This window comes from Methyloceanibacter sp. (genome assembly GCF_049590335.1).
Classification (GTDB): Bacteria; Pseudomonadota; Alphaproteobacteria; order Rhizobiales; family Methyloligellaceae; genus Methyloceanibacter.
In genome coordinates, this window is sequence record NZ_JBAWCQ010000017.1 from 1 (window position 1) to 52,091 (window position 52,091).

Consider the following 52,091-nt stretch of genomic DNA (forward strand, 5'->3'; position numbering starts at 1 on the left):
TTTGGAAGTCACGACCCTAAGCAACTCTGAGTTTTGCGCAGACCTCGAGAATGCTACGACCTCAAATCTTTTAGCTACTTCGACTTCGGAGTAAATAAGCTACCAATGCTCTGGGGCTGCAATAGTGTCTCGCTCCGATTCTCGATGAGTCGCGTTCAGGTGATCCTCCCCTCTGAAGTGGTCCGCCGTAATGTTTAAGAAACGGAGGATCGAAGATGGGAAGCAAGCGTCGATCAGTATTGCGCGCTCTATGAGACGCTTCTAATGGACAAGGCGTCCACGCGCTAGCGAGCGGATCGCCGCCAAGCTTCGAACATCAGTACATTCCAAAGAAAATGCTGCCAATCGCGCCGCCCTGAGAGATGCTCCGCCCATTTGGCGTGAATGGGAGCCGGATCGAGGAAGCCCGCCTGGCCCATTGCGTTCGGGTCGAGCAAATCGCTCGCCCAGTCCTTCAGCGGTCCGCGAAGCCAGGCATCGATTGGAACACCAAAGCCCATCTTGGGCCGCTCCACGAGCTTCTTTGGGACATATTTGCACAAGAGCTGACGGAGCAGCGACTTGCCCTGACCATCGCGGATTTTGAACTCCTCGGGCAACCGCCACGCGAATTCGACGACCCGGTGATCGAGCAGCGGGACCCGGGCTTCCAGCGAAACAGCCATGGACGCGCGGTCGACCTTGGTCAGAACGTCGTCCGGCAGATATGTCACCATATCGGCATATTGCATCCAGGCTAACTCGGTCTTGAAGCGGCCGCGCACCGCTTCGGCAAAGGGCGCGAACTCCGGCCGCGCAGTACCGTTGACAAGCCCCCAAGCCTCGGCCCACGGCGAGATCAGGACGCGATAGTAGTCGCCTGCATCAGCAGCTAGCACGGCCGCAAGCTTATGTAGCTTATCGCCCGCTTGGCGAGGCCGCATCCCTGCGGGCAGGATCGCGAAAAGACTGTCCCAGGAACTGGGGGATGCCAGCGAGATCATCTGCGAGACGGCATCCGGCAACGGTCCGGGCAGTCGTCGCAGCGCCTTCGCCACGCTTAGACCTTGAGTGTAGCGATTATAGCCGGCGAAGAGTTCGTCGCCCCCATCCCCCGAGAGTGCCACGGTGACATGTTTGCGGGTCATCTCCGAGACAAGAAAGGTCGGGATCTGCGAGACATCCGCAAAGGGCTCGTCGTAGATCTGCGGCAGCTTCGGCACCACGCTCTGGGCCTCCTCGGCGGAGACATAAAGTTCGGTGTGGTTGGTACCGAGATGGTGCGCAACCGCCTTTGCAGCGTCAGCTTCGTTATAGGCCTGTTCGTGGAAGCCGATCGAAAAACTCCGGATGGGCGCTTGCGCATTCGCCTGCATGAGCCCCGCCACGGTCGAGGAGTCGATGCCGCCCGACAGAAACACCCCGAGCGGAACATCTGCCACCATGCGTCGTGTCACCGCATCGGTGAGAAGCGTCTCAAGCTGCACTACCGCTTCTGCCTCGTCGGCCTTCATCGGCAGAGATTGCCCACGTACCGCCACATCGAGCGCGGACCAGTATGTGTGGGTCCGAACGACGCCGTCCGCCCGGACTTCCAGCATGGTCCCGGGTTCCAGTTTGGAAATGCCGCGGTAGATGGAGGCCGGCGCGGGCACATAGCCCGTACACAGATAGGCCGCGAGCGCATCGCGATCGATCTCGGGAGGGAAGCCCGGCAGGCCTGCGAAGGCCTTCAGTTCCGAGGCGAAGGCGACGCGGCCGTCGAGCCGCCCCCAGTAGAGGGGCTTGATCCCGAGCCGGTCGCGCACGAGCATCAAGACCTTCTCTTTCATATCGAATACCGCGAAGGCAAACATGCCGATTAGGCGTTCGATTGTCTCGGGGACGCCCCACGCGTCAAAGCCCTCGACGATCACCTCCGTGTCGGAGTGGCTGCGAAACCGATGCCCTTCGTGCTCGAGTTCGACACGCAACTCGGCGGCGTTGTAGACCTCGCCGTTGTAGGACAGCACGTAGCGCCCAGACGCCGACGCCATGGGCTGGCTGCCTGCCGCGCTGAGATCAATGATGGATAGGCGCGCATGGCCGAGCGCGATGCCGGACTCCGGCTCCGTCCAGACACCGTGCGCATCGGGCCCGCGATGGTGAAGTGCTTGAACCATATCGCGCGCGCACACATCAAGCACGTCGCCTGTCGAACGCCGGCCGGGATCGAGCAGACCTGCAATGCCGCACATCTAAAAAGGCCTTCGTGCAGATCGTGGGAGCGGAGGGGTCATGTGTCCCAGAGACGGCACCGGACTGGGCCTCTTGTCAAGACGAAGCAAGGTATCGGCCGACGGGGCTAGGAAGCGTCCTGTCCCGCCAAGTCCCGCTGCGATTTCAGAACCTCAACGATGTCGCCGAGATCTGTCGTGCGCCGGGACGACTCCGCCGCCGTCATGCCGCGAACGAGATCCCCGATATCGCGCGGCATTTGGTTTCCCTCGTCCCGCTTCCATAGGCGCCCCAGATTCGCGCGGGACGGAACCTGTCCACCCCAAAGCTCCGCGATCATCTGCCCGAGCGCATGGATGTCTGCGCTTGTCCCGCTATCCTCACCCGCGACCTGCTCAGGCGCCACATAGGGTGGCACGCCTGGGTTACCGGGAATACCCGCCCCCATGGTGACGGGCGCCAAGCCCAATTCGATGAGCACCGGCAATTCGGAGCCCTGATTGTCGCGCCCGACAACCACATGATCTGGCGTCAGATCGCGATGCACGAGCTCGCGCCGGTGGAGCACGCTGAGTGCCCCGGCCGTTCCCGCCAGAAGCGAAAGCACACGCGCGGGCTCCGCTCCCGCCGCGTAGAGGTCGCGCAGGGTCGGCCCCTCGGGGCGAAGCTGGAGCGTGTAGAGCATGCCGTCCGGCGCAAGACGCATGTCCCGGATCTTGGCGATACGATCGTCGTGCAGGGTTGCCACCGTCGCATAAGCCCGGCGCTCCCCTGCCAGCACCGCCTCGCGCTTCTTCCTGCCAAGACTGCTGAGGTCCAGCGTTCTCAAAGACACTTCTGCGCCATCGCTGATATCCAGAGCGAGCACGCTGTCGCCTGCGCTCCCGTGGCCCAACGCGCGGAGTCTCACGAACCGTAAGTCGCGCTCGTCATCGAGCCCTATGAGGCTCTTCGACCCAGCGAGATCGACAAGTCGATCCGCGCCGGCACGCCGCAGAATTTCTGTCCGCAACTCGCTGGCCACTTTGAGCTTGGCATCAAGCGCGGCCCGGAACGCACGGCCGAGTGCGCTGAGGGCACCAGGCACGTCGCCGCGCTTCAGCAGTGCGTTGGCTAGGGCACGGGAGGCAACAACGATACGGGCCGCCTGGCCCTGCTCGGCGGACTGCGCAACGAGATGCTGGAGACTTTCGACGGCCGACTCACCGGCGCGGACCTCCTGCAACTCCGTGACAGCTTCGACGAATTCGGAGTGATCGATCGCTGTGGCGGTCTCGGGAAGGAAGTTCTCCGCCACGAGGAGTGCGCCTTCTGCTTCGTCGTGGCGGCCGAGACCCGCGCTCGCGCGCGCCGCCTCAAGCTGCGTCAGGAAGCGTAGCCGCCTGTCGTCCTCGCTCAAGGTGGCATGGGATACCTTGACGTGCGACGGAACCTCGCCGTGCCGCCCTAGCGCATTCAGAGCCTGGATGAGACTGATGCGGGCACTTTGGACGGTATAGTCGGGCACGTCGAGCTTGTCGTTGCCCGTGAGAAGAAAGTCGAACAAGAGGGCGCTGTTCTCATAGCGCTGCGCTCCTAGCTCTCCCTGGGCGACATCCACAATGAGTCTCACAAGCTCGCCGGGCTTGCCGTCAATGGCCGTGAAGGTCAACGCCGCGACCAGCTCATCCCTGGCAAGCCGGTCGTCCCCAGTTGCCCCATACATCGACGACAGTGCACGCGCCACATTACCTAGCTCGCGATAGTTGGGCGGCGACAACGCTGTAGCCAGAGCCCGTGCTTCCCGCAGTTCCTTAAACGCGTCGGCCTCGCGGCCCATCTGGCTGTAAACGACACCCAACATGCGATGCGCTCGGGGACGCTGGAGGGAATCGCGGGGGAACCCCAAGAGGAGCGTCGCGAGTTCGGACAAGAGCGCATCAGGCGACGCCTGTTGACGCTCGACAGTCTCTTCCAAGGCGTCCAGTGCCGCGGTCAGGTCCTTTGACTTTTTGCTCATACGGCAACACCCCCGGCCAATGCCATGGACGGATTGTCATCGACACATCTTCGGCAAGCAAGCTTTCTCAAATATGTGTCCAACAGTATGCCCGGTTACTCAAGTCCGTTTTTCAAGTTCGTTGATCTCCGTCCGTCTATTGCGCTAGGGTCAGCGCGCAAAGACTGGGGGCCGTCCTGTTGCGGCGCAAGCTAATCCTAACAAGACAAACGAGAAACGAGTTCTCATAAATGCCCTTATCCTTCGGCGCTTTCGGCAAAGCTGTTGCGATCCTCGTCGTTGCCGCATTCATTCTGTGGCTCATCTTCACCTATATGTTCGCCAGCGAGGAAGCTGCGGTGGAGGCAGAGCAGTCTGGCGCATTCCCGGCTGCGATGCCATCGCACTCCTAGAGGGACTAGCGGCGTTCCGGCGAGGCATGTGCGAGGACGTGCAACACGTCGGTCCTGAGCCCGCTCACACGCGAAAGCACGACGGCGCACGCGCCCAGCCAGACCAATGTGGCGACCGGGAAGCGGAAGATCCCGGCCCCTGCCGCTGTGGCCTACCTTTCTAGGCCAAGATTCCTTAAAAACACGGTTCGGAAGGAGGCCTCTCACAGGCTGTTATCCTGCATAACACGTGTCGCGCGACGCAGACGGAACGGAGAATCCATGGAGTACCGGGAACTTGGACACACGGGCGTGAAGGTGAGCGCCATCACACTCGGCACCATGACTTTCGGCGAGCAAAATACGGAGGCCGAAGGCCACGAACAGATGGACTACGCCCTCGACCAGGGCATCAACATCTTCGATGCCGCTGAGATCTATCCAATCCCGCCGAAGGCTGCGACCCAAGGCGCAACCGAAGAGATCGTCGGAACCTGGCTCACCTCCCGGAAGAAACGCGATCAGGTCATGATCGCCACCAAGGTGGCCGGGCGTAGCACCGCCATCGACTGGCTGCGCGATGAGCCGATCCTCTCGCGCCAGACACCCAAGCAGATACGCGAAGCGATCGACAAGAGTCTCAAGCGCCTCCAGACCGACTATGTGGACCTCTACCAGCTTCACTGGCCGGACCGGCCCATCCGGGTATTCGAGGGTCTCGAATATCGGCGCTTCGCCGACGACGGTCATAACATCCACGACATTCTCGAAGTGCTCGGCGAACTCGTTGCCAGCGGCAAAGTGCGTTTCGTTGGCCTGTCCAACGAAACGCCCTGGGGCGTGATGAGCTTCTTGAAGCTGGCAGATGAGCACGATCTGCCGCGCGTGGTCTCCGTTCAAAACGCCTACAGCCTCGTCAACCGCGCCTATGAGGTCGGCCTGTCCGAAATCAGTTACGAGGAGCAGGTCGGCCTGTTTGGTTATTCGCCGCTCGGCCAAGGCTACCTGACCGGTAAGTACGAGGACGGCGCGTTGCCGGCCGGTGCCCGCAAGACATTGTTCAACCGGCTCGGCCGCTATGAGCAAGGTAACGGCCCCCGCGCCATCTCAGCCTATGTCGCACTCGCCCGAAGGCATGGCCTGGACCCCTCGCAGTTGGCGATTTCCTACGCCTTGTCCAGGCCCTTCATGACGTCGGTAATTATCGGGGCGACAAATATGGGTCAGCTGAAGACCGATATCGCCGCGGCGGACCTCACGCTGCCCGAGGCGGTTCTTGAGGAGATTGACCAGATCCACCTTGACTACCCTAACCCTTGCCCGTGAGACTCTGAATCGCAACAACATGTTGATTCGGTCATGCCCAGGCTATTCACTGCAATCGAGGTACCGAGGAGCATCGCCGACCGTCTTTCAATGCTCCGTTCCGGCCTCTCTGGAGCACGCTGGATTGATCCGGAAAACTACCACATCACAATGCGTTTCATCGGCGACGTGGATGGCGCCACGGCGCGGGACTTCACCGAGGCGCTCGGCGAACTGGTCACGACGCCTTTCACGCTCAAGCTAAGCGGTCTCGATAGTTTCGGCGGCAACAAGCCTCGGACGATCTTTGCGGACATCGCACCTTCGCCCGAACTCGAGTCGTTGCAGCACTCTCATGAGGGCGCCGCCCGTATGGCGGGGCTTCGGCCGGAGCGGCGCAACTTCAGACCGCATATCACGATCGCGCGCTTGCGTGGAGCCCGGCCCGATGCAGTCGCGGCCTATCTGCAGAATGCCGGCCTGATTTCGGAAACCTTTACTGTGACGCGCTTCGTCCTGTACTCGTCGCGCGATTCGGTCGGCGGCGGGCCCTATGTCATCGAGGCGGCCTACGACCTCGAAGACAACGAGGGCGACTATTACGGCGGGTACGAATTCGACCAGCCACCCCTTTTCGGGATCGAGCCTTAGCGCTCTTCGATCGCATCACGCTCGCGCATGAGGTCTTCGAGCAAGCCCTTGGCGGCGACCTCGATGAGATCGAGCGCGTGGACGAACCCCGCTTCACCGCCATAATAAGGATCGGGCACGTCCTCGGCGTCCAAATGCGGGGCGTAATCCAGAAAACGCCGGATCTTGTGCCGTGCCGCGTGCGGCGCGATGTCCTGAAGGTCGGAAATGTTCGACCCGTCCATGGCCAAAATCAGGTCGAAACCGTCAAAGTCTTCGAGCTCGATCTTGCGGGCGGACTGACCAGAAATATCTACGCCCCATTCGAGCGCGGCCTTCTGGGCCCGATGGTCGGGCGCCTCGCCCTTATGCCAATCGCCCATGCCGGCCGAGTCGATTTCGAACAGATGAAGCTGGCCAGCGTCTTCGGCCACGCGCCGGAAGACGCCTTCGGCCATGGGCGAACGGCAGATATTGCCGAGACAGGCGAACAGAAGCCTGTGCCGAACCGTTTCGAGGGTGTTGGTCTCTTCGCTAACCATTGCCGCTCCATTGCATGCACGTTCAGAGGGCGCAAGCCAGCCAGCTCTTGAGACCTGGGGCTGCGCTCCCCATATGTTTCAGGAATCATGCCTGCAAACATCAAACGGAGAGGTAGTTGATCATATGACCGCATTTGAGGACGCGGCCGGTCTCCGTGAGGCCGCAATGGGACGGGAGATATCGGTGGATACACTCTTCGAACGGGAACAGAAGGTGCGCCGCGACTTTTGGGGCAAGCTCAAGCGCGTTGCCGGCAATGTCCCGTTCGTCGATGATCTTGTAGCCGCGTATTTCTGCGCCATGGATCCAGCCACGCCCATGCGCGTGCGGGGCATGCTGCTCGCCGCTCTCGCCTATTTCATCATGCCGATCGACGTCATTCCGGACATCGTCGTCGGGCTCGGCTTTGCCGACGACATGGCGCTTCTGACAGCCGTGGTCGGTCTCGTGTCGGCGAACATTACGCCCATCCACCGCGCGGCGGCCGCGCGGGCGCTGGACAAAGACTTGCCGGACACGAGCGCGCACGGACAGGGTTAGGCGCGACCTCGCCGCTGCCCGCTATTCTTGCGGGTGGACGATCACCTTCCCGTTGGCTTTCCGCTCCTGGATCACGGTCAGCGCGTCCGCGGTCTCGGTGAGCGGAAACGTCCCGTGAACATGGGGCGTCAACCGCCCCTCTTGGCACCAATTCAGCACCTCGATCGTATTGGCGCGATGGGCCTCGGGCTCGCGCTCGACAAAGGCGGTCCAGAAGACGCCGAGGATATCGCATCCTTTCAGCATGACGACGTTGAGCGGTAGGCGTGGAATGTCGCCGGAGGCGAAGCCGATCACGAGATAACGGCCTTTCCACGCAAGTGCACGTAAGGAAGGCTCCGCCGCATCGCCACCGACACAGTCATAGAGCACGTCGAGTCCGTCCGGCGCGGTGCGCGCCTTCAGCGTCGTCTTGAGATCTGAGGTCTCGTAGTCTATGCCCTCATCGGCCCCATGCCGCATTGCGAGCGCGATCTTCTCATCGGACGAAGCGACCGCGATGACGCGCGCACCTATGAGCTTGGCGATCTCGACAGCCGCCAGGCCTGCACCGCCCGCGGCCCCAAGCACGGCGACGCTTTCACCAGGTTGCAACTTTGCCCGGTCCTTGAAGCCGTGCATGGCTGTCCCATAGGTGATGGAAACGCCTGCCGCTACGTCGTCGCTAACGCCGTCGGGAATGGGAATGATGCTCGATGCTTTAACCGCGAGACGCTCGCGGCAGCCATTGCCGCCCACATGCGCCATGACCCTTTGACCCACGGCGAGGTCGGTGACCTGCTCGCCCAGCGCCTCCACGACCCCGGCGATCTCGCCGCCAGGCGAAGCCGGTAGCTCTGGCGTGAACTGGTACTTATCACGCAGCACAAGTGTATCGAAAAAATTCAGGCCGACTGCGGTGACCTTGACCAGCACCTCGCCAGCCTTCGGGACCGGATCGGCAATCTCCACAAGCTTGAGCGCCTCGATCCCGGAGAACTCGCTGAACTGGACTGCACGCATGGCATAGCTCCCCGGTAGCGTGGGAAAGATTGAACATGAACGGCCGGGGCGCGACCAGGGCCGCGCCGGCGTCCAAGCTTTTGCCCGTTGGGCACCGCTATCACAAGACCTCTTGCGGCCGGGTTGGGGAACCGGCTTTTGCTATATTGCCCCCTGTGGCAAGGAGAAGCGGTGAAACCAAACCCTCAGAACAGCCGGGGCTATTTCGGGATTGGCGCCGAGTGCATTTCCAAATCGGTCAATCTCGGCGGCCTGCTCCGCTCGGCCAATGCCTTCGGCGCGAGCTTCGCCTTCACGGTGGGCGCCGACGATCGGGTCTTTAAAATGCGCTCGGACACATCCAAGGCCGACAGCCATCTGCCGGTGTTCCACTGGCAGAGCGTGGATGAAATGCAGCTCCCGAATGGGTGCAGCCTAGTCGGGATCGAGATTCTCGATGGCGCCACCGATCTTCCGAGCTTTCCGCATCCGTTACGATGCGCCTATGTACTGGGACCCGAAAGGGGTGTGCTGAGCACGGATCTTCTCGCCCGCTGCGATCATCTGATTCGTATTCCGACAAATTTCTCGCTGAATGTGGCGACAGCTGGCGCGATCATCATGTATGACAGGCTCCGCGCCTCGGGACGTTTCGCACCGCGCCCTGTCTGCGAGGGGAGCGAGGCAGCCGAGATTGCGCCCCACGTTCGGGGACAACCGAAACGCCGGCGTCAGGGTTGACGTTTGGGCCAGAACTAGGGAAGACTGCAGCCATTCATGCTTAGGGTCTGCTCACGACACGGGGACGGGGAGATGCGCCGAGCCGTTGTAGCGGCTTGCGCGATACTGGCATTCAGCGCAACGCCAGCCTTCGCGCAAGAAGTCAAACTTCTTCAAAAATATAACGACTGGGCAGCCTATATTTCGCAGGGCAGCCCCAAAGTCTGTTTCGCCGTCTCGCAGCCGCGCAAGTCGTTACCAAGGAACGTACGGCGCGGGCCGATCTATTTCTACGTTTCGGACTATCCCGGCGACAAAATCGCTGGCGAGATCAGCGTGAAGATGGGCTACCCTTTTCCACCGGGCGCCAAGGTCACGTTGACGATCGGCAAGGATAAGTTCGAGCTCTTCACCAAGGACGAGGGCGCCTTCGTCGAGAAGCCGGAAGACGAGGCCAAGATTCTTGCGGCTCTGAAGGCCGGAAGCGCGATGTCGATTAAGGGCCGTTCGGCCCGTGGTACGAACACCACCGACGAGTATTCCTTAAGCGGGACGTCCGGGGCACTCGAGCGCATTGCCAAGGAGTGCGCGCCGGAGGAGGCGGGTTAAACCCGCATGGCTTTCGTGCGGCGGCATCGCCCATGAGACCAGAAGACCCGCGAAGCCCTGGCATGCGAGACCAAATGGCCCGCGAGACTTAGCATGTGCAGCTCCCCTCGTCATACCAGGGGCCGACAAGGCAATGCACCATGACAACAACTGCCGTTATCGATCAGGCTGCGGCGGCTGAGCCCGCAGAAGCTCCCTCGCGGGAAAGCCTTGCAGGGCTTGGCCGAGAGGTGCTGGCAGATAGGCTCGCGCAGGCCGGCGTCCCGGAGCGACAGCTGCGCATGCGCGTCAACCAGCTCTGGAGCTGGCTTTACGTGCGCGGGGCGACCTCGTTCGACGTCATGACCGACGTAGCCAAGGATCTGCGCGCGACCCTCGGCGCAACCTATTCGCTCGACCGGCCGCAGATGGTTTCGGAACAGGTCTCCGTGGACGGGACGCGCAAATGGCTGCTCCGCCTCGCCGATGGCAAGGATGTGGAGACCGTCTATATCCCCGAAGAGGATCGCGGCACGCTATGCATCTCGAGCCAGGTGGGCTGTACACTGAACTGTACCTTCTGCCATACGGGCACCCAGCGTCTGGTCCGCAATCTCACCACGGCTGAAATTGTGGGTCAGGTCATACTGGCACGCGACCGTATCGCAGACTGGCCAGGCGCCGAGCCTGACGATCCGACCGGACTTCCAAGCGGCGAGCGCAAAATCACCAATGTGGTGCTCATGGGCATGGGCGAGCCACTCTACAATTTCGACAGTGTGCGCGATGCCTGCTCCGTCGTGGCGGATGGCGAGGGGCTCTCGATCTCGAAGCGCCGCATCACGCTGTCCACGTCGGGCATCGTGCCGGAGATTCCGCGCTGGGGCGCAGAAGCGGGCACGATGTTGGCGATTTCGCTGCACGCGGTGCGCGACGACCTACGCGATGAGCTGGTGCCCATCAACCGCAAATGGCCCATTGCCGATTTGCTCGAGGCCTGCCGCGCCTATCCGGGCCTGTCCAACGCTAAGCGCATCACCTTCGAATATGTGATGCTCAAAGGCGTCAATGATTCCATCGCCGACGCCAGGGCGCTCGTGCGCCTGCTCGCCAAGATTCCGGCGAAGATCAACCTTATTCCGTTCAACCCCTGGCCGGGAACGCCCTATGAGTGCTCGGACTGGGAACAGATCGAGAAATTTGCCGAAGTCGTGAATCGCGCCGGCTATGCGAGCCCGGTGCGGAGCCCCCGCGGCCGTGACATCATGGCCGCCTGCGGCCAGCTCAAAAGCGCGAGCCTCAAGCAGCGCGCCTCGACCCGTCTCAGTGAGGCGCGGGCTTGAGCAGCCTGCACGGGCTTCGAGACAATCTTCCACGTCCCATCGACGACGGCGCCTGCGATTATCTCACAGGGATGATGCTGCCGGCGGTCGTCCTCAGCTCAACCGGGGGACACGACGTGAACCTTGCCGCGCTCGGCCCGGGGCGCACGATCCTTTACTACTACCCGCGTACGGGCGTGCCCGGCGAGTCCTTGCCGCAAGGCTGGGATGCCATCCCTGGCGCCCGTGGGAGCACGCCGCAAGCCTGCGCCTTCCGCGATCACGCCGCCGATCTGGCCCGGCTCGGTGCGCAGGTTTTCGAGCTCAGTACGCAGGACACCCCCTATCAGCACGAGATGGCGGAACACCTGCATCTTCCCTTTGAGGTCTTGAGCGATGTGCAGTGCACGTTTGCCGATGCGTTGCGGCTTCCCACCTTCACGGTGGACGGCATGCGCCTTATCAAGCGGTTGACGCTGATCGCTCGGGAGAACCGGATCGAGCGCGGGTTCTATCCGGTGTTCCCGCCGTCTTCGAGCGCGAGCGACGTGGTTGCCTGGCTTGAAAACCACGCCTAGCCGCTAAGCCTTCGCCCAGGCAAGCGCCGCCTCAAGCCGATCATTCCCCCAGAACAGTTCGTCGCCCACGGTGAAGGACGGGGCCCCGAAAATGCCACGCGTCTTAGCTTCGGCGACCTGCGCGAACAGAGCCTCCTTGTTCGCGGGCGCGTTCGCCGCCGCAAAGGCGCGATCCGGGTCGACATCGAGGCCGGTGAGAATGGCGCTGAGCGTGTCGTCATCGAAGATGTCGCGCTGCTCGGCGTAATTCGCTTGGAAAGCGGCGGAGGTGAAGGCCGGTGTCCACCCCTCATGCTCGCCGGCAAGCGCAAGACGTGCGGCTTTCACTCCGTTCTGCGGAAAGCGCACCGGCGGCAGGCGCACCGGTAGCCCTTCGTCTTCACAGACCCGCTCGAGGTCGCGCCACATATAGCGCCCCTTGGCCGGGTAGATATTGAATGGCGAGTCGTTCCAGCCGAGCTCCTTGAAGATCGGCCCCAAGAGAAATGGCCGCCAGCGGACCGGCACGCCTTCCGCCACCGCGAGGCGCCCGATGCGCATGGCGGTGACATAGGAGTAAGTGCTGGCAAATTCATACCAAAATTCGATGGTGCGCATGTTCGTTAGCTCAGGCTATTGCGCATCTTCTATAGTCCCCGCCGAGACGGACGTCACCGGTGGCGGGATGGAAGAGTACACATGATCGGACGAGTGATTTTGCGTGGTATCACGATTGTCGTGGTCTTTTGTATCGCGGTCGGCGTCGCGCTCGCAGTCCTGTTTGCCCTTGGTGCTGTTTGGACGGGCGAGGAGCTCCGCACTATCGCGGCCGAAGACCCACGATTCCGGGCGTTCGTGCTGCAGGATCCGGTGTTTCAAGACCCGGCCTTTCGCCGCGGTGTGGCCATGACCTTCGGCGCCGTCGTCTTCATCGCGACGGTCGGTCCAGCACTGACCGCTCTGCCCGCGTTGGCCGCGGCGGCAATCGGCGAAGTGCTGCATATTAAGTCTTGGATCTATTACGTACTGGTCGGGGGCGCGGCGTTGGCGGCCATTCCGATTCTCGCAGGCGCCGCCACCGACGCCCCCGCGCTGCCCGCAAGCGAATACATGACCATCTTTGCGACGGCGGGCTTTGCCGGCGGCTTTATTTATTGGCTTCTGGTAGGCCGCGGAGCTTGACCGGCATGCGCGACTTCTCATGGGCCAAAGCCACGAGCCAAGGCTCCGGCTTGAAGTGCGTCACGGTCTCGCGCCACGACCGCACGGCCTGGCCGCGGAGCCGCCGCCGCCAGGCAAAGCCGAGTTCGCGAAGTAGCGTCGCGCGTGGGCACGTCGCCGCCTGATTCGAGGAAATGTTTTTTGTCGTCATCAACGCACTCCTTCGGGCCCCCGAAGAATCAACACGCCCCACTTTCCGAGGTTCCAAGCCCATCAGCAACAATCATAAAAACGTCACGCCGCAAGGGCCCCTAGAGCCAAACAACCGCTTATTGGCAATATGCGCGCACTGGGCCATAAAGCCTTGATTTTGGACATACGAACCGTACCGGGAGTTTAATGAACCGGGCGGGATCCCTCTATTTAGGAGAATCGCGTGGCGCGCCGTTGGCTGCTCGCAACACTGGCTTTCGGACTATTCTTGGGATTGGTCTTCGCCATCTTTCCGGAGATCGACCTCTGGGCTGCAGGTTTGTTCTTCGATCCCGAGAGCGGCAAGTTCCCGATCTCGCGGGACGAGGACTGGGAGACGGTCCGCAACCTAGCCTATTGGGTTCCCTATCTCCTGATCGCCCCATCGGTCTTCGTGCTGTTCCGCAAGCTCGTCTTCCCGCGCACCAAAATGGTGATCGCGCCGTCCGTGGCGCTCTTCCTCGTCGGCTCGTTCATCGCCGGCCCAGGCGTCTTCACCAATCTTATACTCAAGGACAATTGGGGCCGCCCACGTCCGATCCAGGTCGAGCAGTTCGGTGGCAACGCCGACTTCGAGCCTTGGTGGCGGCCTGGAGGGGCCTGCGAGCGCAATTGCTCCTTCGTATCCGGCGAAGGGAGCCTCGCCTTCTGGACCGTCGCTCCTGCCATGCTGGCACCGCCGCCGGCTCGGCCTTTCGCCATGGGCGCAGCCTTGCTCTTCGGCGCCTCCGTTGGAGGCTTGCGCGTAGCTTTCGGCCGCCACTTTTTGAGCGATGTGCTCTTCGCAGGGATCTTCACCGTGACCATGGTCATGCTGTTCTACTACCTGCTTCTGGCGCCCGGCCGCCGCAACGACGCTCGACTTGAAGCCCAGCTAGACCGCGTCGCGTTCGGCCTTCATCGGGGCATCGCCGCGCTTCTTTCGGGCATCGGCACCGGGGTCGTACGCCTGGGCACGGCGCTGCGCCATTCGGGCCAGATACTGCAGCGGCGCTCCGACTCCGATTAACCGACCCGGCAGCGACGCTTGCGCCCGCGCGCCGCGCGCCTATAGTCCCGGCCAAATCTATAAATCGCGCCGGACACCAGCGTTTCTCCAGGACACCAAATGACCGATATCAAGAAGGTCGTGCTCGCCTATTCGGGCGGTCTCGATACCTCCATCATCCTCAAATGGCTTCAAGAAACCTATGGCTGCGAGGTCGTGACGTTCACGGCTGATCTCGGCCAGGGCGAGGAGCTCGAGCCCGCGCGCAAAAAGGCCGAGATGCTTGGCATCAAGGAGATCTTCATCGAGGATCTGCGCGAGGAGTTTGTGGGCGATTACGTCTTTCCCATGTTCCGGGCGAACGCGCTCTACGAGGGCGTTTATCTGCTCGGCACGTCCATCGCACGGCCTCTGATCGCCAAACGCCAGATCGAGATTGCGAAAGAGACCGGGGCCGACGCGGTCTGTCACGGTGCGACCGGCAAGGGCAACGACCAGGTGCGGTTTGAACTCGGCTATTACGCGCTCAACCCGGACATCAAGGTCATCGCCCCTTGGCGCGAGTGGAAATTCCATTCCAGGTCCGATCTCATCGCCTTTGCGGAGCAGCATCAGATCCCCGTCGCCAAGGACAAGCGGGGCGAGGCGCCCTTTTCGGTCGATGCGAATCTGTTGCACTCCTCTTCGGAAGGAAAGGTGCTCGAGGACCCGAACGTGGAACCGCCGGGTTACGTGTTTCAACGCACCGTGGCCCCGGAGGATGCACCGGACGAGGCCACGACCATCAGGATCGGTTTCGACAGGGGCGATCCGGTTTCCATCGACGGCATGGCCTTGTCGCCGGCCGAGCTGCTGACCAAGCTCAATCAGCTCGGGCACGACAACGGTATCGGGCGCGTCGATCTCGTCGAGAACCGCTTCGTCGGCATGAAATCGCGCGGCATCTACGAGACCCCGGGCGGCACAATCCTGCTGGCCGCGCACCGCGCCATGGAATCGCTGACGCTCGACCGGGAAGCCGCGCATCTGAAAGATCAGCTGATGCCGCGCTATGCGGAGCTCGTCTATTACGGTTTCTGGTTCGCGCCCGAGCGAGAAATGCTGCAGGCCTTGATCGACAAGAGCCAGGAGAATGTGGAAGGCGAGGTGACCCTCAAACTCTATAAGGGCAACGTCATCGTGACCGGCCGTCAAAGCGACATGTCGCTCTACTCCGATGAGATCGTGACGTTTGAGGACGACGAAGGCGCGTACGATCAGAAGGACGCGGAAGGATTCATCAAGCTCAATGCGCTCCGTTTGCGGACTTTCCGCAAGCTCCGCGGCTGAGCTGTGCCGGTACGCTAAGTTTGCCGGGCGCCCCCTCGTCAAACCCTTCCGCCCCGCGCGCCATTGCGATTAGTGGCAAAATCCCTATATTGCGCCGCAGCAACAGCCCGAAGGCGCCCCGCACCCGCGCACGGCCGAAAGACCCATCTAAAAATGACGCTACGCAACATCGCCATCATCGCGCATGTCGACCATGGCAAAACAACCCTCGTCGACCGCCTCCTTCAGCAATCCGGGGCCGTGCGCACAAATCAGCGCGTGGATGAGCGCGCCATGGACTCCAACGATCTCGAACGGGAGCGCGGGATCACGATCCTTGCCAAGGCCACGTCGATCGTTTGGGAGCACACCCGCATCAATATCGTCGACACGCCCGGCCACGCCGATTTCGGCGGTGAAGTGGAACGCATTCTCAATATGGTTGACGGGGCCCTGGTCCTGGTCGATGCGGCCGAAGGCCCGCTGCCCCAGACCAAATTCGTCGTCTCGAAAGCGCTGAGGATGGGCCTCAAACCCATTGTGGTGATCAACAAGGTCGACCGCCCCGATGCGCGCGCCAACGAGGTGTTGAACGAGATCTTCGATCTGTTCGCCGCCCTAGAGGCCAATGACCAGCAGCTCGACTTTCCGATCCTCTACGGCTCGGCGAAGGAAGGCTGGATGGCCGAGAGTCCCGAGGGGCCGAAAGATCAGGGCATGACCCCGCTCTTCGAACTGGTGTGCCGCCATGTGCCCGCACCGGCCACCGAGGAGGGCGCGTTCCAGCTGCTAGGCACGATCCTTGAGGCTAATCCTTATCTCGGCCGCATCGTGACCGGCCGCATCACCGCGGGCAAGATCAAGCCCAACGACACGGTTAAGGTGCTGGATTATGAAGGAAAGCTGGTCGAGCAGGGCCGTGTGTCCAAGGTGCTCGCATTCCGCGGGCTGGAGCGCTTGGCGTTGGACGAAGCGGTCGCGGGAGACATCGTCTCGATTGCGGGCCTGCCGAACGCGACGGTCGCCCATACGATCTGTGCCCCTGAGATCGATGCGCCGCTTCCCGCCCAACCCATCGATCCGCCGACCCTCTCAATGACTTTCCGTGTCAACGATTCACCTCTGGCTGGCACCGAGGGGTCCAAGGTCACCGGTCGCATGATCCGCGACCGGCTTCTGCACGAGGCCGAGGGCAATGTGGCGCTGAAGGTTTCCGAATCCGACGAACGCGACTCGATGATCGTCGCGGGCCGCGGTGAATTGCAGCTCGGAATCTTGATCGAGACCATGCGCCGCGAGGGCTTCGAGCTCTCCGTGTCGAGGCCGCGCGTCCTGTTCACCCGCAACGACAGCGGACAGCTCTTGGAGCCCATCGAGGAAGTGGTGATCGATCTCGACGAAGAACACCAAGGCTCGGTGGTACAGAAGCTGTCCGAACGCAAAGCCGACTTGATCGAGATGAAGCCGTCCGGCGCCGGACGGGTGCGCCTCGTGTTCTATGCGCCCACGCGCGGCCTGATTGGGTATCAGAACGAACTGCTGACCGACACGCGCGGGACCGGGATCATAAATCGTCTGTTTCACGGTTACGCGCCACACAAGGGCACCATCCAAGGCCGTCGCAACGGCGTCTTGATTTCAACGGACCAAGGGGATGCTGTGGCATACGCCTTATGGAATCTCGAGGATCGGGGGCCGATGATGATCGAGCCCGGCGCACGAGTGTATCAGGGCATGATCGTTGGCGAGCACACGCGCGGCAACGATCTCGAGGTGAACGTGCTGAAGGGCAAAAAGCTCACCAACATCCGCACCACGTCTAAAGACGAGGCGGTGCGCCTCACCCCACCTATGCGTATGATTTTGGAAAAAGCCTTGTCGTACATCCAGGACGACGAGTTGGTCGAGGTGACGCCCGAGTCGATCCGCTTGCGCAAACGCCATCTCGATCCGAACGATCGTAAGAAGGCCGAACGTCAGCGCGAAGCAGAGAACGCCGCCTGAATCTCGTTCCTGCGCCACATCTGTGCACCGATGCGTCGCCACGTCTCGGCAATCCAACCTGCCACATCTTCCCAACACTTATGGGAAGGCATGCCTCGGAGATTTGACGCAGCTTAGAGTCGCGGCTCTGGCACTATCGAAACATTGCCTGGTTAGGAGGTGGAGTGCGCGCAGTGGCAGTGCACACATGACCTGAGAACTTAGGGAGAATTTCCCATGATCAAGACTGTTTCGCTCGTCGCCGCGCTGGCGCTCGCCGCGACGACCTTCGCCTATGCCGACGACGATGATAACAAGGACCTGCGTGCCGCTGCGGTCGAGAAGGTCGAAGCGGTCATGAGCACGCTCGGCTACGAGGGCTACGAAGAAGTTGAAGTCGATGACAACGGTTACATAGATATCGACAATGCCAAGTGCGAATTCTGCACCATGGACATCAAGCTCGACTCGGACGGCAAGATCGTCCTGATGTCGGCTTACTAAGCTCCCGAGTATTTCCACCGGACGAACTTTAGGGGCGGTCGGTTTTGGACCGCCATTTTTTTTCGTTAGAGGCTTGGAGTCGCAGCGAGGGATAACCCAAACGCTATCTTTGCCCGACCTAGGCAAACTAGGCTAGGCTCTCTCCATGTCCGTCGATGTCGCTCATGTGAGGCCGGCACGGTCCAAAGACGCACACGCGCTCGCAACCGCCCATGAAGAAGCGTGGCGCGGGGCCTATCAGGGCATCATTCCACATCTTGACTTAGAACGAATGATCGCGCGCCGGGGTCCTGGATGGTGGGCGCGGGTCCTGCGGCGGCGGGCGTCAATGCTGGTCATGGACTTTCATGGCGAAGTGGCGGGCTACGTGACCTTCGGACGCTGTCGGGTTGGCCGCGGACCCTATCGAGGCGAGATCTTCGAACTCTATCTCTGCCCCACCTATCAGGGCCTTGGACTTGGCACCAAGCTATTCGAAGGCGCGCGGCAGAAGCTTCGAGATTGCCGAATGCCCGGCCTGCTGGTCTGGGCACTCGCAGACAATGACGCGGCCTGCGACTTCTATCTCCGGCTGGGCGGCAAGCCGATCGCCGAGGGCGCCGAAGGCTTCAGCGGGACCAGCCTGCGCAAGATCGCATTTGCTTGGCGCTGATCGGCGCGATGCACGCTTAGCCTCCATTAACTGCAACCATTCGGGCTGCCTTAACGACCCAACTACTATGGTCACCTATTGGTGAGGGGACTTTAGGAAAAGCACATGTCTCAGTTCGACACGCTCGGCACCAATCCGCAGACAAGCGCCATCGTGTCCAGCATCGTCGGGATGGGTCAGTCCTTGGACATCACTATCACTGCGGAAGGGGTCGAAACCGAAGGGCAGGCAGCGATGTTGAGGCGCTGGGGCTGCGATCAGGTTCACGGCTATTATTACGGCCGTCCCGAAGCCGAAGTTCCGAACGACCCGCTCGAGGACATGCCGCACGACAGGGCCAAGGTCGCGTAGTCCACGCGTGGTGCCCTGAGTGTTCCATTAGCCTAGTCGATCGGCTTCCCGTCCGGACCGTAGGTCCGCGGCTGGTCGCGCTTGCATGAGAACCGGCGCGCATCTTCGTCCGCCACCTCACGCGCCAATCTGTTTGCGTGGGGATTTTTCTCCGCTTGCACATAGGCCACATGGCAGGAATCCGTTTTACCGAGCTTGGTGACGACCAGGGTCGAGCCCTTGGCACCGTCGCCGTCCCAGCGGAACCGCAGGATCGTCGCGAACGCCTTTTCCGTCCTTGAACCGCCACTCGAGCCTGTCGCCGGTCGAGTTGAAGGCCGGAAGGGTCTGCCCGGCCGCTGTCTGATCCGCCGCTCGCTTGCCGTAGGACACGAACATGCGCAGGTCGCCCTCGGCGACTCGGACATCCGTCCCCCCGAAGCCCGTGCACCGGAAAATGGCACCGTGTTCGGCCATCTCCGATGGCGTGATGTTGTCGCACTTCTCCAGAACGAGAGGCGTATAAGCGCTTTCCACGGATCCCGCGATCGCCGCCGGAGCAAGGACGAGTCCAGCAGCGCCAAGAATGGCAGAAAGAACGGCAACAAGGACCTTGCCAAATATCCGGACTGCCTGTCCCGTCATTTCCATCGGCCCCCAACTAAGGTCCAGTAGAACGCAACCATCGCCGGACTTGTGACCTGCCGCCCGCCGTCCTACAACGGCACTGCACAATTTTGCTGTCACCCGTCCTATCATGACGGCGTGACGAACGCACCTGGGGGCGCCACACACGATGGGTGATATGAGAATCGCGGTTCTCGGTGCTGCTGGACGCATGGGTCAGGCCTTGACCCGAGCCCTGCACGCAACGCCAGGCTGCGAGATCGCCGGGGGGCTCGAAACCAAGGGATCGCCGGCCGTGGGACGGGATCTCGGCGAGATCGCCGGTCTCGGCGCCATCGGTGTTCCCATCACGGACGACGCACACGCCCTGTTCTCCCACGTGGAAGGCGTTCTCGACTTTACCCTGCCCAGAGCGACGACGGACTTCGTGGCGCTCTCGGCGCAGGCGCGGATTGTCCACGTCATCGGAACGACGGGCTTCACAGATGACCAGCTCGTGAAGCTCGACGCGGCGGCGCGCCATGCTACCATCGTGAAGGCGGGTAACATGAGCATGGGCGTCAATCTCATGGCCGCGCTCACGAAGCGCGTCGCGGAAATCTTGGGCCCCGAATTTGATATCGAGATTCTGGAGATGCACCACCGACACAAGCGCGACGCGCCCTCGGGCACGTCGCTGATGCTGGGTGAGGCTGCAGCAAACGGACGCGCGGTCGCGCTGGCGGATAAGGCCGTGCGGACCCGCGACGGTGAGACCGGCCCGCGACACGAGGGCGATATCGGGTTCGCTGCGCTCCGGGGCGGTGATGTCGTCGGCGAGCACAGCGTGATCTTCGCAGGGCCCGGCGAACGGATCGAACTCACCCATATCGCATCCGACCGCAGCATTTTCGCCCGCGGCGCCGTTCGCGGGGCGTTGTGGGCCAGAGGAGAGCCGCCTGGGCTATATTCCATGGCGGATGTGCTTGGGTTGTAACAACGCGCTGATGGCTCGTTTATCGGTCGCGCTAAGAGAGGACGCTAAGGTCTTGTTATCCTTGCAGTCAAAAAGTCACCTCAATGGGCGGCAATAGTGATCGCGGCTCTTCACGCTGCCGGACTATAGTCACCACCAATCAAGAGGCCGCAAAGGCATCACAGGGCCAATCGAGCAGACAATGACAGGGCGTCATTCAGGGGACATGCTTCAAAAAACCAGCGAACGGCAGCACGATTCAGACAATGTTCTGGTTTTGGTCCGGCATGGCCAGAGCGAGTGGAACCGCCTCAATATGTTCACGGGCTGGAAGGATGTTGGCCTCAGCGAGGAAGGCGTCACCGAAGCTCATCGCGCCGGCCAGCAGCTCAAGGACGAGGGACTGGTTTTCGACAGCGCCTTCGCCTCCACCCTGAAACGGGCCCACAACACACTCGACATCATTCTCGGCGAAGCGGGACAGGGCAAACTTCCCATCATCAAAGCCGCAGCCCTCAATGAGCGCGACTACGGCGACCTAGTCGGGATCAACAAGGAAGAGGCCCGCAAGCGCTTCGGCGCAGAGAAGGTGCAGATCTGGCAGCGGTCTTACGATGTGGCGCCCCCGGGAGGCGAATCGCTGAAGGATACAGCGGCTCGCGTTTGCCCATTCTTCGATCGCTGGATCGTTCCGGAGTTGCAGTCAGGCAAGAACGTCATCGTCGTCGCCCACGGAAATTCCCTGCGCTCGCTGATTATGGAGCTGGACAAGCTCAGCCCCGAAGAGGTTCAGCACTATTCGCTGGCGACTGCGACTCCGGTCATCTATCGCGTCAAGGCGGACGGAACCCTCACCGAGAAGCGCAGTCTTGCCGCTTGAACTAGGCGAACGCGGTCTGTTCGACATCGGGCGAGCGGGCGTCGCGCAGCGCCTCCTTGAGCGCGTCGGCGAATTCCTTCCGTTCTGGGTCTGTCAGAAAAGCCCCGAAAATGAGCCGTTTGCCGTGGCTGGCGAGCGACATCTCGGATGACAATCCGACGCGTTCGTCGACACGAACACTGACCCAATAGGGATTGAATCGCCAAGACTGCTCGTTGCCGTCCGGCGCGACACGCGTGACCGTCAGGGCGTCGTCCGTGAGCGCCACCGTCTCATAGACCCGCAAGGCGCGGAAATTGATCCGAAACGCCACGTAGACGAGGAGTACGTCGAGCCCCATAAAGCCCAACACGGGCCATGCGCCCATCAGAAAGAACATCAGCCCGGTCCCGAACGAAATCGTGCTGACCGCGAGCATGAAAATCAAAAAGCCCCGCGGCCCCAGCGAACGGTGCGGGTTCAGCACCGCGCGAAAGCACGGTTCTGGACCATCTGGGCCTTGCAGCGTGGGATGCGTCTCTGTCATAGCGTTGAGGCTAGTACAGCTGGGAAGGTGGCAAAGCGCAAGTGGCCGCACGAGCAAAAACACGTGAGGCGCCGAAGAGACCGCAGAAACGGCGGGCTCTACGCGCGAAACTCACGCGCGCGCAGATCGAGGACATGTTTGCGCGATTCCAGGCCCTCGATCCCGACCCCAGGACGGAGCTGGACTACCGCGATCCCTTCACGCTGCTCGTGGCCGTCGTCCTCTCCGCACAAGCGACCGACGTGTCGGTCAACCGAGCCACATCGGCTCTGTTCGAGACCGCCGACACAGCGGAAAAAATGGCCGCTCTCGGCGAGGCCGAGGTTAGTGAACATATCAAAACGATCGGGCTGTTCCGGAACAAGGCCAAGAACGTGATCGCGCTCTCGCAGAAACTCCTCGCCGAGCACGGCGGCAAGGTGCCCGAGAACCGCAAGGATCTGGAGGCGCTGCCGGGCGTCGGGCGCAAGACCGCCAATGTCGTGCTCAACGTCGCCTTCGGCCAACCGACCATCGCGATCGACACGCATATCTTCCGGGTCTCGAACCGGACCGGTCTGGCCCCTGGAAAAACGCCCCTCGAGGTCGAGGAGACGTTGGAGCGTGTCATCCCCGACCAGTACAAGCTTCATGCGCATCATTGGCTGATCCTGCACGGACGCTATGTGTGCAAGGCGCGTAAGCCCGAGTGCTGGCGCTGCCATGTCCGCGATCTGTGCACGTTCAAACAGAAGGTGGAAGCGCCCGGCTAGAGGTGCGTGGTCTGCGCGATTTGGTCCTTCCTCGCATCGCGCTGTCCGCTCCGCAGCAAACCCGAATTGGGCCTTGCGGCGATATGCTTCCACATGCGTACCATGAAGCCCGTCGCGAAGAGCGGCGTGAGGAGGTTCAGAATGGGTACGGAGGCCAAAGCCGCAATCACCAGCCCGGACAGCAGGACGGACGTGCTGTTGGCCTTCCGGATGCGTTTGGCCTCGCGCTCACTCACATGCCGCATGGCCGCCAGTTCGAAATACTCACGGCCCAGCAGATAACCGTTGCCCAAATAGAACGCGATCAGATTGACACCCGGAACCAGCAGCAGTAGCAGCGCAATCAAGTTGACAATCAGCACCACGAAGAAAAAGCGGACCGCGAGCCAGATCGACCGCGCCGTCGGCAACTCGCGCCCTCGCGGATCGTCGGGAAAATTCTGCCGCTCGACAACACTGGCGATGTCGTCGAGATAGAGGCCCGCGATCAGCGATGTCACTGGCGGGATGAGGAAGATCGAGCCTGCCAAAAGCGCCAGGCCACCGAGCACCTGGATCCCGGTTTCGATCCAATCGGGCCAGGCGACAAAGTGCGCGAACGACCACTCCACAGCGATAATGAGCCCCGCAAGCAAGGCCAGCGTGAAGGCGACGCACTTCACCATGACCGCGCGAAATGGCGGCGAGAAGAGCTCCTCAAAGGCTTGACGTGCTGCTTTAAGCATGACGTTGTCCTGCTTCGGTCTGCCGGAGGGACTATAGCGAGCCAGTTTGGTGACGCCAGCGGCAGCACCGGATTGACCAATATCGAACGGGGAGACTTTACGAGACTATGGCTGCAACGATTTATGACGTGGTTGGCATCGGCAATGCCATCGTGGATATCATCGCGCGTTGCGACGACGCCTTTCTCTCCAAGCGTAACCTCGATAAAGGCTTTATGCGGCTGATCGACTCTAACGAAGCCGCCGAGCTTTACGAGGAGATGGGTCCGGCCACGGAACGCTCCGGTGGCTCGGTTGCAAATTCAATCGCGGGTCTCGCTTCGCTCGGCGCCAAATGCGGCTTCATCGGACGGGTTGCCGCCGACCAGTTCGGCGGGATATTCCGCCATGACATCCGCTCCTTGGGCATCGCCTATGCGACCGAACCTGCGGTCGACGGAGCACCGACAGCGCGCTGCCTCGTGCTAGTGACGCCCGACGGCGAGCGCACCATGAACACGTTCCTGGGCGCGAGTGTGGACCTGACCGCCGCCGATATCGACGCCGAGCTCATCAGCGCCGCGAAAGTCGTCTATCTGGAAGGCTATCTCTTCGACAAAGACGAGGCTAAGTCCGCCTTCCGCCAGGCGGCAAAGCTCGCCAAGGACGCTGGCGCCAAGGTAGCCCTGTCGCTGTCAGACCCGTTCTGCGTGGACCGGCACCGCGATGACTTCCGCGCGCTCGTCAAGGACGGCGCCGACATCGTGTTCGCCAACGAGAAGGAGATCACCTCCCTCTACGAAACCAACACGTTTCTGGAGGCCGCCGACGCCGCCTTGCAGGACTGTGAGATGGCCGTCCTGACCCGGTCCGAAGCGGGATCGCTGATCGTGGGCGGCGGCGAGACAACGGAAATTAGCGCCGATCCCGTCTCCGAGGTGGTGGACGCCACAGGCGCGGGCGATCTCTACGCCGCAGGCTTCCTGTTCGGCCTCACCAAGGGCCTGCCGATTGCCGATTGCGGGCGCCTCGGCAGCCTCGCCGCGGCCGAAGCGATCTCCCATATCGGGGCACGACCCGAGGCCAATCTCGTGGAGCTTGCCAAGGACCGTGGGCTTTTGTACTGACCGCGTGAGCCTCAGAGCTTCCGCAGCACCACGCTTTCCACGGCGTGTCCCTCGCCTTTTTGCAAGATGAGGTCGGCGCGCTGCCGCGTCGGCAGAATGTTCTCGCGCAGATTAACAAGATTGATTGTCCGCCAGAGCGACAATGCGGTTGTGCGCGCCTCGCTTTCGGACAGCGTCGAATAGCGGTGGAAATAGGCCGCCGGGTCGCGGAAGACGGTTTGGCGCAAACGCAGGAAGCGTTCCACATACCATCGCTCGACGAGTTCTTCGGCGGCATCGATATAGATCGAGAAATCGAAGAAGTCCGACACAAAGGGAATGGCCTCGCCGTCCTTAGGCAGGATCGCGGGCTGGAGCACGTTGAGACCTTCCACGATTACGATATCGGGGTTTTCAACGGCGAGCGTGTGGCCGTGCAGCACGTCATAGGCCACATGGGAATAGACCGGCGCCTCGACGCGCGCCTTGCCGGACTTCACCTCGGCCAGGAAGTTGAGTAGCGCCGGCAGATTGTAGCTCTCGGGAAAGCCTTTGCGGCTCATCAGGCTCCGGTGTTCCAGCGCGGTGTTCGAGTAGAGGAAACCATCGGTGGGAACGAGCGCCACATTGGGATGGCTCGGCCAGCGCGCGAGCAAGGCCTGGAGCACGCGGGCCGACGTGCTCTTGCCGGCCGCGACGCTCCCGGCGAGGCCGATGACGAATGGCACCTTCCCGTCGCCCTTGCGCAGAAACTCCTCCGTAACACCATGCAGACCTTGCGAGGCTTCCACATAGAGGTTGAGCAGGCGGCTCAGCGGCAGATAGACATCGACCACCTCGTCGGTGGAGACCCGCTCGGTAACGCCGGAGAGATTCTCAAGATCGGCTTCGGTCAGCGTGAGCGGCGTGTCCTCGCGCAAATGTGCCCATTCCTCTCGCGAATAGCTCGTGTAAGGCGAGAAGGCGACGGCAGGTCTGGTGTCCATCACGAAGAACCCGGGTCCGGCTAGTCCGTTGGTCCATCATGGCGCGCAAGGCCCGATGTGCCCATGCGTTGCTCGAGCGCTTCGCAAACCTCATCAAGTGCGATGTCACGCGATTCCAGCAGGACCAGAAAATGATAGAGCAAGTCGGCGCTCTCGGAGACGAGGGCGCTTCTGTCTTGTGCAATAGCGGCAATAGCCACCTCGACCCCCTCTTCGCCGACCTTCTTGGCCGACTTGATCGGATCGTCCAGCAGTCGCCGCGTGTAGGACTTGTCGTGCGCGGCGGTCCGGCGTTCGCGGATCGTGGCGGCGAGCCTATCCAATGCATCCTTGCTCATGCTTTGGCTCATACACCGTGGTGGCGCTGCTGGGAATAGGCGCAAAGGCTCATGGGTAGCTTAAGGATCCAGCCGCACCGGCAGGCCCGCATCGGCCATGAAGTGCTTGGCGGCTCCGATCGAGTGCTCGCCAAAGTGGAAAATCGAGGCGGCCAGGACTGCCGAGGCATGCCCCTCGCTGACGCCGTCCACCAGATGCTGCAAATTACCTACGCCGCCCGACGCAATGACGGGCACGGACACCGCGTCCGCAATTGCGCAGGTCAGAACATTGTCGAACCCGGCACGCGTGCCGTCCCGGTCCATGGAGGTGAGCAGAATTTCGCCAGCCCCCAGCGAGACGACTTCTTCGGCATAGGCGATCGCGTCGATGCTGGTCGGCTCGCGACCGCCATGAGTGAATATCTCGAAGCGCGGCGTCTTGCCGACAGCGCCCACGCGTTTGGCATCAATTGCTACCACGATGCACTGCGCCCCGAATTTCTCGGCCGCGCGGCGCACGAGCTGCCGGTCTAGGACGGCCGCCGTGTTGATCGCGACCTTATCCGCGCCCGCTTCCAGCAGCGCCCGGACATCTTCAGTAGACCGGACTCCCCCGCCCACGGTCAGCGGCATGAAACAGCGCTCCGCAGTGCGGCTGACGATATCGAGGATCGTTCCCCGCTTTTCGTGACTTGCGGTGATATCGAGAAAGCACAGCTCGTCCGCGCCGGCTTGATCATAGGCGGCGGCGGCCTCAACAGGATCGCCCGCGTCACGCAAATCGACGAAGTTCACGCCTTTGACGACACGGCCATCTTTCACATCGAGGCAGGGAATGACACGGACTTTGAGCATGGGTCAGTACTGCCCCGTCACACCGTGATGGCCGTACTTCGCGGCGATGAGGCCGAGCGCTTCGCCCGCGTCGAGCCGGCCGTCATAGAGCGCACGCCCTGCTATCGCGCCATCGAGCTTGGCGTAGCGCGGCGCCACGAGGCGTTTGATGTCGTCGATGGAGGCGAGACCGCCGCTGGCGATCACCGGCACAGACACGGAGTCGGCCAGTTCTGCCGTCGCCTCGAGATTGAGCCCTTCGAGCAGCCCGTCGCGGGCGATGTCGGTGTGGATGATGGCGGCAACGCCCGCATCTTCGAAGCGGCGCGCCAGATCCAGCGCCGTCATCTCGGACGTCTCCGCCCAGCCTTCGATGGCGACCTTGCCGTCGCGGGCATCGATCCCGACTGCGATACAGCCCGGAAAGTCCCGCGCCGCCTCGCGCACGAGATCGGGGTCGCGCACTGCCGCCGTGCCAAGGATCACCCGGTCGATGCCCTTGTCGAGCCACATGGCGATCGTGTCGATATCGCGAATGCCGCCGCCGAGCTGGATGGGCAGGTGAATCGTCGCAAAGATCGCCTCAACCGCGGGACCGTTGACGGGCTTGCCCTCGAACGCGCCGTTGAGATCGACCACATGTAGCCACTCGAAACCTTTATCTTCGAACTCTTTGGCCTGCGCGGCAGGGTCGGCGTTGAACACGGTGGCCTGGTCCATTTCGCCTTTGCGCAAGCGCACGCATTGGCCGTCTTTCAGATCGATGGCGGGGAATAGGATCATGAGACACGTCTCTTTAGGGCTTCCACTTGAGGAAATTGGCGATCAGCGCCAATCCCAGTTTTTGACTCTTCTCGGGGTGAAACTGGCTGCCGGCCACATTGTCCCGCGCGACGAAGGCCGTGACCGCGCCCCCATAGCCAGTGGTCGCGACGCGCGCGTCGGGGGCTGTGGGCACGAAGTGATAGGAGTGTACGAAATAGGCGTGAAGGCCGTTCTCGCCCGTCGGAATACCCTCGAACAGCGCATGATCGCGTTCGAGATTGAGCGTGTTCCAGCCCATATGCGGGATTTTAAGCGCGACGTCATCGGGTTCGATGGCGCGGACTTCCCCGCCGATCCAATCAAGGCCCGGCGTGATGCCGTGTTCCAGCCCCCGGCTCGCCATGAGCTGCAGGCCGACACAGATACCAAGAAACGGGGCCCCGCGCTCGGTCACCGCCTCGCCGAGCGCCTCGATCATGCCGGGCACGGCCGCGAGCCCAGCCTTGCAATCGGCGAAGGCGCCGACGCCGGGCAGGACGATGCGGTCGGCGGCGCGCACATCGTCTGGCTCCGTCGTGACCTTGATCTTGAGTGGCGAGCCGAGTTCGCCGGCTGCGCGTTCGAAGGCTTTCGCGGCGGAATGAAGATTCCCGGAGCCGTAATCGATGATGGCGACATGCATGGCGCTAGCTCCGCGGAAACGAGCCGATCACTTCGTCGCCGCCAAAGGGGCGGGTCGGCACGATCGCGGCGCTTTTCGGGGGGACGGGCATGACAGCCGGTATGGCCGTCTGTGACAGCGCTTGCTCGGGAAGCCAGCGTGAGAAGAAGCGCGTTTCGGCCTCAACCCGGTCCCGGCCCGATGCGGTGCCGGCGAAGTTGAAGCCGCGGCGGCGCAAAGCCCAGGCGCGCAGATCGTTGGCTTCGAACGCGAATAGAATCGTGAGGCCGAGCGTGGCCCAGCCCGCGATCTCTTTCCCGGATGGATCCGATCCAAAGAGCATCGGCAACGACAGGAAGAGAACCAGAAAAGCGAGCAGCTCCAGCCACATCCGGTGATAGATCAGCCAGAGGATGGGCGCAAACAGCGCAAGCCAGGCAATGCCCTCCTTCACGAAGGCAACCCTGTCGGCGCGCAGTAGCGCTTCAGCATCGCCTTCGCCCGAAGGCGGACTTGAAGGCTCATAGACGGAATAGACGGTCACTATTCGTTACGCTCAACTTCGATCAGGCGGTAGTACCGGCGCTCCGGCGAAACGGAAGGTTACAGTTGCCCCTTGGTGGAGGGCACCCGCCCGCTCTGCCGCTCGTCAATGGCCACAGCCTGGCGCAACGCCCTTGCGAGCGCTTTATAGCAGGTCTCGGCCACGTGGTGATTGTTCTCGCCATAGAGATTCTCGACGTGGAGCGTGATGCCCGCGTTCTGCGCGAAGGCCTGGAACCACTCACGGAAGAGCTCGGTGTCCATCTCGCCTATCTTGGAACGGCTGAAGTTCACCTTCCAAACCAGGAACGGACGCCCCGACACGTCGACCGCGACGCGCGTCAGCGTCTCGTCCATGGGCACGTAGCAGGACGCGTAGCGCGTGATTCCGGCCTTGTCGCCGAGGGCTTTCGCAAAGGCCTGTCCCAGCACGATCCCCGAATCCTCCGTGGTGTGGTGCTGGTCGATATGAAGATCGCCTTTCGCCTTCAAAATGATGTCGACCAGCCCGTGGCGGGCGAGTTGTTCCAGCATGTGATCGAGAAAGCCCACACCCGTGGCGATATCGTATGCGCCCGTCCCCTCGAGATTGACGGTGGCGCTGATGTTCGTTTCCTTGGTGCGGCGGCCGACCGTCGCAGTGCGGCCTCTTACCGGCATGGCGGCATCCGCTGATTTGCTTCGCTGTTGCATGTCTGCCAGCCTAGCCCAAAGGCCCTTAGCAATTCGCTTCCATAACGACTGGCTTATACGCCCCGTCATGCAGGCATGCTATGGGTGACTTTCATAAATTGAGGGATTTAGGTTCATGCGCCGCCTGTTTCTGCTGCTCTTGATCCTGCTCGCCGTCTACATCGCCTATCCGTATTGGACGCTCTACCGGCTTGAGCAGGCGCTTCTGACCAACAACGCCGAATCCTTGAAGAAGATCGTCGATTTCCCAGCTATTCGAGCGAGCGCGAAAGCGCAAGTAGCGGACGGACTCATGGAAAGATCTCAGTAATTGGGCGAAAAACGCCGGGTCCTGGGCGATATCGGCGAGGCGCTGACCAAGATACTTGGGCCCTCGGTCATCGGCGGCACGGTGGATAGCCTCGTGACCCCAGAGGCCCTCCTGAACAATCCCACCGTGGTCGAACATCGGGAAAAAGAAGAGGGATTTGGGGACTATATGACCTACGCCTTCTTCACCTCGCCCACCACTTTCAGGGTGGATGCCAAGGACCCCAACGAGGCGGACGCGGCCACCATCGCCTCCACCATGACCCTGGATGGCTTTCGCTGGCGTGTCACCAAGGTTGCGCTGCCGCCCCTGAAATCACTAGTGCCCTCCGTCAATTAGCGCGGGCGACGAGCCGGCGAGCGGCCAGAAGTGGCCAAACTGCTCCTTTTGGGGGCGCCGCTTGACGAACGGGGCCGCAGGGCCGATATCGCATTGCAGTATGAGCGCACCCTCCTCCTCCCCTGAGGTCTGGCACGGCACGACCATTCTCACCGTCCGCAAGGGCGGCAAGGTGGTGGTCGCCGGCGACGGCCAGGTCTCCTTGGGCCAAACCATCATCAAAGGCACAGCGCGCAAGGTGCGCCGGGTAGGCTCCGGACCGGTCATTGCCGGCTTCGCGGGCTCGACCGCCGACGCCTTTACCCTGTTCGAACGCCTTGAAACCAAGCTTGAGCGGTTCCCGGACCAGCTGAAGCGCGCCTGCGTGGAGCTGGCCAAGGATTGGCGAACTGATCGGTATTTGCGGCGCCTGGAGGCCATGATGATCGTGGCCGATCCGAACGAGAGTCTCGTCTTGACTGGCACGGGCGACGTGCTGGAACCGGACGATGCGGTTATGGGCATCGGCTCGGGCGGCATGTATGCGCTCGCTGCCGCCAAGGCCCTGCTCGAGTCCGATCTCGATGCCGAGCAGATTGCGCGCAAGGCCATGGCCATTGCCGCCCAAATCTGCGTCTACACCAATGACGCCCTCACGATCGAAACCCTCGACGCGACCGCCAATTAGTTCCGGACCGACCAGTACCTACATGACCGCTTTTTCCCCCCGCGAAATCGTTTCAGAACTCGACCGCCATATCGTCGGCCAGAATGACGCCAAGCGCGCCGTCGCCATCGCCTTGCGCAACCGCTGGCGGCGCCAGCAGCTCGACGAAGACATGCGCGAGGAGGTTTTGCCGAAGAACATTCTGATGATCGGCCCCACCGGCGTCGGCAAGACGGAGATCTCTCGGCGCCTGGCCAAGCTCGCCGGCGCGCCCTTCATCAAGATCGAAGCGACCAAATTCACCGAAGTTGGCTATGTGGGCCGCGACGTCGAACAGATCGTCCGTGATCTGATCGAGACGGGTATCGGTCTGGTCCGCGACGCCAAGCGCAAAGAGGTTGAGGCCAAGGCCCAAGTCAACGCCGAAGAGCGCGTGATCGATGCCCTTGTCGGCGCAGGCGCAAGCAGTTCGACCCGCGAATCCTTCCGGCGGAAACTGAGGACCAACGAGCTAAATGACAAGGAGATCGAGATTCAGGTCGCCGATACGGGCGGCGGCATGCCGTCCTTCGATATTCCCGGTATGCCGGGCAGCCAGGTCGGCATGGTCAATCTCTCCGATATGCTCGGCAAGGCCTTCGGCCAGCGCACCAAGCCGCGCACGGTCACGGTGCAAGACTCCTTTGGCATTCTCATGGCCGAGGAATCCGACAAGCTCATCGACGACGACATGTTGATCCAGGAAGCGATCAGCAACGTCGAGAACAACGGAATCGTCTTTCTTGACGAGATCGATAAGATCTGCGCCCGGTCCGATCGCGCAGGCGCGGACGTCAGCCGCGAAGGGGTGCAGCGCGATCTCCTGCCCCTCATCGAGGGCACGACCGTCGGCACGAAATACGGGCCCGTGAAGACGGACCACATCCTCTTCATTGCCTCGGGTGCGTTTCACATCTCCAAGCCCTCGGATCTGCTGCCCGAGCTGCAAGGGCGTTTGCCCATACGTGTGGAGCTGCGCGCGCTCACCCGCGAGGATTTCCGTCGCATCCTGACCGAGCCCAAGGCCTGTCTCATCAATCAGTATGTGGCGCTGATGAAAACGGAAGGCGTGACGCTGGACTTCACCGAAGACGCCATCGACGCCATTGCCGATATCGCTGTCGAGGTGAATACTTCTGTCGAGAACATCGGCGCGCGGCGCTTGATGACGGTGATGGAGCGCATTCTCGACGACATCTCGTTTGCTGCTTCCGACAGAGACGGTGAGGAGATCACCATCGATGCGGCGTATGTCCGCGAGCATATCGGCGACCTCGCCAAGAACGCCGACCTGTCGAAGTTTATTCTTTAAGGACGAGCTCACGAAAGATGGACCATCGCGTCGTGATCTCCGGCTGCTCGGGCGGGGGTAAATCGACCTAGTTCGAAGCACTCCGGGAGAGGCGCTATGCTGTCGTCGAAAAGCCGGGCAGTCGGATCGTTCGACAAGAGCTGGCGTCGAATGGTGCGGCATTGCCCTGGATTGATGCCGCAGCCTTCGCACGGCGGGCGGTCGCGATGTCCATCGCCGATTGGCAAGCAGCTGCCGTTCTTGAGGGCGGGGTCTTCTTCGACCAAAGCTTGGTCGATGCCGCCTCGGCGCTAGAACAGGTCACAGGCGACGGTGTGCTTCATGAGCTTGGCCGGGCCCTATCGGTATCATCACCTTGCCGCCCTGGCCTGAGATCTATTGGCACGATGGCGAGCGGCAGCACCGATTCGACACGGCAACCGACGAGTGTGCGGGGCTCCTCGCTGATTATCCCTCTCTCGGTTACGAAGTCGCGATCCTGCAAAAGGTCGGCGTGGCGGAGCGTGCGGACTTCATCCTTCGGACGTTGGGGACCGAGGGCCAGCTCAGCGAATAGGCGCTAGCGGGTTCGAGATGACCGCCGCAGCCGCACATAGAGCGCGCCTTCGCCACCGAGGCGGCGCGGGGCTTCGGAGAAGCTGACGATCAGCGGCGCCAAATCTCCGTGAGAGAGCCATTGCGGCACCGCCTGGCGGAGCACACCGCGGGCGTCTTCTTCGTAGAAGCTCCTGCCCTCGTCACGAAGTGACCCCTTCCCGGTGATGACCAGCACATGCCGGTAGTCCTTTCCGCGTGCCCAATGCAAGAATTTCTGCAACGCACTATGAGCCTCGCGCTGGCGCATGCCGTGCAGGTCGATGCGCGCCTCGATGGCAAGGTTGCCCTTGTCGAGCTTGCGCACCGTCTGCCTATCGAGGCCGGGTTTTGGCGAAAGCGCCTTTTTGACCGTGATTTTGGGCTGCCGGGTCCGCACCGGTGACGCCGTAGGTACGACGCCTTCTGACGCAGGCGTCTTGGCTTTTGGCGACGCTTGCCTGGGCGTCGGTGGCTTGAGCGGCGTCTCCAAATCGATGAAGCGGTTCTTCTTGGTCAGCGGTTCGGCTGTCTCGACGACCCGCGCCCACAGCGCCGCGTCGTCTTCGAGGCAGCCGTGCCCGCCGCCGGTCTTGTCAGGCTTTTCCTTGCTCGCGCCCGCTTTGCCTGGTTTTTCGCTGCCTGATTTGCCCTTGGCCATGAAACTACACTAGCGCAAAGCGCCTTAACGCTTCCGCATCAAGACATGAAACTGCGCAGCAAAGCGGGTGCGCCCGGCGATCGCGCCTGCGCTCACGCCCGTGCCAAAGAAGATGTCACCGCGCTGCGGTCCTTGAATGGCCGAGCCCACATCCTGGGCGATCATCAAACTATGGAAGGGCGCGCCGTCTTCGTCGTCTAGGTCCGGAACGGTGACGAAGACGGGCGACCCAAGAGGGATATAGGCCGGGTCGACGGCCAGGCTGCGACGCGGTGTGAGGGGCACGCCTTCCGCGCCGCGCGGGCCCTCCTTCGCGTCGCTTTTCGAGAGCGCGGAAAAAAACACATAGGACTCGTTCTTCTGCATGAGCGCGCGGCCACGCGCCGTATCGTTCCGGAGCCAGGCTTTCACGACGTCCATATCGATCTCATCGGCAGCGAGCTCTCCGGCATCAATAAGAACCCGCGCTATAGACGTGTACGGATGACCGTTCTTGCCCGCATAGGTCAGCCTCAAGGATGTGCCGTCGTTGAGATGGACAAGCCCGGAGCCTTGCACCTGCATGAAGAATAGCTCGACGTAGTCATCCGTATACAGGACTTCCAACCGTTGCGCTGCGAGCCCGCCTGCCTCTATTTCGGCCCGTGTGTAGTAGGGAACGGCGCCCTCAGCCGTCCAACGAAAGCCGCTGACGGCCTCGTTGTACCTTGCGCGGTCCGTCTCGGCGATTGTGGTGATCAGATCGGCGGGTCGACCATAGATCGGCACGGAGTATCGTGGCGTCTGGGTGCGGGACCCGCGCAATTCCGGCTCGTAATAGCCGGTTACGTATCCGGGCGTATCGGCCGACGCCGCGAGCAGTTCGAACCGGGATTCGAAAAACGCGCGTGCCGAACCGCGTTCCGCAATGCCGCAAAGGTCCGGCGCGCCGACGAAGAGATTGCCGTCACCGATAAGAGATTTGGAGTTCAGAAAGGCGCGCAACGCCGCCGTGTGATCGTCCTCCGCCCAGCCGTCAAGGGCGGTAAAGGAGGTGCGTGTCGAGTAGACGGAGCCGGACAAGGGCGGCGGCTAGTTCGCCGCCTCGGTGGCCACGAGCTTCCAGTTCGGATTTCGAGAGGCCATGTCGCGCGCGAATGTCCAGATGTCGGTGACCTCGCGCACTTTCTTGGGGTCGCCATCGACGACCTCGCCGCCCGCGTCGCGCGTGACCGAGATCAGTTCGCTCACGAACTTGACCGTGACAAAGGCCTGCTTGTCCTTGAGTTCGGCCTCGATGATATCGGCCTTGTCGATGCCGACCAGGGTCGTGTGATGCGTTTCGCCACGCTCTTCACGCTCGCCGATCGCGCGTGTGAAGCCGTCCAGGACGTCTTCGCCTAGAAGCTGATTGAGCGTCTTCTCGTCGCCTTCCGCAAAGGCGGCGACGATCATCTCATAGGCCATCTTTGCGCCGTCCAGAAACTGGGTCGGATCGAAGCCGGGATCGGTCTTGATGAGCCCGGTGAGCGCTTGGCCAAGCGGACTGTCGGCTTTGGCGAAGCGCTCCAGGCGCTCCTCGATATCCTCGGCAGTGGGCCCGGCGGTTTCGCCGGCCGGCACATCGGCATTGCGGCCGCGCGGCAGAGCGACAACGGTGCCTTCCGGTGCACCTTGTTTGGACTCGGGGCTGGAATAGGGGTCGTAAGGCTGCCGTTCGTTGCCAGTCCGGCGTCCGAGAACGCCACGCAGCCTGATGAAAATCACCACCGCGAGAACCAGGAACAGCAATGTATAGATATCGAAAGCTTCACTCATAATCGCACGGCCATCCAGTTCCGGATCGAATCCGGTTCAATGCGGACTACTCTTAGGTCCATATCGTTTCGTGCCTAGAGGTTTTCTAGCGGTCGCAATCCGCCGCGGCGCATTTTTCAGGTCTAAATAGCCACGTTTCAGGCTCAACTTACGTCATTCCCGTCAGGGACGCCAACCCCAAAGGAGGCATATGGCCTTTTCCGGCGTCCGCATGCGGATTGCTGAATTGCGCGGCGCTCTCCTCCCATGCTAGCCAGCGGACGCAGTATGCGTCGAGGAGGATCATATGGCGGACAAGGAAGAAAAAGATAACCCCAAGGGGAGCAACGGCGACGGACCGCCAGGCGGCGCCGGTTCCGGTACCGAGGCACAGCTCAACGTACTCGCACAATATGTGAAGGATCTCTCCTTCGAGAGCCCCGGCGCGCCGCAGACGCTTCAGGGGCCCGGCGAGAACCCGCAGCTTCAGGTCGGCGTCAACGTCAATGCCGGCCCGCGCGGCGACGATGTCTACGAGGCCGTCGTGCACCTCGAAGCCCACGCCAAAAGCGACACGGGCGTCATCTACAATGTAGAGCTGGATTACGGCGGCCTGTTCCGGATCAAGAATATCCCGGAAAACATGCTCCAGCCGGTCCTGTTTGTGGACTGCCCCACCCTGCTCTTCCCGTTCGTGCGGCGCATAATCGCCGATATCGTGCGCGATGGCGGTTTCCCGCCCCTGATGCTTGATCCGATCGATTTCGGTCGTCTCTACTCGCAAAATCTGTCGAAGGGCGGCGACACCCCAAACGGCCCCCCGAACTAAGGCGCGGCCAGGCGTAAGCTCAGATCACTCGTAACGGCGCCATAGCGCGTCATCACCCAACGTGGCCGCGAAGGCGCGGTGGGCTTCGCGCTCTTCCGCTGTCAGCCGCGTGGCCAACGGCGTGGCACGCGGGGTGACCTTGGCGGCGCTCCCCGGCGAATCGGCCCGTTGGGTTCCGTTCCCGGCAAGTTCGAGCCTCGCCTGTTTTCCGCCGACCAGTTCTACATAGACGGAGGCGAGCAGCCGGCAGTCCAGAAGCGCGCCGTGCAGGTCGCGCCCGCTGAGATCGATGCCGTAGCGGCGGCAAAGCGCATCGAGGCTCGCCGGCGCTCCTGGATGCCGGCGCCGCGCGAGCGCCAGCGTATCCACAATTCTGTCCCAGGTCAGAAGCGGCTTGGAAGCCCAGTCGAGTTCGGCGTTCAGGAAGCCGAAGTCGAATTTGGCATTATGAATGACCAGCATGGCGGTTTCGACGAATTCGAGGAACTCGTCGGCCTTGTCGGCGAAAAGCGGCTTGCTCGAGAGGAAGTCCGTGGACAGCCCATGCACGGCGAACGCCTGTTCGGGCATGTCGCGCTCGGGGTTCAGATAGCAGTGCCAAGTCCGCCCCGTGGGAATCGCATTCACCAGCTCCACGCAGCCGATCTCGACCACACGATGCCCTTCCTTGGGATCGAGGCCTGTCGTTTCCGTATCGAGAATGATTTCACGCAAAAGCCGAGTGATCTCCGTTTGTCTACGATCGCGACGCGCGCAAGCGCTCCATGACGCGCCCATCCTTGAGCTTAAGCGATTCGACCAGCACATCGAGCTGCGCGTGCAGGTTTTCCAAGGTCAACCCGCTGTCCAACACATGATCGGCCCGCGCCCGACGGTCCGCATCGCCGAGCTGACGGGCCCGCAAAGCCTCGAACTTTTGGACGCTCATGCCGTCGCGCTCCAGCACGCGCTGACGCTGCACGTCTTCCGGCGCGCTGACCGTGACCGTAACGTCGACGCGGGACTCCGCGCCCGTTTCGAATAGAAGCGGAATTTCGAGCACCGCCATGGCTGCGCCACTCGCTTCCTGCTCGCAGAGAAAGTCGATCTCAGCCTGCGTTACTAAGGGATGGACGATCGCCTCGAGCGCTTTGAGGCGCTCCGGCCGGCCGGCGACTTCCCGGGCCAGAAGCGCCCGGTCCACACGGCCCTCGTAGGTCGTGCTCGGAAAAGCGCGCTCGATCAGCGGCACCGCGGCGCCTTCATAGAGTCCGTGTACATAGGCGTCCGCATCGAAAACGGGAACCCCATGCTGCCTGAAATGTGCGGCCGCGGAGCTCTTTCCCATGCCGATACCGCCCGTGAGACCGATGACCAGCATCACGCCGCTCCGAGAGTAGTGACCACGTGGTCACGCAAGGCGGGCGTCACCTCAGGGCGGACACCGAACCAGCGTTCGAAGCCGGGGACGGCTTGGTGCAGAAGCATGCCGAGCCCGTCGACCGCTGTGAGTCGGCGCGCGCGGGCCGCGGCCAGGAGCGGTGTCTCCAGCGGCACATAGACGATGTCCGTCACCACCGCAGCCGCGGGAAGAGCGCCGACCATGATATCCAGCGGCGGTTGGCCCGTCATGCCGAGGCTCGTCGTATTGACCAAGAGCCCGCAGGCCGACAGGGCCGAATCTTTGGTCTCCCATGGAATCACCTCAATGGGCGCACCAAAATCACGGGCAAGCGTCTCCGCTTTGGCGACCGTGCGGTTCGTTAACAGAATGCGGGGAACACCGGCTTCGATCAGCCCGTGGAGAATCGCGCGGGCGGCGCCGCCCGCACCCAGCACCATGGCCACGCCGCACGTCTCGCGCCACTTGGGGGCACCCTCATCTAGATTGGTCATGAAGCCATAGGCGTCTGTATTGCTCGCCTGGAGACTGCCGTTCGCATCGAGCCATAACGTGTTCGCCGCGCCGATCGCCTTGGCCGCCACATCGGCCGAGCGCGCTGCATGGAGCGCGGCCTCCTTATGGGGCAGCGTGACGTTTGCTCCCACATAGCCATTGGCAGGCAGATCGCTCAGAAACGCCGCCAGATCCTCCGGCCGCACGGCCTCTTTCTCGTAGGCGCCGTCAATGCCGTACTGCCGCAGCCAGTAGCCATGGATCGCCGGCGAGCGCGAATGCTCCACCGGCCAGCCGATCACGCATGCACGTGGAGCCTTGCTCATGGTCGCTTCATCCCTCGATCGCGCCCTCACGCCGGAGCGCATCGAGAACCGGGAGTAGCGGAAGACCGAGAATCGAAAAGAAGTCCCCGTCGATCTTCTCGAACAGCTGAATACCCAAGGATTCGATCTGGTAGGCGCCGACGGAGCCGAGCACGGCCTCACCGGCCGCTGCGAGATAATGCCCGACAAATTCCGGCGAGAACCGGCGCATGGTCAGCGTCGCCACATCAGTGTACGCCCAGACTGTGGTCCCGCCGGTAGCAAGAACAACCGCGGTGTGGAGCCGATGGCTCTTGCCGCTAAGGTCGAGCAGCCGGGCGCGCGCCTCGTCGAACGACTGCGGTTTTCCATATGTGTTGCCGCCGGCAGACATGATCTGGTCTCCACCGATCACGAAGGCCTCACCCGACTGCCCGCTCACCGCTTCTGCTTTAGCGCGCGCGAGGACTTCAGCCACATCGCTTGGATCGACAGTGCCTTTGAAGCCCAGCGCCGTGCGCATGGCCGCCTCGTCGAGATGGGCGGCCTTCGTACTGAATGTCAGCCCGGTGCTGGCCAAGAGCTTGCGGCGTGCGGCGCTTGCCGAAGCGAGAATCAAGGGCGAACGGCCCTCTTGGATGAAATTGGTCATGTGTCGAGCGCCGGGGCGTCACGATCGTCATAGAGCCGGATGATTGCCGCGGCGGTCTCTTCGATGGACCGCCGCGTCACATCGATAATGGGCCAGCCGCGGCGCGCGCAGAGCTGCCGTGTCTGGGCGATCTCCGCAGCAATGGCGTCGCGATCGACATAATCGTCCAAATGACCGTGGGCCTGCTCGATGACCCGGTTGTGGCGCACTTGCGAGATTCGCTCCGGGCTCGCGACGAGCGCAACGACGAAGGCAGTCGTATCCTCCTCAAGCTGCGGCGGCACGGGCACGCCCGGCACGAGGGGCACATTGGCCGTTTTGAACCCGCGATTGGCGAGATAGATGGACGTCGGGGTCTTCGAGGTGCGGCTGATGCCAAGTAGGATAATTTCGGCATCATCGAGCCGGTCCGGCAGATGGCCGTCGTCATGCATCATGGTGAAGTTCAACGCCTCGATGCGGCGATAATAGTCAGCGTCGAGCTGGTGCTGACCGCCAACCATCGGTGTCGACGTCATGCCCAGATAAGACTCGAAGACCTGCAACACATTTAACAGTGGCGCGACATAGGGAACGTTGAGCCGCTTGCAGGCTTGCTCCAGCTCCTCGGCCATATCCCGATTGAACAGAGTGTAGAGCACGATCCCTGGCGCCGCCTCGACTTCCTTGAGGACCCGGTCGAGTTCGCGGCCGCTCCGCACGAGCGGATGCAAATGCTCGATCGCCCGCGCGGCTGCATATTGCACGCCGACGGCTCGGGCGATGGTAACGAGCGTCTCGCCTGTGGCGTCTGAGATCATATGAAGATGGAAGGTACGCTGTTGGATATCCATTGTACGACCATTGGATAACTGGGGTGGACGACAGGGGCAACACTCGGCCGCGTTGATCTCTCCCCGCTAGGCGGTAATTCATCCGCTAAGTTCTTCACAGATTCGTCTGTGTCTAGATCGTGACCGACGTTATGAGCGGGGAGACAATAGCCTTTTTCATCCCCAGCTCCGAGGGGACGAAACCCACAAGTCCTCAAGACGTTCTCAATACCCACGAGAGCGCAAAAAACGTCAATGCATCTGGTTCTTATGGCGACTATCACGGGGACCTGACCACAGCGGGGCCGGTTTATCGCCGAACCGTCAAATTCGCGCCTGGCCAGCCTGTTGAAACAGTGGTGATGAAATTGAATGTCCGCTATCCACGACATAACAAAAACAACAGTAATCCTTTTAAAGACTCTTCTTATTAGTTTTAGAGAGGCGCATGACCGGTTCACAAGTTCCCCTGTTGTCCGTTCTGAAGGGTGAAACGTGCTCGCCTCCGCCCATGTGGCTCATGCGCCAGGCAGGCCGGTATTTGCCCGAGTACCGGGAGGTGCGGAAGACCGTTCCGTCCTTTCTCGACCTTTGTCTCACGCCCAAACTCGCGGCCGAGGTCACGCTTCAGCCTCTCCGCCGGTTCCCATTCGATGCCTCGATCGTGTTCTCCGATATTCTCATCGTGCCCTTTGCTCTGGGTCAACCTGTGGCATTTGTCGAGGGAGAAGGCCCCAAGCTCGATCCTGTCGGCGATGGCGCCGCGCTGGCACGGCTCGACCCTGCGGTGGCGGCTACTAAGCTCTCTCCGGTCTACGAGACAGTAGAGCGGGTCGTGGCAGAGCTCCCGGACAAGGTTCCGCTAATCGGTTTTTGTGGGGCGCCTTGGACGGTGGCAACCTACATGGTGGAAGGCGCAGGCAGCAAGGACCAGGCTGCAGCGCGCGCGCTTGCTTATCGGGACCCATCCCTGTTCCAGGCGATGATCGACATGATCGTCGAGACGTCCACGATTTATCTTCTGGGCCAGGTGGCGGCGGGTAGCCGGGCACTTCAGATCTTCGACAGCTGGTCGGGTAGCCTGCCTGAAGACGCCTTCGCCCGGTGGTGTATCGCGCCAACGAAAGAGATTGTGGCACGTGTGAAGCAGCAAGTGCCCGAGATTCCGATCATTGGTTTTCCACGCGGCGCGGGACCCTCTGCCGTGCGCTATGCGCGCGAGACCGGTGTGGACGGGGTCGGATGCGACACGAGCCTGCCGCTTGCGTGGGTCCGCGAGGAGCTTCAGTCGCTCGTGCCGGTTCAAGGCAATCTCGATCCGGTGCTATTGGCTGCCGGCGGCCCGGAACTCGACGTAAGGGTTGCGCAGATTCTAGAGGAGCTCAGCCAAGGCCAGTTCATCTTCAATCTAGGCCATGGCATTCTACCCTATACACCGATAGAGCACGTTGAGCGGCTGGTGCGGCTCGTGAAGGGCGTTAGCGCAGGGTAAGGAACTGAAAAAAATATGTTTCTTCTCTACATCAAGGCGTTTCACATCATCTCAGTGATCGCCTGGATGGCTGGTGTCCTCTATCTGCCGCGTCTGTTCGTCTATCACACCGAGGCGGAAAAGGGCTCGAAGCAGTCCGAGACCTTCAAGGTTATGGAGCGGCGCCTTTTGAAGGCTATCATTACGCCAGCGATGATCGCGAGCTGGGTGTTTGGTCTCATCCTGGCGTTCGAGTTGGTGGACTGGGCCCATGCGGGTTGGTTCCACGCCAAACTCGTGTTGGTGATAGCCATGTCCGGGTTCACTGGATTTCTTTCCAAATGGACCCGGGAGTTCGCGCAAGACCGCAACACCCATAGGCAGCGATTCTACCGGATCGCCAATGAAGTTCCGACGCTATTGATGATCGCGATTGTTATTCTGGCGGTAGTAAAACCCTTCTAGGACGCGTTGAATTGACCTTCAGCCAATATTTATACCAGTTTTTGGGCAAATCTATTCCGCGCAAGGCTGGCGTCTGCTATAAGACGACTCGAAAACAGTCTAAGACATAGGTTCCAGTCCGACTTTTGACGCGGACTGGTTGGAGCGGTCCCGCCGCTCTCCCGCCAAAGATCATCCATTTCCTTATCTCTTCGATCGCGTGCGTTGATGCGCGTGGCAATCCAAACAACAACCCTTTCCCCATTGGAGTTTAGCAGCGCATGCAAGAAATGAAGCTGCAGGATTTGAAGGCCAAATCGCCGACGGAGCTTTTGAGCTTCGCCGAGGAGGTCGAAGTCGAGAACGCGAACGCCATGCGCAAGCAGGAATTGATGTTCGCGATCCTGAAACAACTTGCCGCCCGGGAGGTCGATATCACCGGCCAGGGCGTGGTCGAGGTCCTGCAGGATGGTTTCGGCTTCCTGCGCTCGCCGGATTCGAATTATCTGGCCGGCCCTGACGACATCTACATCTCGCCCTCGCAGATCCGCCGCTTCGGTCTTCGAACCGGCGACACGGTCGAGGGGCAGATCAGAAGCCCCAAGGACGGCGAGCGCTATTTCGCGCTTCTCAAGGTCAACACGATCAATTTCGACGATCCCGACCAGCAGCGTCACAAGATCCACTTTGACAATCTGACCCCGCTCTATCCGGACGAGCGTCTGGAGATGGAGACCGAGGACCCGACCAAGAAGGACTATACCGGCCGGGTCATCGATATCGTCGCGCCGATCGGAAAGGGCCAGCGTGGTCTCATCGTGGCACAGCCGCGCACCGGTAAGACAGTGATCCTTCAGAACATCGCCCATGCCATCACCGCCAATCATCCGGAGTGCTATCTGATCGTGCTCCTGATCGACGAGCGGCCCGAGGAAGTGACCGACATGCAGCGCTCGGTGAACGGCGAGGTCGTATCCTCGACGTTCGACGAGCCTGCATCGCGTCACGTACAGGTGGCCGAGATGGTCATCGAGAAGGCCAAGCGCCTAGTGGAGCATGGGCGCGACGTCGTGATCTTGTTGGATTCGGTTACGCGCCTTGGCCGCGCCTATAACACGGTGGTGCCCTCCTCCGGCAAGGTGCTGACCGGCGGTGTGGACGCGAACGCGCTCCAGCGGCCGAAGCGCTTCTTCGGTGCTGCGCGTAACATCGAGGAAGGCGGCTCGCTCACGATCATCGCGACGGCCCTGATCGATACGGGCAGCCGCATGGACGAAGTCATCTTCGAAGAGTTCAAGGGCACCGGTAACTCCGAAGTCGTGCTCGACCGCAAGGTCGCCGACAAGCGCGTGTTCCCGGCCATCGACATCGCCCGCTCCGGCACCCGCAAAGAGGAGTTGCTGGTGGATCGCGATCAGCTCAAGAAGATGTACGTGCTCCGCCGCATCCTGAACCCGATGGGCACGATGGATGCGATTGAGTTCCTGGTCGACAAGCTGAAGCAGACCAAGAACAACGGGGAATTCTTCGATTCGATGAACACGTAGGGCATGGCGCCTTGCGAAGCTTGGCATCCTTTTCCGGCTCGCGAAGCTGGATGGGATGGCATGCGCGGCGTGCTTCACATCACAGCGGTTAATCTACTTTGTGTCCTTGCCGGCACCCTGATCGTCGCGAACGACTGCTCCGTGCTGACATCATTCGAGAAACCGTTGGAGTGATCGCTACGTCACCGTGACTTCGCGTGCCGCCTTGATCGTCTCAACGAGCTTGTCCGCGTCCGTGACCGGCAGGGAGCATTGCGGGCCAATACATACGTAAGCCGTCGTCTTGCCGTCGATGACGGTCTTGCCGGACGCAGGTGAATTGGACGGCAGCGTCTCGTCGGCCCAGACTTCGTCGACCACCACATTGGGCAGCGACACATCGCGCAAAGCCTCGCGCATCGCTGTCGGGTCTCCGCCCTCGGGCACCATCAGCACGATGAGCGCCGGCGCCAGCAGATCAAGCGCCGCATAGAGCAGCCCCGCATGGCCGACCGGGTTCGCGGTGATTGCAGGGCCGAAAGCCTCCATGGTCTCGTCGGCACGATCGGTATACGTAACCGTGCCAGTCCAGGACGATAGCGCCACGAGGTTCGAGACCATTGTGGTGTTGGCGTTCGGTGTGGCATCGTCGTTACCGTTCAGCGGCCGCACGAGAATGTCGTCGGTATCGTCGGCTGCGAGATAATAGCCGCCAAGGTCTTGCGCCCAGTAGTGGGTGTCGAGCACGTGCGTCCAGGCGCAGGCCTGCTCCACATATTCGGGATTGTTGGTCGCGTTGGCGAGCACGAGTGCCGCGCGAATCATGTTGGCATAGTCGCTTGCTGTGGCCGGTGCGTTGCCGGGCCCTTCACGATAGGAGTGAATGAGCCGCGTTGCCAAGCTCATCCGCATAAGGACGAAGTCGAAGGCGGCTTCCGCCGCGGCCAGCCATTCGGGTCGGTCGAAGGCCGTAGCCGCGTTGGCGAGCGCACCGATCATCAGCCCGTTCCAATCGGCCAGGACCTTGTCGTCGAAACCAGGACGTACACGGAGGGAACGGCGATCGAATAATTTCGTGAGCATCCCGGTGAGGCGGGTCTCGGTGGCCTCGTCGCGCAAGGCGACCGTAGACAGACGATTGGGGATATTCTTTCCCTCGAAATTGCCGGGTGTTGTGGTTTGGTAAATATCAGCAAAGAAGTTTATGTCGTTGGGACCGAGAACCTCTTGGAGTTCGTCGAAGTCCCACACATAGAACTTGCCCTCGACGCCTTCGGAATCCGCATCGAGCGAGGCGGCGAAACCGCCGCCGTCCGTCACCATTTCGCGCAATAGCCAGCCGATGGTCTCTTCGATGCGCCGTGCGTAAAGGGGCGACTTGGTCTCGCGCCAGACCTCGGTCATGAGATCGACCAGGAGCGCGTTGTCGTAGAGCATCTTCTCGAAATGCGGGACGAGCCACTGTTCGTCGACGCTGTAGCGTGCGAAGCCGCCGCCCACATGATCGTAAATGCCGCCTTGGCAGATATGCGTGAGCGTGAGATCGACGGCCTCGCGCAGGCTTTCTACGCCGTAGCGGAGGCCGGCTCGCCACAGCAGCGAGAAGAACTGGGTCTGGGGAAATTTCGGGGCGCCCCGGATGCCGCCCGTGGTGGGGTCCACGGCTTGCAGGAACCGCCGGGTCCAGTTTTCGAGCGTGGCGTCAGTGAGCGACACCACCTCGCCTTTGGGATGGGAGGGCTGGAGGCGCGCCTTCAAAGCGTCGGCATTGGTCCGGACCTTGTCCGGCGCTTCATGGAAAGTGTGGGACACGGTTCTCAGGACGTCTATGAAGGCAGGGCGGCCATAGCGCTGTTCTTTCGGAAAATAGGTCCCGCCCCAAAACGGCTCCGCATCGGGGGTTAGGAACATGGTGAGCGGCCAACCGCCCTGCTCGCCAATAAGGTGGAGCGCGTTCATATAGATCGAGTCCACATCCGGCCGTTCCTCGCGGTCGACCTTGATGTTGACGAACAGGTCGTTCATCACAGCGGCGGTGATGGGATCTTCGAAACTTTCATGTGCCATCACATGGCACCAATGGCAGGCGGCATAGCCCACGGACAGCAAGACCGGTTTTCCGGTGCGTTTGGCTTCGGCGAGGGCGTCCGTACCCCAGGGGCGCCAATGCACGGGATTGTCCTTATGCTGGCGAAGATAGGGGCTCTTTTCTTCGCCGAGTTGGTTGCCGTCGTGTTCGCTCATCCTGCCTTCCGATCTTCGCGCCGCTCCGGTTACGATAGACTATGAACGATACCTTTTTTCATCACGAGTCAGGCGAGGCGCCGGCTTCGCAGTCGGGTGAGACCATCGTCGCCCATGCGTCCGGCGCTGGTGTTTCGGCTGTCGCTGTTATCCGCATCTCGGGCTCTTCGACACGTACGGTACTAGAACACCTCACAGGCACGCTGCCTGTTCCACGTGAAGCAACGCTGCGGCGGATCGGGGAAATCGATCGCGGTCTCGTGCTCTGGTTTCCGGCCCCTGCGAGCTTCACCGGGGAGGATATGGCGGAGCTTCAGGTTCATGGCGGCCGTGCGGTGGTGCAGGCCGTGGTCGAGGCAGTCCTTGCGTTGAACGGCGTGCGGCTCGCAGAGCCCGGTGAATTCGCCAGGCGGGCTTTCGAGAATGGGAAGCTCGACCTCACCGAGGTCGAGGGGCTTGCCGATTTGGTCAGCGCGGAGACGGAGGCGCAGCGGCGTCAGGCCCTCGCCCAAGCCGACGGTGGTCTGCGGCGCTTGTACGAAGGCTGGCGCGCGGAACTCTTGAATGCGCAAAGCCTGATGGAGGCGGGGCTCGACTTTTCCGACGAAGCGGATGTCGCCGCCGACGCGGCCCGTCTGGCCGGCGAGGCTGTGGAGCCCTTGCTGCACGCTCTCGAAGCGCATCTTGCGGACCATAGGGGTGAGCGTCTGCGGGACGGCTTTCGGGTTGTGATCGCCGGACCGCCCAATGCGGGCAAGTCTTCGATCCTGAATGCGCTCGCCAAGCGCGACGTCGCCATCGTCTCGGAGGAAGCGGGCACCACTCGAGACGTGATTGAGGTGCATCTCGACTTGGGTGGGGCTCCCGTCATCGTTGCCGACACGGCAGGCCTTCGCGAGGGCGGCGGTGGGGTCGAAGCGGAAGGTATGCGGCGTGCGGTCCTGTGCGCGTCGTCCGCGGACCTGGTGCTTTGGATTGCCGATTCCCGGGATCCTGTCCCTGTGCAGCGCGCGCGGTTCGGAGATGCCCCGATCCTGGCGGTGGCCAACAAGGCCGACCTTGTGTCCGAAGGGGCTTCGAAGCCCGGCTCCCAGCCAGGGATCGCGGTGTCGGCCAAGACGGGCCAGGGGCTTGAGGAGATTATCGGGGAGCTTGGGCGGCGTGCCGCTGAGGGTTCGGAGGATCGCGGCGCCTCTCCGATTACAAGAACGCGGCATCGCGTCGAACTTGTGTCAGTCCGGGACGCCCTGAAACGTTTTGTTAACCATGATCTCGATGCGGAGCTTCGGGCCGAGGAATTGCGCATCGCCGCGCACCATCTGGGCCGCCTCACCGGCCGGATCGACGTTGAGGACATCCTGGGTGCGATCTTTTCCGAGTTCTGCATCGGCAAGTGACCGCCCGCGTGGCGGGATTTGCGCCGCGTCACGAATAATGATTCACGTGAAACGTCGCCGCAAATCGAGGGCGGATTGATTCACGTGAAACATCGGATTTCGGCGGCTTTGACGGCAGGCCACGGAGCGACTACTTAGCGCCCATGAGAGAGCCGCAGTCCAACATGACCTACGATGTCATCGTCATTGGCGGCGGCCATGCCGGATGCGAAGCTGCGGCCGCCGCTGCGCGCCTCGGTGCGCGTACGGCCTTGGTGACGCATAAAGCGACGTCCATCGGTGAGATGTCCTGCAACCCCGCTATTGGCGGATTGGGTAAGGGCCATCTCGTGCGCGAGATTGATGCGCTTGACGGTTTGATGGGACGCGTGGCCGACGCGGCCGGAATCCAGTTCCGCATTTTGAACCGAAGCAAAGGGCCGGCCGTCCAGGGCCCGCGCGCGCAAGCCGACCGGAAGCTCTACCGCCAGACCATGCAGGCCGCGATCGCGGGCACAGACAATCTCGAAGTGGTCGAGGCCGCGGCCGAAGACGTCGTCGTCGACGGTGGCCGCGTCGAAGGGATCATGACTGCCGACGGGCGCCGCCTCACGGCCGGTGCGGTGGTTCTCACGACGGGTACGTTCCTGCACGGTCTGATCCATATCGGCGACACGCGCATTCCCGCCGGGCGCATGGGCGAGGCCCCTGCTCTTGGGTTGTCCGAGCGCCTCTACGGGCTCGGACTGCGTATGGGCCGGCTCAAGACTGGAACGCCGCCTCGCCTCGATGGCAAGACCATCGATTGGGCGCGGCTTCAGGAGCAGCCCGGCGATGCGCCGCCCGTCCCCTTTTCGTTTCTGACCGAGACGATCACCACGCCGCAGATCCCCTGCCACCTCACCTATACCTCTGAGGAGACTCACAGAATCATCGAGGCGAACCTGTCGCGCGCGCCGATGTATTCCGGCGCTATCGACAGCGTCGGCCCGCGCTATTGTCCCTCGATTGAGGACAAGGTGGTGCGCTTCAAGGACCGCGCGAGCCACCAGATCTTTCTTGAGCCGGAGGGCCTCGATGACGACACGGTCTATCCGAACGGGATTTCGACCTCACTGCCCGAAGATGTGCAGCATGAGTTCCTCAAGACCATCGCGGGTCTTGAGAATGTTCACGTGAAACGTCCGGGCTACGCGATCGAGTACGATTATGTGGACCCGCGTGAACTTCATCTGAGTCTCGAGACGAAGGCTGTTACGGGCCTGTTCCTCGCCGGTCAGATCAATGGCACGACCGGCTATGAGGAAGCAGGAGCGCAGGGGCTCGTCGCGGGGATCAACGCGGCCAAGACCGCCTCGGGGACGAAAGACCGGTTGGCGGTGACCCGGGCCGACGGCTATCTGGGGGTGATGATCGATGATCTCGTGACGCGCGGCGTCACCGAGCCCTATCGCATGTTCACCTCCCGCGCGGAGTACCGGCTCATGCTGCGGGCCGACAACGCGGATCAACGGCTGACGCCGTTGGGCTTGGCGGTGGGCTGCGTGGGCGCCGAACGGCGCCGCAGCTTCGATGAGAAAGCCGAGCGGCTCGCTGCAGGCGCCGCCCTCCTCCGCGACCTGACACTGACGCCCAACGAGGCCGCGAAGGCGGGGCTTGCGATCAACCGAGACGGCCGCAAGCGCAGTGCGTTCGATCTGCTCAGCTATCCGGAGATCGATATCGCCCGCCTCTCGCAAGTCTGGCCCGAGATCGGCGCGCTCGACGCGGCGACCGCATCGCAGCTCGCCATCGACGCGCGCTACGCCGTGTACATCGCACGGCAGGAAATGGACGTTGCAGCGTTCCGCAAGGACGAGGCAATTCCGATCCCGACAGACTTCGCGTACGACGCGCTGTCGGGCTTGTCGAACGAGCTAAGGCAGAAACTGACCTGCCATCGGCCGGCAAGCCTCGGGCAGGCCGCGCGGCTCGATGGCATGACGCCGGCGGCGCTGATGCTGCTGCTCGCCCACGTCAAAAAAGGCGTGAGCGCAAAAAGCGCATGAACGCCGATGGTAAGCGGGCGCGCCTCGCCCAAGGTCCGGAGTGGTTCGCGGAAGCCTTTAAAGTTTCACATGAAACAATCCACAGGCTAGAGGCCTATAGTAGTCTCCTGGAGCGCTGGCAGAAAACGACCAATCTCGTGGCGCCATCCACGCTTCCGCAAGTCTGGAGCCGCCACTTTGCCGACTCGGCCCAGTTATCAGCCCTTGCGCCAAAGGCGCGACTCTGGCTCGATCTAGGTTCGGGCGGCGGCTTCCCAGGGTTGGTCGTTGCGATTCTCAGGAGCGGGGATCCGGACTTTCGCATGCACCTCGTCGAATCAAACCAGAAGAAGTGCTCGTTTCTAGGCGATGTGGCCCGGACCGCCAAGGCCCTTGTGGACATTCATCCAATGCGTATTGAACAGTTTGCGGAAAACGCCCAAAGCCTAAGAGCAGATGTGGTCAGCGCCCGCGCGCTAGCGCCGTTGCCCCGTCTGCTGGAACTCGCCGAACCGTTTCTGCGAGACGAAACCCGGGGGCTCTTCCTGAAAGGTCGCGAGACAGACGCCGAGATCAAGTCCGCCGAGGCGCGGTGGAACTTTGATTACGCCAGCCATCCCAGCCTCACGGCCGAAGACGCGCGGATCGTCGAGATCGCGAATTTGCGCCGGAGGTCCGCATGAGCCGGCCCACCATGCGCATCTTGGCGCTCGCCAATCAGAAGGGCGGCGTCGGCAAGACCACCACGGCGATCAATCTCGGGACGGCCCTCGCCGCAGTCGGCGAACGGGTGCTGATCGTCGACCTAGACCCTCAAGGCAACGCCTCGACAGGGCTCGGCATCGAACAGCGGGAGCACTCGACTTTCGATGTGCTCATTGGCGATGCCTCGATCCTCGATGCGAAAGTCCCAACGCACGTACCTCGGCTGTCGATCATCCCGGCGACCATCGACCTGATGTCATTCGAGCGGGAAGTTGGCGACACCGGCGGCAAGCACTACCGTTTGCGCGACTGCTTCGCCGAACTTGTGGCCCAAGAGAGTGATGATCAGCGCACGACTTACGTTCTCATCGACTGTCCGCCATCGCTCAACCTATTGACCTTGAACGCGCTAGCGGCAGCGGACGCGGTGCTGGTGCCGTTGCAGTGCGAGTTCTTCGCGCTGGAGGGATTGGCGCAGCTCCTGAGCACGGTCGAGGAAATTCGCGGGCGCCTCAATCCGAAGCTGCGCATCCATGGCGTGGTGCTTACGATGTACGACAAGCGGACCAGCCTGTCGGACCAAGTCGTGGAGGATGTGCGGGCCGTACTCGGTGAAAAGGTCTACACGACCGTCATTCCGCGCAATGTGCGCGTGGCCGAGTCGCCCTCCCACGGCAAGCCCGTCCTTCTTTACGATTACAAATGCACAGGAAGCCAAGCCTATATCCAGCTCGCCTCGGAAGTCATCGAGCGCGAGCGGCGGATCAAGGCGGCATGATGCGGGGGGGGTTCATCGCCGCCCAGAATTGGAGACCAAAACGATGGCAGTGAGCGCACAGAAAAAGCGATTGGGCCGGAGCCTCGCCTCCTTGATCGGAGACGAGGCGGGCGAGGGTGCCACGTCCGAGGACCAGCGGGCCGTGCCCCTATCGGCATTGAAGGCGAGTTCCTATAACCCGCGGCGCGACTTTTCGGATGCCCAGCTCGATGAGTTGGCGGCCTCCATTCGCGAGCGCGGCCTGGTGCAGCCGCTTGTCGTCCGCCCCAAGGGCCCCGACACCTACGAGATTGTCGCTGGCGAGCGGCGCTGGCGCGCGTCGCAGCGGGCGAACCTCCACGAGGTTCCAGTAATAATCCGTACACTGACGGATCAGGAGGCGATCGAGATCGCCATCATTGAGAACGTTCAGCGCGAAGACCTCAACGCCATCGAAGAGGGTGAGGGCTACCAGGCGCTGATGCAGGGCCATAGCTACACCCAGGAAGACCTCTCCAAGGTGATCGGCAAGAGCCGCAGCCATCTGGCCAACACGCTCCGCCTCCTGAAGCTGCCCAAGGCCGTTCGGGACCTCGTCCGCAACGGCGATCTGAGCGCGGGCCATGCGCGCGCGCTGATCGGACGGGACGACGCCGCCAAGCTTGCATTGCGTATCGTCAAGGAGGGGCTCACGGTCCGCCAGGTAGAGGCGCTTGCCCAGGAGCGCAAGCCCAACGGCAAGGCTAAGCCGAAGGCGGGTAAGGATGCCGACACGCGTGCGGCCGAATTGGAACTGCACGAGGTGCTAGGTCTGCGGGTCGAGATAAAGAGCGGACGCGGCGAACGAGGCGAGCTGCGCATTCGCTATGCCAATTTCGACCAGCTCGAAGATTTGCGCGAACGGCTGATGCGTGCACCTAGCCGCTAATCGGGACAATACGACGTAGACGGAGTATTAGGCGGGCCCCGCACCGAGAAACTCCTCGGCCTTGAACAGTGTCTTGAACGGCACACCCGTTTCTGCGTAGAGCGCAGCCGCACCCTCGCCCCGGTCGAGGATCGAAATGACCAGCGACACCTCGGCGCCCGCGTCCCGGACAACCTTGACTGCGTCCATGGCCGAACCGCCCGTGGTCGTCACGTCTTCGAGGATCACCACGGTCTTGCCCGCAATGTCGTTTCCATCGACGCGCTTCTGGGTGCCGTGGTCCTTCACGGCTTTGCGGACAAAGAAGCCCGGAAGGTAGCGCCCAAAGGCCGGGGATTTCATAGCCACCGGCGCGATCAAGGGGACGGCCCCCATCTCGAGCCCGCCCACGGCATCAGCATCGACCCCCTCGAGCGCATGGAGAATGAGGTCCGCCATCAAACCCGCGCCGTCGGGATCGAGCATGGCCGGCTTCATGTCGAAATAGAAATCGCTCTCCTTGCCCGAGGCGAGCACCACCCGCCCGCGCCGGAACGCGCGCGCCTGCAACAGCATGAAGAGCTTGTTGCGGCGTTCGAACATTGCGGGATCATGTGCTGCAGCCTGGTGACTCATTGCGTGTTCCTCTGCTCGTGCGTCCCGATGGCCGTGCATCGTCCTGGCCGCAAGTGGCCTATGCATAAGAACACCGGGGAGCGGCGTCAAACCTTTGAGGCGGTCAAACTTTTGAGGCGAGCGCCAGCAGCAACCGCTCGCCGAAAGCGGCGCCGAGATCCGGCGACCGGCGGGTCCGCCGCACGGCCTCCTGAATCAGGGGCAGGGCGGTCGCCAGTCTCCAGGCCCCCCATTTGCGGCAATGGTTGAGAAACATGTCGCGGCGCCTGTAGTGAAGCGGCGGCCGGAGCTTCTTGGCGCCGTCCTCCAGCGCGCCCCGATGCGAGGCGACGACATAGAGCTTGGTGAAGTGTCGGGAGAGTGCCGACAGCGCCACGGTCCGGTCCGTCCCGGACGCGGCGAGCCGGCCCAGCTCGCGCAGCGCGCCCGGCGCGTCGCCCGCGCTGACCGCAAAGACGAAATTGTCGAGCGCGATTTCCGAAGCATCGCCGACGATAGCCGCCACGTCATCATGGGTCACCTGCCCTGAGCCCTGCGCGTACAGCGCGAGCTTGGCGACCTCGCCCCGGGAGAGCGCCTGATCGGC

At 62.1% G+C, this 52,091-nt stretch carries 59 protein-coding genes and 2 pseudogenes; 34 read left to right on the forward strand and 27 right to left on the reverse strand.

All coding sequences use genetic code 11. The features are described from left to right. Window positions 1-284: 284 nt before the first annotated feature. Complete coding sequence (gene asnB, locus WBQ77_RS01160; RefSeq protein ID WP_424058549.1) at window positions 285-2,216, reverse strand: asparagine synthase (glutamine-hydrolyzing); 1,932 nt, start codon at window positions 2,214-2,216, stop codon at window positions 285-287. Window positions 2,217-2,323: 107 nt separating this feature from the next. Then, window positions 2,324-4,195: a protein kinase domain-containing protein gene (locus WBQ77_RS01165; RefSeq protein ID WP_424058551.1), complete on the reverse strand. Its 1,872-nt coding sequence runs from the start codon at window positions 4,193-4,195 to the stop codon at window positions 2,324-2,326. 230 nt (window positions 4,196-4,425) lie between these two features. Between WBQ77_RS01165 and WBQ77_RS01170 the strand changes: the two genes are divergently transcribed. The 3 genes from WBQ77_RS01170 to thpR all read left to right on the forward strand — a co-directional run bounded on the left by WBQ77_RS01170 (window position 4,426) and on the right by thpR (window position 6,522). Further along, window positions 4,426-4,587, forward strand: a complete 162-nt coding sequence (locus tag WBQ77_RS01170; RefSeq protein WP_424058553.1) for a hypothetical protein — start codon at window positions 4,426-4,428, stop codon at window positions 4,585-4,587. A 261-nt stretch (window positions 4,588-4,848) separates the two neighbouring features. After that, window positions 4,849-5,892 carry an NADP(H)-dependent aldo-keto reductase gene (locus tag WBQ77_RS01175; RefSeq protein WP_424058555.1) on the forward strand — a complete coding sequence of 348 codons (1,044 nt, stop codon included), beginning with the start codon at window positions 4,849-4,851 and terminating at the stop codon, window positions 5,890-5,892. Between the two features lie 33 nt (window positions 5,893-5,925). After that, window positions 5,926-6,522: an RNA 2',3'-cyclic phosphodiesterase gene (gene thpR, locus WBQ77_RS01180; protein WP_424058557.1), complete on the forward strand. Its 597-nt coding sequence runs from the start codon at window positions 5,926-5,928 to the stop codon at window positions 6,520-6,522. Here the strand turns inward: thpR and WBQ77_RS01185 are convergent. After that, the gene (locus WBQ77_RS01185) at window positions 6,519-7,043 is read right to left on the reverse strand and encodes a low molecular weight protein-tyrosine-phosphatase (RefSeq protein ID WP_424043071.1); all 525 of its coding nucleotides are present in this window, start codon (window positions 7,041-7,043) and stop codon (window positions 6,519-6,521) included. The genes thpR and WBQ77_RS01185 overlap by 4 nt on opposite strands. A 124-nt stretch (window positions 7,044-7,167) precedes the next feature. Here WBQ77_RS01185 and WBQ77_RS01190 point away from each other — a divergent pair, with 124 nt between their 5' ends. Beyond that, on the forward strand, window positions 7,168-7,584 hold the full coding sequence (locus WBQ77_RS01190) for a YkvA family protein (RefSeq protein WP_424058559.1): 417 nt from the start codon (window positions 7,168-7,170) through the stop codon (window positions 7,582-7,584). A 21-nt stretch (window positions 7,585-7,605) separates the two neighbouring features. Here WBQ77_RS01190 and WBQ77_RS01195 read toward each other — a convergent pair whose 3' ends face one another. Then, window positions 7,606-8,586: an NADPH:quinone oxidoreductase family protein gene (locus WBQ77_RS01195; RefSeq protein ID WP_424043073.1), complete on the reverse strand. Its 981-nt coding sequence runs from the start codon at window positions 8,584-8,586 to the stop codon at window positions 7,606-7,608. Between the two features lie 171 nt (window positions 8,587-8,757). Between WBQ77_RS01195 and WBQ77_RS01200 the strand changes: the two genes are divergently transcribed. The 4 genes from WBQ77_RS01200 to WBQ77_RS01215 all read left to right on the forward strand — a co-directional run bounded on the left by WBQ77_RS01200 (window position 8,758) and on the right by WBQ77_RS01215 (window position 11,773). Further along, window positions 8,758-9,306, forward strand: coding sequence for an RNA methyltransferase (locus WBQ77_RS01200; RefSeq protein WP_424058561.1), 549 nt, complete (start codon window positions 8,758-8,760; stop codon window positions 9,304-9,306). 72 nt (window positions 9,307-9,378) lie between these two features. Continuing rightward, entirely contained in the window at window positions 9,379-9,894 is a 516-nt protein-coding gene (locus WBQ77_RS01205) for an invasion associated locus B family protein (RefSeq protein WP_424043077.1), read from the forward strand. 140 nt (window positions 9,895-10,034) lie between these two features. After that, window positions 10,035-11,216, forward strand: coding sequence for a 23S rRNA (adenine(2503)-C(2))-methyltransferase RlmN (gene rlmN, locus WBQ77_RS01210; RefSeq protein WP_424043079.1), 1,182 nt, complete (start codon window positions 10,035-10,037; stop codon window positions 11,214-11,216). Then, complete coding sequence (locus WBQ77_RS01215) at window positions 11,213-11,773, forward strand: peroxiredoxin (protein WP_424058563.1); 561 nt, start codon at window positions 11,213-11,215, stop codon at window positions 11,771-11,773. Before rlmN ends, WBQ77_RS01215 begins: the two co-directional genes overlap by 4 nt. Before the next feature lie 3 nt (window positions 11,774-11,776). Here WBQ77_RS01215 and WBQ77_RS01220 read toward each other — a convergent pair whose 3' ends face one another. Beyond that, complete coding sequence (locus WBQ77_RS01220) at window positions 11,777-12,370, reverse strand: 2-hydroxychromene-2-carboxylate isomerase (RefSeq protein ID WP_424043082.1); 594 nt, start codon at window positions 12,368-12,370, stop codon at window positions 11,777-11,779. A gap of 81 nt (window positions 12,371-12,451) precedes the next feature. On the opposite strand from WBQ77_RS01220, the gene WBQ77_RS01225 reads away from it, so the two are divergent. Further along, on the forward strand, window positions 12,452-12,934 hold the full coding sequence (locus WBQ77_RS01225; protein ID WP_424058565.1) for a hypothetical protein: 483 nt from the start codon (window positions 12,452-12,454) through the stop codon (window positions 12,932-12,934). Here WBQ77_RS01225 and WBQ77_RS01230 read toward each other — a convergent pair. Next, the gene (locus WBQ77_RS01230) at window positions 12,900-13,124 is read right to left on the reverse strand and encodes a hypothetical protein (RefSeq protein WP_424042812.1); all 225 of its coding nucleotides are present in this window, start codon (window positions 13,122-13,124) and stop codon (window positions 12,900-12,902) included. The two genes, WBQ77_RS01225 and WBQ77_RS01230, sit on opposite strands and share 35 nt — an antisense overlap. Window positions 13,125-13,349: 225 nt before the next feature. Between WBQ77_RS01230 and WBQ77_RS01235 the strand changes: the two genes are divergently transcribed. The 6 genes from WBQ77_RS01235 (at window position 13,350) to WBQ77_RS01260 (ending at window position 18,951) form a co-directional block, all read left to right on the forward strand. Next, window positions 13,350-14,174, forward strand: a complete 825-nt coding sequence (locus WBQ77_RS01235; RefSeq protein ID WP_424042813.1) for a phosphatase PAP2 family protein — start codon at window positions 13,350-13,352, stop codon at window positions 14,172-14,174. Window positions 14,175-14,273: 99 nt separating this feature from the next. Further along, entirely contained in the window at window positions 14,274-15,482 is a 1,209-nt protein-coding gene (locus WBQ77_RS01240) for an argininosuccinate synthase (RefSeq protein WP_424042814.1), read from the forward strand. Between the two features lie 153 nt (window positions 15,483-15,635). Beyond that, window positions 15,636-17,465 carry a translational GTPase TypA gene (typA, locus tag WBQ77_RS01245; protein WP_424058567.1) on the forward strand — a complete coding sequence of 610 codons (1,830 nt, stop codon included), beginning with the start codon at window positions 15,636-15,638 and terminating at the stop codon, window positions 17,463-17,465. 216 nt (window positions 17,466-17,681) lie between these two features. Beyond that, window positions 17,682-17,948, forward strand: a complete 267-nt coding sequence (locus WBQ77_RS01250) for a PepSY domain-containing protein (protein WP_424042816.1) — start codon at window positions 17,682-17,684, stop codon at window positions 17,946-17,948. A gap of 145 nt (window positions 17,949-18,093) precedes the next feature. Next, a complete protein-coding gene (locus tag WBQ77_RS01255; protein ID WP_424042817.1) occupies window positions 18,094-18,600 on the forward strand; it encodes an N-acetyltransferase family protein in 507 nt (168 codons plus the stop codon). A 105-nt stretch (window positions 18,601-18,705) separates the two neighbouring features. Beyond that, window positions 18,706-18,951, forward strand: coding sequence for an EAL domain-containing protein (locus WBQ77_RS01260; RefSeq protein WP_424042818.1), 246 nt, complete (start codon window positions 18,706-18,708; stop codon window positions 18,949-18,951). 186 nt (window positions 18,952-19,137) lie between these two features. Here the strand turns inward: WBQ77_RS01260 and WBQ77_RS01265 are convergent, their stop codons facing one another. Further along, window positions 19,138-19,575, reverse strand: a complete 438-nt coding sequence (locus tag WBQ77_RS01265; protein ID WP_424042819.1) for a hypothetical protein — start codon at window positions 19,573-19,575, stop codon at window positions 19,138-19,140. Window positions 19,576-19,726: 151 nt separating this feature from the next. On the opposite strand from WBQ77_RS01265, the gene dapB reads away from it, so the two are divergent. Both dapB and WBQ77_RS01275 read left to right on the forward strand, forming a co-directional pair. Beyond that, the gene (dapB, locus tag WBQ77_RS01270) at window positions 19,727-20,533 is read left to right on the forward strand and encodes a 4-hydroxy-tetrahydrodipicolinate reductase (protein WP_424042820.1); all 807 of its coding nucleotides are present in this window, start codon (window positions 19,727-19,729) and stop codon (window positions 20,531-20,533) included. A gap of 205 nt (window positions 20,534-20,738) precedes the next feature. Beyond that, window positions 20,739-21,392 carry a 2,3-bisphosphoglycerate-dependent phosphoglycerate mutase gene (locus WBQ77_RS01275; RefSeq protein ID WP_424042821.1) on the forward strand — a complete coding sequence of 218 codons (654 nt, stop codon included), beginning with the start codon at window positions 20,739-20,741 and terminating at the stop codon, window positions 21,390-21,392. A gap of 1 nt (window position 21,393) precedes the next feature. Here WBQ77_RS01275 and WBQ77_RS01280 read toward each other — a convergent pair whose 3' ends face one another. Then, window positions 21,394-21,918: a DUF2244 domain-containing protein gene (locus tag WBQ77_RS01280; protein ID WP_424042822.1), complete on the reverse strand. Its 525-nt coding sequence runs from the start codon at window positions 21,916-21,918 to the stop codon at window positions 21,394-21,396. Window positions 21,919-21,959: 41 nt separating this feature from the next. On the opposite strand from WBQ77_RS01280, the gene nth reads away from it, so the two are divergent. Further along, the gene (nth, locus tag WBQ77_RS01285; protein ID WP_424042823.1) at window positions 21,960-22,670 is read left to right on the forward strand and encodes an endonuclease III; all 711 of its coding nucleotides are present in this window, start codon (window positions 21,960-21,962) and stop codon (window positions 22,668-22,670) included. Here nth and WBQ77_RS01290 read toward each other — a convergent pair. Continuing rightward, a complete protein-coding gene (locus WBQ77_RS01290; RefSeq protein WP_424042824.1) occupies window positions 22,667-23,395 on the reverse strand; it encodes a sulfate transporter family protein in 729 nt (242 codons plus the stop codon). The two genes, nth and WBQ77_RS01290, sit on opposite strands and share 4 nt — an antisense overlap. A gap of 107 nt (window positions 23,396-23,502) precedes the next feature. On the opposite strand from WBQ77_RS01290, the gene WBQ77_RS01295 reads away from it, so the two are divergent. Further along, window positions 23,503-24,501 (forward strand): adenosine kinase, encoded by a 999-nt coding sequence (locus tag WBQ77_RS01295; protein WP_424042825.1) that lies wholly within the window; start codon window positions 23,503-23,505, stop codon window positions 24,499-24,501. A gap of 11 nt (window positions 24,502-24,512) precedes the next feature. Here WBQ77_RS01295 and coaA read toward each other — a convergent pair whose 3' ends face one another. From coaA to hisB, 7 genes are read right to left on the reverse strand one after another with little or no spacing between them, the layout of a single operon-like run. Continuing rightward, the gene (gene coaA, locus WBQ77_RS01300) at window positions 24,513-25,466 is read right to left on the reverse strand and encodes a type I pantothenate kinase (protein WP_424042826.1); all 954 of its coding nucleotides are present in this window, start codon (window positions 25,464-25,466) and stop codon (window positions 24,513-24,515) included. Between the two features lie 20 nt (window positions 25,467-25,486). Then, window positions 25,487-25,804, reverse strand: a complete 318-nt coding sequence (gene hisE / locus WBQ77_RS01305; protein ID WP_424042827.1) for a phosphoribosyl-ATP diphosphatase — start codon at window positions 25,802-25,804, stop codon at window positions 25,487-25,489. A gap of 60 nt (window positions 25,805-25,864) precedes the next feature. Next, window positions 25,865-26,641 carry an imidazole glycerol phosphate synthase subunit HisF gene (hisF, locus tag WBQ77_RS01310; RefSeq protein WP_424042828.1) on the reverse strand — a complete coding sequence of 259 codons (777 nt, stop codon included), beginning with the start codon at window positions 26,639-26,641 and terminating at the stop codon, window positions 25,865-25,867. Between the two features lie 3 nt (window positions 26,642-26,644). Beyond that, a complete protein-coding gene (gene hisA / locus WBQ77_RS01315) occupies window positions 26,645-27,403 on the reverse strand; it encodes a 1-(5-phosphoribosyl)-5-[(5-phosphoribosylamino)methylideneamino]imidazole-4-carboxamide isomerase (protein WP_424058569.1) in 759 nt (252 codons plus the stop codon). A gap of 13 nt (window positions 27,404-27,416) precedes the next feature. After that, window positions 27,417-28,067, reverse strand: coding sequence for an imidazole glycerol phosphate synthase subunit HisH (hisH, locus tag WBQ77_RS01320; RefSeq protein ID WP_424045346.1), 651 nt, complete (start codon window positions 28,065-28,067; stop codon window positions 27,417-27,419). A gap of 4 nt (window positions 28,068-28,071) precedes the next feature. Continuing rightward, window positions 28,072-28,590: a DUF2628 domain-containing protein gene (locus tag WBQ77_RS01325; RefSeq protein ID WP_424058571.1), complete on the reverse strand. Its 519-nt coding sequence runs from the start codon at window positions 28,588-28,590 to the stop codon at window positions 28,072-28,074. A gap of 59 nt (window positions 28,591-28,649) precedes the next feature. Then, entirely contained in the window at window positions 28,650-29,282 is a 633-nt protein-coding gene (hisB, locus tag WBQ77_RS01330; protein WP_424058573.1) for an imidazoleglycerol-phosphate dehydratase HisB, read from the reverse strand. A gap of 115 nt (window positions 29,283-29,397) precedes the next feature. Here hisB and WBQ77_RS01335 point away from each other — a divergent pair, with 115 nt between their 5' ends. The 6 genes and pseudogenes from WBQ77_RS01335 to WBQ77_RS01360 all read left to right on the forward strand — a co-directional run bounded on the left by WBQ77_RS01335 (window position 29,398) and on the right by WBQ77_RS01360 (window position 32,484). After that, entirely contained in the window at window positions 29,398-29,592 is a 195-nt protein-coding gene (locus tag WBQ77_RS01335; RefSeq protein WP_424045342.1) for a DUF2939 domain-containing protein, read from the forward strand. Further along, the gene (locus tag WBQ77_RS01340; protein WP_424045340.1) at window positions 29,593-29,931 is read left to right on the forward strand and encodes a hypothetical protein; all 339 of its coding nucleotides are present in this window, start codon (window positions 29,593-29,595) and stop codon (window positions 29,929-29,931) included. Window positions 29,932-30,031: 100 nt separating this feature from the next. Next, window positions 30,032-30,598, forward strand: coding sequence for an ATP-dependent protease subunit HslV (hslV, locus tag WBQ77_RS01345; RefSeq protein ID WP_424045339.1), 567 nt, complete (start codon window positions 30,032-30,034; stop codon window positions 30,596-30,598). A 22-nt stretch (window positions 30,599-30,620) separates the two neighbouring features. Further along, complete coding sequence (gene hslU, locus WBQ77_RS01350; RefSeq protein ID WP_424045337.1) at window positions 30,621-31,928, forward strand: ATP-dependent protease ATPase subunit HslU; 1,308 nt, start codon at window positions 30,621-30,623, stop codon at window positions 31,926-31,928. 125 nt (window positions 31,929-32,053) lie between these two features. Continuing rightward, window positions 32,054-32,179: pseudogene (locus WBQ77_RS01355) on the forward strand (AAA family ATPase); the annotation flags it as partial. Between the two features lie 104 nt (window positions 32,180-32,283). Beyond that, window positions 32,284-32,484 carry a hypothetical protein gene (locus WBQ77_RS01360; protein ID WP_424058575.1) on the forward strand — a complete coding sequence of 67 codons (201 nt, stop codon included), beginning with the start codon at window positions 32,284-32,286 and terminating at the stop codon, window positions 32,482-32,484. Window positions 32,485-32,487: 3 nt separating this feature from the next. On the opposite strand, the gene WBQ77_RS01365 is transcribed toward WBQ77_RS01360, so the two are convergent. The 3 genes from WBQ77_RS01365 to WBQ77_RS01375 are packed head-to-tail and all read right to left on the reverse strand — an operon-like array spanning window position 32,488 to window position 34,959. After that, window positions 32,488-33,162, reverse strand: a complete 675-nt coding sequence (locus WBQ77_RS01365; protein WP_424045335.1) for a Smr/MutS family protein — start codon at window positions 33,160-33,162, stop codon at window positions 32,488-32,490. 24 nt (window positions 33,163-33,186) lie between these two features. Continuing rightward, complete coding sequence (locus WBQ77_RS01370) at window positions 33,187-34,224, reverse strand: murein transglycosylase A (RefSeq protein ID WP_424045333.1); 1,038 nt, start codon at window positions 34,222-34,224, stop codon at window positions 33,187-33,189. Window positions 34,225-34,233: 9 nt separating this feature from the next. Further along, window positions 34,234-34,959, reverse strand: coding sequence for a Tim44/TimA family putative adaptor protein (locus WBQ77_RS01375; RefSeq protein ID WP_424045331.1), 726 nt, complete (start codon window positions 34,957-34,959; stop codon window positions 34,234-34,236). A gap of 286 nt (window positions 34,960-35,245) precedes the next feature. Here WBQ77_RS01375 and secB point away from each other — a divergent pair, with 286 nt between their 5' ends. After that, window positions 35,246-35,767, forward strand: a complete 522-nt coding sequence (secB, locus tag WBQ77_RS01380; RefSeq protein WP_424058577.1) for a protein-export chaperone SecB — start codon at window positions 35,246-35,248, stop codon at window positions 35,765-35,767. Window positions 35,768-35,791: 24 nt separating this feature from the next. On the opposite strand, the gene dnaQ is transcribed toward secB, so the two are convergent. Genes dnaQ through WBQ77_RS01405 form a run of 5 tightly spaced genes read right to left on the reverse strand, consistent with a single transcriptional unit; the run spans window position 35,792 to window position 39,433 of the window. Next, window positions 35,792-36,481 (reverse strand): DNA polymerase III subunit epsilon, encoded by a 690-nt coding sequence (gene dnaQ / locus WBQ77_RS01385; protein ID WP_424042508.1) that lies wholly within the window; start codon window positions 36,479-36,481, stop codon window positions 35,792-35,794. A gap of 22 nt (window positions 36,482-36,503) precedes the next feature. Beyond that, complete coding sequence (gene coaE / locus WBQ77_RS01390; protein WP_424042509.1) at window positions 36,504-37,127, reverse strand: dephospho-CoA kinase; 624 nt, start codon at window positions 37,125-37,127, stop codon at window positions 36,504-36,506. Beyond that, on the reverse strand, window positions 37,127-37,969 hold the full coding sequence (locus tag WBQ77_RS01395) for a shikimate dehydrogenase (RefSeq protein ID WP_424058579.1): 843 nt from the start codon (window positions 37,967-37,969) through the stop codon (window positions 37,127-37,129). The genes coaE and WBQ77_RS01395 overlap by 1 nt, the downstream gene beginning before the upstream one ends. Before the next feature lie 7 nt (window positions 37,970-37,976). After that, entirely contained in the window at window positions 37,977-38,600 is a 624-nt protein-coding gene (locus tag WBQ77_RS01400) for a Maf family nucleotide pyrophosphatase (RefSeq protein WP_424045550.1), read from the reverse strand. After that, window positions 38,597-39,433 (reverse strand): pyruvate, water dikinase regulatory protein, encoded by an 837-nt coding sequence (locus WBQ77_RS01405; protein WP_424045549.1) that lies wholly within the window; start codon window positions 39,431-39,433, stop codon window positions 38,597-38,599. The genes WBQ77_RS01400 and WBQ77_RS01405 overlap by 4 nt, the downstream gene beginning before the upstream one ends. A gap of 427 nt (window positions 39,434-39,860) precedes the next feature. Here WBQ77_RS01405 and hemE point away from each other — a divergent pair, with 427 nt between their 5' ends. The 3 genes from hemE (at window position 39,861) to rho (ending at window position 42,874) form a co-directional block, all read left to right on the forward strand. Beyond that, on the forward strand, window positions 39,861-40,904 hold the full coding sequence (hemE, locus tag WBQ77_RS01410) for a uroporphyrinogen decarboxylase (RefSeq protein ID WP_424058581.1): 1,044 nt from the start codon (window positions 39,861-39,863) through the stop codon (window positions 40,902-40,904). A 15-nt stretch (window positions 40,905-40,919) separates the two neighbouring features. Next, the gene (hemJ, locus tag WBQ77_RS01415; protein WP_424058583.1) at window positions 40,920-41,348 is read left to right on the forward strand and encodes a protoporphyrinogen oxidase HemJ; all 429 of its coding nucleotides are present in this window, start codon (window positions 40,920-40,922) and stop codon (window positions 41,346-41,348) included. A gap of 260 nt (window positions 41,349-41,608) precedes the next feature. Further along, entirely contained in the window at window positions 41,609-42,874 is a 1,266-nt protein-coding gene (gene rho / locus WBQ77_RS01420; RefSeq protein ID WP_424045545.1) for a transcription termination factor Rho, read from the forward strand. A gap of 177 nt (window positions 42,875-43,051) precedes the next feature. On the opposite strand, the gene WBQ77_RS01425 is transcribed toward rho, so the two are convergent. Beyond that, window positions 43,052-45,097 carry a thioredoxin domain-containing protein gene (locus tag WBQ77_RS01425; protein WP_424058585.1) on the reverse strand — a complete coding sequence of 682 codons (2,046 nt, stop codon included), beginning with the start codon at window positions 45,095-45,097 and terminating at the stop codon, window positions 43,052-43,054. A gap of 41 nt (window positions 45,098-45,138) precedes the next feature. On the opposite strand from WBQ77_RS01425, the gene mnmE reads away from it, so the two are divergent. From mnmE to WBQ77_RS01450, 5 genes are all read left to right on the forward strand, one after another. Continuing rightward, window positions 45,139-46,494, forward strand: coding sequence for a tRNA uridine-5-carboxymethylaminomethyl(34) synthesis GTPase MnmE (gene mnmE, locus WBQ77_RS01430; protein WP_424058587.1), 1,356 nt, complete (start codon window positions 45,139-45,141; stop codon window positions 46,492-46,494). A gap of 164 nt (window positions 46,495-46,658) precedes the next feature. Further along, window positions 46,659-48,521, forward strand: a complete 1,863-nt coding sequence (gene mnmG, locus WBQ77_RS01435; RefSeq protein ID WP_424058589.1) for a tRNA uridine-5-carboxymethylaminomethyl(34) synthesis enzyme MnmG — start codon at window positions 46,659-46,661, stop codon at window positions 48,519-48,521. Next, window positions 48,518-49,183, forward strand: a complete 666-nt coding sequence (rsmG, locus tag WBQ77_RS01440) for a 16S rRNA (guanine(527)-N(7))-methyltransferase RsmG (RefSeq protein WP_424045541.1) — start codon at window positions 48,518-48,520, stop codon at window positions 49,181-49,183. The genes mnmG and rsmG overlap by 4 nt, the downstream gene beginning before the upstream one ends. Next, on the forward strand, window positions 49,180-49,983 hold the full coding sequence (locus WBQ77_RS01445) for a ParA family protein (RefSeq protein WP_424058591.1): 804 nt from the start codon (window positions 49,180-49,182) through the stop codon (window positions 49,981-49,983). The genes rsmG and WBQ77_RS01445 overlap by 4 nt, the downstream gene beginning before the upstream one ends. Before the next feature lie 43 nt (window positions 49,984-50,026). Beyond that, window positions 50,027-50,890 carry a ParB/RepB/Spo0J family partition protein gene (locus WBQ77_RS01450; protein ID WP_424045539.1) on the forward strand — a complete coding sequence of 288 codons (864 nt, stop codon included), beginning with the start codon at window positions 50,027-50,029 and terminating at the stop codon, window positions 50,888-50,890. 27 nt (window positions 50,891-50,917) lie between these two features. Here WBQ77_RS01450 and pyrE read toward each other — a convergent pair whose 3' ends face one another. Together pyrE and WBQ77_RS01460 are read right to left on the reverse strand one after the other, a co-directional pair. Next, on the reverse strand, window positions 50,918-51,505 hold the full coding sequence (pyrE, locus tag WBQ77_RS01455; RefSeq protein WP_424045538.1) for an orotate phosphoribosyltransferase: 588 nt from the start codon (window positions 51,503-51,505) through the stop codon (window positions 50,918-50,920). Between the two features lie 103 nt (window positions 51,506-51,608). Beyond that, window positions 51,609-52,091: pseudogene (locus WBQ77_RS01460) on the reverse strand (DNA polymerase III subunit delta); the annotation flags it as partial.

Excerpts from the sequence above, each read along its gene's own strand:
- hisF (WP_424042828.1), bottom strand. The coding sequence starts at position 26,641 with ATGCTCAAAGTCCGTGTCATTCCCTGCCTCGATGTGAAAGATGGCCGT.
- mnmE (WP_424058587.1), top strand. The coding sequence starts at position 45,139 with ATGAACGATACCTTTTTTCATCACGAGTCAGGCGAGGCGCCGGCTTCG.
- hisB (WP_424058573.1), bottom strand. The coding sequence starts at position 29,282 with ATGCAACAGCGAAGCAAATCAGCGGATGCCGCCATGCCGGTAAGAGGC.
- WBQ77_RS01190 (WP_424058559.1), top strand. The coding sequence starts at position 7,168 with ATGACCGCATTTGAGGACGCGGCCGGTCTCCGTGAGGCCGCAATGGGA.
- rho (WP_424045545.1), top strand. The coding sequence starts at position 41,609 with ATGCAAGAAATGAAGCTGCAGGATTTGAAGGCCAAATCGCCGACGGAG.
- hisA (WP_424058569.1), bottom strand. The coding sequence starts at position 27,403 with ATGATCCTATTCCCCGCCATCGATCTGAAAGACGGCCAATGCGTGCGC.
- WBQ77_RS01405 (WP_424045549.1), bottom strand. The coding sequence starts at position 39,433 with ATGGATATCCAACAGCGTACCTTCCATCTTCATATGATCTCAGACGCC.
- hslU (WP_424045337.1), top strand. The coding sequence starts at position 30,621 with ATGACCGCTTTTTCCCCCCGCGAAATCGTTTCAGAACTCGACCGCCAT.
- WBQ77_RS01260 (WP_424042818.1), top strand. The coding sequence starts at position 18,706 with ATGTCTCAGTTCGACACGCTCGGCACCAATCCGCAGACAAGCGCCATC.
- WBQ77_RS01400 (WP_424045550.1), bottom strand. The coding sequence starts at position 38,600 with ATGACCAATTTCATCCAAGAGGGCCGTTCGCCCTTGATTCTCGCTTCG.
- rsmG (WP_424045541.1), top strand. The coding sequence starts at position 48,518 with ATGAACGCCGATGGTAAGCGGGCGCGCCTCGCCCAAGGTCCGGAGTGG.
- WBQ77_RS01165 (WP_424058551.1), bottom strand. The coding sequence starts at position 4,195 with ATGAGCAAAAAGTCAAAGGACCTGACCGCGGCACTGGACGCCTTGGAA.
- thpR (WP_424058557.1), top strand. The coding sequence starts at position 5,926 with ATGCCCAGGCTATTCACTGCAATCGAGGTACCGAGGAGCATCGCCGAC.
- WBQ77_RS01295 (WP_424042825.1), top strand. The coding sequence starts at position 23,503 with ATGGCTGCAACGATTTATGACGTGGTTGGCATCGGCAATGCCATCGTG.
- WBQ77_RS01290 (WP_424042824.1), bottom strand. The coding sequence starts at position 23,395 with ATGCTTAAAGCAGCACGTCAAGCCTTTGAGGAGCTCTTCTCGCCGCCA.
- hisH (WP_424045346.1), bottom strand. The coding sequence starts at position 28,067 with ATGCATGTCGCCATCATCGATTACGGCTCCGGGAATCTTCATTCCGCC.
- WBQ77_RS01240 (WP_424042814.1), top strand. The coding sequence starts at position 14,274 with ATGACCGATATCAAGAAGGTCGTGCTCGCCTATTCGGGCGGTCTCGAT.
- mnmG (WP_424058589.1), top strand. The coding sequence starts at position 46,659 with ATGACCTACGATGTCATCGTCATTGGCGGCGGCCATGCCGGATGCGAA.
- WBQ77_RS01335 (WP_424045342.1), top strand. The coding sequence starts at position 29,398 with ATGCGCCGCCTGTTTCTGCTGCTCTTGATCCTGCTCGCCGTCTACATC.
- coaE (WP_424042509.1), bottom strand. The coding sequence starts at position 37,127 with ATGCTGGTCATCGGTCTCACGGGCGGTATCGGCATGGGAAAGAGCTCC.
- WBQ77_RS01255 (WP_424042817.1), top strand. The coding sequence starts at position 18,094 with ATGTCCGTCGATGTCGCTCATGTGAGGCCGGCACGGTCCAAAGACGCA.
- WBQ77_RS01170 (WP_424058553.1), top strand. The coding sequence starts at position 4,426 with ATGCCCTTATCCTTCGGCGCTTTCGGCAAAGCTGTTGCGATCCTCGTC.
- WBQ77_RS01280 (WP_424042822.1), bottom strand. The coding sequence starts at position 21,918 with ATGACAGAGACGCATCCCACGCTGCAAGGCCCAGATGGTCCAGAACCG.
- WBQ77_RS01195 (WP_424043073.1), bottom strand. The coding sequence starts at position 8,586 with ATGCGTGCAGTCCAGTTCAGCGAGTTCTCCGGGATCGAGGCGCTCAAG.
- WBQ77_RS01230 (WP_424042812.1), bottom strand. The coding sequence starts at position 13,124 with ATGACGACAAAAAACATTTCCTCGAATCAGGCGGCGACGTGCCCACGC.
- WBQ77_RS01265 (WP_424042819.1), bottom strand. The coding sequence starts at position 19,575 with ATGACGGGACAGGCAGTCCGGATATTTGGCAAGGTCCTTGTTGCCGTT.
- WBQ77_RS01365 (WP_424045335.1), bottom strand. The coding sequence starts at position 33,162 with ATGGCCAAGGGCAAATCAGGCAGCGAAAAACCAGGCAAAGCGGGCGCG.
- WBQ77_RS01375 (WP_424045331.1), bottom strand. The coding sequence starts at position 34,959 with ATGAGTGAAGCTTTCGATATCTATACATTGCTGTTCCTGGTTCTCGCG.
- rlmN (WP_424043079.1), top strand. The coding sequence starts at position 10,035 with ATGACAACAACTGCCGTTATCGATCAGGCTGCGGCGGCTGAGCCCGCA.
- WBQ77_RS01395 (WP_424058579.1), bottom strand. The coding sequence starts at position 37,969 with ATGAGCAAGGCTCCACGTGCATGCGTGATCGGCTGGCCGGTGGAGCAT.
- WBQ77_RS01205 (WP_424043077.1), top strand. The coding sequence starts at position 9,379 with ATGCGCCGAGCCGTTGTAGCGGCTTGCGCGATACTGGCATTCAGCGCA.
- WBQ77_RS01425 (WP_424058585.1), bottom strand. The coding sequence starts at position 45,097 with ATGAGCGAACACGACGGCAACCAACTCGGCGAAGAAAAGAGCCCCTAT.
- coaA (WP_424042826.1), bottom strand. The coding sequence starts at position 25,466 with ATGGACACCAGACCTGCCGTCGCCTTCTCGCCTTACACGAGCTATTCG.
- secB (WP_424058577.1), top strand. The coding sequence starts at position 35,246 with ATGGCGGACAAGGAAGAAAAAGATAACCCCAAGGGGAGCAACGGCGAC.
- WBQ77_RS01175 (WP_424058555.1), top strand. The coding sequence starts at position 4,849 with ATGGAGTACCGGGAACTTGGACACACGGGCGTGAAGGTGAGCGCCATC.
- WBQ77_RS01275 (WP_424042821.1), top strand. The coding sequence starts at position 20,739 with ATGCTTCAAAAAACCAGCGAACGGCAGCACGATTCAGACAATGTTCTG.
- WBQ77_RS01220 (WP_424043082.1), bottom strand. The coding sequence starts at position 12,370 with ATGCGCACCATCGAATTTTGGTATGAATTTGCCAGCACTTACTCCTAT.
- WBQ77_RS01250 (WP_424042816.1), top strand. The coding sequence starts at position 17,682 with ATGATCAAGACTGTTTCGCTCGTCGCCGCGCTGGCGCTCGCCGCGACG.
- WBQ77_RS01185 (WP_424043071.1), bottom strand. The coding sequence starts at position 7,043 with ATGGTTAGCGAAGAGACCAACACCCTCGAAACGGTTCGGCACAGGCTT.
- WBQ77_RS01450 (WP_424045539.1), top strand. The coding sequence starts at position 50,027 with ATGGCAGTGAGCGCACAGAAAAAGCGATTGGGCCGGAGCCTCGCCTCC.
- typA (WP_424058567.1), top strand. The coding sequence starts at position 15,636 with ATGACGCTACGCAACATCGCCATCATCGCGCATGTCGACCATGGCAAA.
- hemJ (WP_424058583.1), top strand. The coding sequence starts at position 40,920 with ATGTTTCTTCTCTACATCAAGGCGTTTCACATCATCTCAGTGATCGCC.
- asnB (WP_424058549.1), bottom strand. The coding sequence starts at position 2,216 with ATGTGCGGCATTGCAGGTCTGCTCGATCCCGGCCGGCGTTCGACAGGC.
- pyrE (WP_424045538.1), bottom strand. The coding sequence starts at position 51,505 with ATGAGTCACCAGGCTGCAGCACATGATCCCGCAATGTTCGAACGCCGC.
- WBQ77_RS01445 (WP_424058591.1), top strand. The coding sequence starts at position 49,180 with ATGAGCCGGCCCACCATGCGCATCTTGGCGCTCGCCAATCAGAAGGGC.
- dapB (WP_424042820.1), top strand. The coding sequence starts at position 19,727 with ATGGGTGATATGAGAATCGCGGTTCTCGGTGCTGCTGGACGCATGGGT.
- hslV (WP_424045339.1), top strand. The coding sequence starts at position 30,032 with ATGAGCGCACCCTCCTCCTCCCCTGAGGTCTGGCACGGCACGACCATT.
- hisE (WP_424042827.1), bottom strand. The coding sequence starts at position 25,804 with ATGAGCAAGGATGCATTGGATAGGCTCGCCGCCACGATCCGCGAACGC.
- WBQ77_RS01225 (WP_424058565.1), top strand. The coding sequence starts at position 12,452 with ATGATCGGACGAGTGATTTTGCGTGGTATCACGATTGTCGTGGTCTTT.
- hemE (WP_424058581.1), top strand. The coding sequence starts at position 39,861 with ATGACCGGTTCACAAGTTCCCCTGTTGTCCGTTCTGAAGGGTGAAACG.